Here is a 46,612-nt window from a genome sequence, read left to right on the forward strand (position 1 = left end):
TGCTCGGCGGCGCGGGCGGCGGCGCCCGTGCCCCCCATGGTGGGGCGGTTGCGGTCGAGCGCCGCGGCGCCGACGACGTGCGACGTCGTCGCGGGCGCGGCGCCGTCGCGCATCGTGTCGACCTCGACGACGTCGCCCAGCACGACGGTGACGTTGTCCGGTGCCCCGCCGCGCAGCGCGAGCTGGACGAGCTGGTCCGCGCACGCGTCGATGTCCGTGACGTCGCGCATGGTCTGGGCGAGCGTGTCGGCGCTCACGACGCCCGAGAGCCCGTCGGAGCACAGCAGCCACCGGTCGCCGGCGCGCGCCTCGCGCACCGACATGTCGGGGACGATCTCCATGTCGAAGTCGCCGAGCACGCGCAGCAGCACCGACCGCTGCGGGTGGCGCTCGGCCTCCTCGGCCGTGATCTTGCCCGTGTTGACGAGGTGCTGGACGAACGAGTGGTCCGTGGTGACCTGGGTCAGCTCGCCGTCGCGCAGCAGGTAGGCGCGCGAGTCGCCGATGTGCGCCATCGCCAGCTTGTTGCCCGAGCGCAGCAGCGCGGTGACCGTGGTGCCGAGGCCCGCGAGCTCGGGGTTCTCCTCGGCGCGGGCCAGCAGCTCGTCGTGCGCGGTGGTGAGCGCGCGGCCCAGCTCGGCGAGGACGTCGTCAGGCCCGTGCGCCTCGTCGTCGAGCGGCGCGAGGTGGGCGACGGCGACCGACGACGCGACGTCGCCGCCCGCGTGGCCGCCCATGCCGTCGGCGACGGCGAGCAGGTGGGGACCGGCGTAGGCGGAGTCCTGGTTGTTGGCGCGCACGAGGCCGACGTCGGACCGGGCGGCGTACCGCAGGGCGATGGTCACGGGCGCCTACCGCTGCAGCTCGAGGATCGACTGGCCCACCTTGATCTGCGCGCCGGCGCGCACGGCGGTGGGCTGCTCGACCTTCTCGCGGCCCAGGAAGGTGCCGTTGGTCGAGCCGAGGTCCTCCACGTACCACTCGCCGTCCTGCGGGAACACGCGTGCGTGCCGCTGGGAGGAGTAGTCGTCGTCGAGCACGAGCGTGCACGACGGCGCGCGGCCGATGAGGATCGCCGAGGAGCCGAGCGGGAGCGTGGTGCCCCGCAGCGGGCCGGCGGTCACGACGAGGCGGCGCGGCATGACCTCACGCTTGGGGAAGGGCTGCGAGCGGCCCTCGGTCGCGACGGGCGGCGCCGGCCGGGGTGCGGCGGGAGCCGACTGCCCGCCGCGGCGCAGGACGCGGTTGACGATGCGCGTGCCGTACAGGTCCCGGCGCAGCACGCCGATCGCCGCGAGGACGAACACCCAGAGCAGCACCAGGTAGCCCAGCCGCAGCAGGGTGATCGTGAGCTCACTCATGCCGGGCGATCACCCGTCCTCGTCGTCGTCCGCGCCGGTCCAGAACAGGATCCGGGTGCGGCCGATCGTGATCGTGTTGCCGTCGACGAGGGTCGCGGCGGGCACCTGGTGCCCCTCGACGTACGTGCCGTTGGTCGAGCCGAGGTCGCTCGCGACGACGCCGTCGGGCGTGACGCGGATCTCGAGGTGGCGCCGGGAGATGCCCGGGTCGTCGACGATGATGTCCGCCTCGCTGCCGCGGCCGATGACCGTGACGGGGCCGGTGAGCAGGTAGCGCTGGCCGTCGATGTCGACGAGGGGGTGGCGCGGGCTCGCGGCGACCGACGCCGCGGGCGCGACGGCGCCGCGCACGGTCGCGCTGCGCACCTGGAAGCGGCCGGTCTCGAGCTCGTCGTTCTCGACGAACGCCACCGTCACGGGGCCGACGAAGGCGTAGCGCTGCTGGGTGGCGTGCTCGGTCACGTTCGCGGCCAGCTCGTCCGCGAGCGGCTCCGCTCCCCAGTCCTCCACCTGGTGGTGATCGGCAGGTGAGAGCTCGATCGTGAACTCGTTGGGCACGACCGTGCGGTCGCGGCCGACGACGGCGGCGCGGTCGTCGACCTCGCGGCGCAGCGCGCTGGCCAGCTCGACCGGCTTGACCTCGCTCTTGAAGGCCTTGGCGAACGCGCTGCTGACCACGCGTTCGACGCCCTTCTCGAACCTGTCGAGAACTCCCATGCCACCTCCTCCCGTCTCCGGCGGGGCTGCGCCCGTCCGCCGCACGTCACGGCACGGCTGCCGGGCCACCCTCGCTGACGGCCTCGTGCGGGGCGGCGGCCGACCGGGGGTCGACGGACCGACCCTGAGGTCCGCTGCTGATCGTATCCGTCGGCACGCCGATCGGCCGCGAGCCCACGCACGCGACGAGGTTCAGGTCGTCCCGTCCGTGCGTGCTAGCCTTCTGCGGCGCGCGCGAGTGGCGAAATGGCAGACGCGCTGGCTTCAGGTGCCAGTGTCCGAAAGGACGTGGGGGTTCAAGTCCCCCCTCGCGCACAGCGGGCTCTTTGGATGATCAAGGAGCCGCAGTTTGGACAACCCCCGGTCAGACCTCGGTCCGGCCGGGGGTTGTTGTGTCTTCTGGCTTGGGGGCCTCTGGGTAGCACACTGGCGTGCTAATGGTGACATCTTTGCCGGTTGATTACCTTCACGTGCGGGCCCGGCGCACGCCAGTGAGCCCGCGCACCTTGCGGTGGCGGGCTGCTGGTCAGGCTGTTCAGCTTGAGGGAGAGCGGGAAGCTCACCTCAGGAGCGGCGGAGGCTCCTTGAGGCCGAGGCGGACGTGGAGCGCGACCTTCCGGGGCTTGCGGAACTTGTGCCCGTGCTCCTTGCCCCAGTCGGTGTCGCTGATGTCTCCGATGGCTGCCATCCAGGGGTCGCGCAGGAGGCGGAGGGCGTGCCAGTCGCGCAGGAGCCGGACGTTGAGTCCGACGAGGCCGAACGTGAGCAGGAGGTGGTTGAGGACCCTTCCCCAGACTCGGGAGTAGAAGCGTGCGAGGCGCACACCGCGGTTCCCCTTGAGCTCGGAGTTGAAGGACTCGATGGCGCTGCGGCGCCCGTAGCTTCCGGCCCAGGCCGTCGTTCCCCAGGCGAGGCGCTGACGGTTCTTCAGCTCTGTGTCGGCTTCAACGGTCAGCGTGACGCCACAACCGCACGCGGTGCCCTTGACGCACTTGGTGGTGGGCAAGTCGTAGCCCTTGCGCATCGAGAGGGGGTTGTTTGGGCAGCGAAGGCGAGGGCGCTTGACCGCCGGTCCCCGGTACCGGCGCGCGCCGGTGCGCGGGTCGGGAGCCGTCATGGGCTCGAATAGGTAAGGCAGCCGCTCGTCGTACTTCTCGCTGAGCGCGGCCTTCTCGGCCGCGGACATGCTGAAGTGTGGCTTCGGCAGGTCCCGCAACCTCTGCGGCAGGGCTGAGGTGAAGAGCCCCCCGTCCACCCAGATCGTTCCCGGCCGCGGCCCGGGAGTCTCGCCACGCTGATTGGTGTGCAGGTCGTGCACGGACTCGATGCCTCGGGCCCGAAGGGGCGCACCCCAGTCCTCTGCCACCCGGTAGCTGTAGCCGCGGTCGTTCAAAAGCGTGTTGAGCGTGGCGCCGGCCGCCCTCAAGGCGTCGACGGCCTCGATCCCTGCCGCAGCCTTGTCGCCACCCCCGGGCGCGGTGAAGAGGCCGAGCGCGACGTGGGGCACCGGGTCCTGACCGAGCTCGGGAACCGGCACGATGATGTGCAGGTCGAATCCTAGGAAGACCGACTTCGGGCACCCGTTCTTCCCGGACCGGTACCCGGCGCGTGCGTCCGGGTCGAGGCTGTGCTGCTCACGTCCGTCCGCTCCCCTCTTGGGCCAGTCAGATGTCGTGAAGTCACTCTGCGAGGCGGCCGTCGGGTCGATCTCGTCCTGCACCACGACGTCGGGCAGCTTCTTCCAGCTGTGGCGGGCCGCGGACGTCTCGTAGTCGGTGGAGTCGATCGCGAACGACGTCGTACGAATGACGTCGTCCGGGACGGAGGCGCGAAGGAGCCGCGCCGAGAAGAGGGCTGGAGTCAGGAGTCCTCCGCCGCTGCACTTGGAAGGGCCGTCGTGCAGCTCGCCCCTGAGCATCGTGCAGAGCGCCGGATCGTGCGGCACCAGGATCGCGCCGTCCTCCAGGCCCTTGGCGATCCGGCGCAGGTTGTGCCGGATCTGGTCGTAGGTCACCCCGCCCTTTCGACGTACGCCGGGCAGGAGCCCTTCGTTGAAGAGTTCCTGGGCGGTCTCCTCAATCTTGAGCAGGATCATGTTGCTCTCCTGGATCCCGTGCACGGTGAAGATGACCAGGAGCGTCCGCCACGACACCTGCATCGGTGAGCCGTGCCGTGTGTCCAGGCTCGAGCCGAGGATCTCTGCGAGACCTGAGCGGACGACGATCTTCTCGGCGATCCGCACTGCCTGGCGGTTGGTGATCCGGGCGGGCTTGACCTGGAAGCGCTGGAGCGGCCCGGGGTTCACGAGGCACCGCCAGCGAGCACTGTCGCGATCTCCTCGAGGGACCGGCGGGGAACGAAGTCGATGATGTCCTGGAAGTTCTTCGTGCTCGTGATCCCCGCCAGGGCGGTCACCTCAGAGAGCCGAGCGCCCCGAACCAGCAGCGTGACCATCCACGTGGTGCGCAGGCGCACCGAGTCGAACCGCGGTGCGCCCTCGGGGACCACGAGGTTCGCGACGACGCCTGCGCCGGCCGTACGAGATGGGCGCACGTCTGCCAGCACGGTCGCGTCGTAGTGGTCCGCTCGCATGGCGATCAGGTCCGCGTGGGCTTCCGGGAGGGCGGGAACGATCCGGGCTCGCTCACCGGTGACCTCCACGAGCACTCCGGCCTCGGACACCTTGATCTGGCATCCGGGGAAGACCACGATCTCCGCCAGGCTGAGTCCGGCTCCGTAGCCCAAGGCCATCAGCGCGCGTGCAGCTCTGCGACGGCCTATCGAGGGCTGGCTGCGGGCAATCTCCCAGAGCCAGTCGATCTCCTGGTGGGTGTACGGAGCTCGAAGCGACCGGCGCCCGAGTGCCTGGGGAGCGGGGGACCACAAGGCGTGCCGGGTGGCTGCCCGGCCGGTACGGCGCAGTGCAGCCCTGTAGCTGTTCCGCGAGTGCGACTGCAGGTGCGGCATCCCGGTGGAGACGAAGTGTTCGACGTTCGCCTCGGTGAAGAGCGTCTCGATGTCGAGGGGCTCGTCTCGCTCCATGCACCACGCCACGAAGAGGCTGGTGGCATGCAGCACGGCGTACGCCCCGGTGAACGTGGTCGGCGCCGCCTTCGTCGCAACCTCGCGCACCAGAGGTCGGATCTGCTTCCACGTGCTGGCCGGCAGGGATGACGGGGTGTAGGTGCCGATGGTCCGCGCGATGTCCTGCGCGCTTGCCGGACCGCTGGCCTGGGACCTAGGCACGGGCCCACCCCGCAGTCGGCCCGAGGGCGGCTGCCCGGTTCTCTGGCGCGCTCGAGGCGCGCCGGTCTACAGTGCCCATGAGGGCACCTCCTTCGCTTTTGCTGGCGTGGCGGACCCGACGTTCCTGGAGGTGCAACTCCAGGGGCCGCGAGGCGTCGCCCTTCGGGCGGCGCCTTTCGCGTACCCGGCGAGGGGCTCGCATCTTCGGTTGTCGGGGCACTGGGCCCCACGGCCTCTCCCGGCCGCTTCTCCATCCTTCCGTTCGCTCCGTACAGCGCGGTGGCTTAACGGGAGCACTTTTCCTACGCGCTGTCGACCCCCAGTTTTCCGCACATACCGCGATGTCTTTCCGCCTCGCTATACACTTGCCTGACCTGCGGACACATCGAAGGGCCAGCGATGACGTCGTCACCAGAGAGTCGACAATCCGTAAGAGTGCTGCGCCTCACCAACGGTCTGCTCGCTTGCGTGGACTGTCTCGGACTCGGACATGCGCGAGAGGGGGAAGGTCGGCCGGCCAGGTGCGCGGCACACCGCAAGGAGTTCCGTGCCTGGTACCAGCGGCGGTGGCGGTACGAGCAGCGACACGGCCCGGGCAGCTACCCGGAGGAGTACTCGCCGGCCTGGGTACACCCGGCAACGGCCCCGGCGGTCATCGCACTCAGCGAGGCGGACGCCCTGGACGAGGTGGTCGCCAGTCTCCGTCGATCGGTTGCCGCCGCCCTGGGCGAGGTCCACCGCAGCGTACGACCAGACGATCGGGCGTTCTTCGTGAGCAAACTCTCCGAGTTCGCGCGGGCGAGTAATGAGATTGAGCGGATCAGTTCGCGTTTGCGAGGCCGCTGATCAGCCCGGCCGGCCGTCTAGGCAATGGGGCATCGGGTTCCCCCAAGTTAGCACGAAACGTGCTCTGACGTGCAGTGATGCTTGGGACGAGGGCCTTGCCCAGGTGCGACAGAGGTGCAAGTCTCCGCACTCATGAAGCCACAGGCGACACCTCCGACGGAGCCGGTCGCGACGCTCAACCTCGCCACCGACACGGGTGCCTGGACCGTCAGGTCGTCGTCCGCGACGGTCTACCTGCTCGACCTCGACCGTCGGCGCATGATGCGCATGCGCGGGCCTGGCTCCGGGCGGTTCGATTTCGACGACGAGTGGGTTCCGCTCGTCGGTGTTACCAGCATCGACCCCTCAGACGGCACAGTCACTGAGGGGCGGGTGCGGGTTGGGCATCGGCCGCGGTACCTGACCGACCCACTCGGCGGTCACCACGACAACCACTGGCGGATGCAGCGCACGGTCACCGCGATCGAGCCGCTCGAGAGTCTCCAAGGGCTGAAGGGCGTCCCAGCGGGCGACCGGACTCATCTCCGAGGTCACGCGGACGTTCGCGGACATCGGCACACCCGGTGAGCCGCCGCGCGCTGCGCTCTCGCGACCCGGGCGGCCGCGGCGAGTACCCCTGGGACATCCCGTTCCGCCGTGCCGTCCGGCACCTGCGTCTCGGGCGGATGGACCCTCGCGTCTTGGAGCAGGGTCGGGTGTGGGTCGACTCTGCCAGCCGCGTGCTCCCTCTGCGGTCACTGTCCGACGCGCACCTCGAGAACGTCATCACGATGCTCCGCAGCCGGGCGGTAGTGCTCCTCCTCGACTACGCCCTCGCGGCCGGCCTTGGCAGGTTCTCCCCTCGCCTGGAGGTGCCGCTGCGAAAGGGCGATGCGGACTCCGTGGCACTCGAGTGGCTGACGTCGACCCCCCTGTGGCTGGCGCTGCATCGTGAGGCCGCCCGTCGCGCGGGGCGCTCCGGGCCCCAGAGTCTCGGTGCGACAGCGCGCGGCGCGTGGGTAGTGCGGACCGACGGCCCGACAGTCGTGGTGGACCTGGACGGCCGACGGGTGATGGCAGTCCTGGCCAACGAGTCCGATCCCGCTCGTGGCACGGTTTGGCGCCACGTGGTCGTCAAGCTGCCCGTTCGGATTGGATGCCCCCTAGTCGTCGAGCCAGTCCCTGGAGGCGTCGGCGAAGGTGACGGCGTGAACGCCCGGCGCGTCGTCTCCTTGCATGAGGTGCCCGCGGCCGTTGCTACCAGCGACCAGGCGATCGCAGAACATGCCCGCACCGTCACCAGGTTGTCGTCGGGGCGGAGTCCCGACGCGATTGCCACTGAGTTCCGAACGCGACAGTTCATCGAGGCCGCCACGGACGTTCGGGCGGTGTGGGCGGCTCTCGACGTACTCATGCACCGGCACGGTGTCGAGCAGGCCGCCCTCGTGCCATCGAGACTCCGCGACTGCAGCGCCACTGTCAACGACGTGGACCTCTTCGTGCAGTCGAGGGCCGACGTCGACCTGCCTGCCCTACAGCGGGAGGTCGATGACGTCCTCGGGTACCGCGTCGCGATCACCACCCCTCGGAGCTACGGCGGCCATGCGATCGACGACGTGGCTGACCACGCGCTCCCGCTGGCGCCAGGCTCGTGAAGTAGCGCGAGAGCGAGACAGGCGGACGAGGCAAACGCCACACCGGTCCCGACGCACCCGACCCGGGAGAGGAAGCGCTTGTGGCAAGGCGTGCGGTTCGTGGTCCAAAGGTCGCGACATCGGCTGTCCTCGCTGGCGAGGCCGCAGCGAGGCTCCGCATCGATGCGGCAACAGAGTCCTCAGGCTCGACCCGCACGTGGTGACGGGCCTCTTCGCTTGCGGCCTCGCGGGCTCGTGGAGCGCGACCCCATCTTGTGGACGTCCAGCGGAACCCGCGAGGTCGACGAATCTGTCCCCTTCCTCGTAGGGGAGACCGCGGTTCTCACCGAGGTGGCTGTCGAAGCAGCGCGCCGGGGCATCGAAGCGGCCCTCATGGCCGTCGTGAAGGAGGAGCTGCCGTGACCTGAACTTGCTGGCCCCACCGGGAGCAAGGCCGTGCCGTTCATGCCGGGTGCTCGCAGCTGTACTGGGTTCCCGCCTATCCCCCGACAGAGTGATGGGCCTGTGGAGAACAGGAGGCGCTCGACCGCGGTGCGCTAGCGTCGCGCCATCCCGAGGGTGCGTTGGCTCGGGCTGGCCGGGGGGCACTTCAGTGAGCGACGACTTCGAAGTTGAGATCGAGCAGGTCAGCAGTGCAGGGTCCGCGATGCTGGGCGTCGGTGACGACGTTGCTGTGATCGGCGCGGTCCGCATACTCGACGGCCGTGACAGTTACGGGCACGCGGGCCTGACCGCGGCGGCCGGCCGGTTCTCTGAGCGGTGGGGACACTTGGTCCGCAGCCAAGGACGCCAGCTGTGCGATGCCGGTGATGTCCTGAAGGCCACCGCAGCGGACTACGCAGAGATGGAGATCCTCGCGCCGGCACGGTTCAACCAGCTCGCGTCGGACCTGCCAGCGGGCACGGAGCTCATGTGATGGCGACGCTCGCAACCACCACCGACCCGGTGGCGTTGATCCCAGGCTCACTGGAGGCGTTGCACGGTGACGCGGATCAGCTCGACCAACAGGCTGATGACCTCACGGATGCCGCTGAGCGAGTTCGGCGAGGTGAAGTGGCTGACTGGCTCGGCCGAGCCGCGGCCGGCTGGGACGAACGTCGACCGATCTTCGTGGACACCCTCGACGCTGCTGCTGACGTGCACCGGGCCAGCGCGAGCGTCCTGCGCGCTCACGCCGAGACCCTTGCGTGGGCTCAAGCCATTGCTCAGGACGCCATCGATCTGTACGCCGAAGGTCGCGCCGAGCTCGGCCCGCTCGGACCAGTCCGCCTTCAGCTCGCTGAGCGACACCCCTCTAACACCACCTACGGCCCGTTCGGTGCCTCCGCGCCAGCCACTCCCAACCCCTTCGGCTCTCCGACCGTGCTGCGGGCTGCAGTGGCAAAGCAAGCAGAAGCCGAAGCGCTCCTCGCCAGCGCACGCGCCGACGTCGACGAGTCGGCTGCGGCGGCAGCCGCGATCCTCGACCAGATGTGCGAGGGCATGCCCGACGGACAGTGGCACACCTCGGAGTTCTTGGCTGGCCTGTGGTCTTGGGTGACCGGGATCGCGATGCTCGTCGCCCGGTTCAACAGCGTCCGCGCGACCCTCGACTGGAACGGCTTCGTCACGGACGGCAACGCACTCGGCGAAGGGATCCGCGCGAACCTCACAACTGTCAGCGACAACCCGCACGACTTCGGCCGCGTGTTCCTCGACACCCAGACCCTCCACGACAACCCCGCCCGCTGGTGGGGCGCGATGGCACCCGACGCAGCGCTCACCGTGGCTGGAGGCATCGGAGCCGGCTCGCGCTCTCTCAGCGCAGTCTCGGCTCAGCTGCGCGCGGTGGACTGGGCGAGCGACTCCGGCGCCATCGACATCGCGGCGTTCCTACGGCGCGACCCGCTGCCCTTGGCGAACGGCTCCGTGCTTGACCCACTCGACGCGACGCAGATCGCGGGGGCTGAGGCGCGCTTCGCCGACCTGCCTGAGAGCCACCTGCGGTCGCGCGGGGCTGAGCAGGCGTACCAGGTTGACGTTTACGGCGTGAACGAACGGGGCATCACGCTGCCGAGCGGCAGGCACGTGTACCCGGACGGATTCACGCCCGGGTACGGTGCGCTCGGGGACGCGAAGTTCGTGTCGAGCCCCCGATCCTTTTACGTCCCGGACTCGATGAACAGCCCGGCTCTCGCCCAGTTCGCCATGGACAAGATGGACGCGACACTGGCGAACCTTGCGCAGGCCGCGCGCGTTCATGGCGCTGGTGCGGTCGAGCTCACGACGAACAGTGCCGAAGCGGCAGCGTTCATCCAGTCCAGGATGAGCGCCCTGGACATCCCCGGGTACGTGCGGATCGTGGAGAGTGGACCATGACAGAAGCGTTGATCGGCGTCGCCGAGGGCGACTACACCTTCGACTTCCCTGCCCTCGTCGACGATGTGCGTGCGCACTGGCCCGAAGCGCGCTGGTTCCCAGCCGAGTCGTTCATGCCACCGACCCACTTCGGCACCATCCAGATCCCGCGGTCCGACGGTCACGTAGCGGTCGATGTGGGGTTGCAGAGCGCTGGCAAGGGCATCGGGTTGGACGGCTACCACGAGGACGTCGCCGAGTTCGTTGCCTGGCTTACGCAGCGTCCGGGCTTCCCCGGTGACGGCTCGGTGGTCATCATCAACTGGGCGGCCGACCTGCTGGCCCTTGAGCCGGGCACGACCACCGACAGCCTGCTCGCCGCAGCAGAGTGAGTATGGGCAGGCGACCTTCCGTGCCGTCCTTCCTGGACGCCCCGACGCCGTGCCGAGAGAGTTTCGGATCGCCCGCGGCCCGCTGCCCGTCGTCCCTCTTAGTCGCAGCGCCCGTCTGCGCATCTAGGCACCCAGACGTGTGGCTACTCATCTAGCCGCGCATCCATCTGCTCATCTAGCCGTCCATAGCCGCAGCGATCGCCGCGGCGATGGCCGGACCCGCCGCGAGTACCCGGGCACGGCGCGCACTCATCGCGCGGTGCCGCCAGGATCAGCGCCCCGCTCGTCGAGCTCCTGGTCGATCCGTGCGAACTCCGCGAGGGCGATCATGACGGTTTCGCTGAGGGCGGCGGCGAGCTCGGCGGTGCGGCCCGTGACTCCGCGCTCTTCCAGCCACGCACCGAGCTTGGCCCGTCGCGCCCGTAGCGACTCGATCGGCTCCGGCGGGCTCGGTGCCCCGCCCAGCTCACCAGCCGCAGCGGCGGTGAGCATTGCGGGCACCGCGTCGTCGGTGATCGCCACGATGCCGGTGATCCGCCGCTGCAGCCACCAACCCTCCCCCGCCAGCTCGTGGCGGGTGGTGTAGTACGCGCGCTGGCCCACCTCGACGTCGCGCATCGACGTCAGGCGGACCCACTGACCATCACCGGGCCCCCGGCTCGATGCCGGCCCGGGCTGGCGCAGCAGACGAGGAGCACCGCGAAGGTCGACCAGGTACTGGGTCTGGCTGTCGGACTGGACCGCCCACAGGCCGGCGTCGTCGAAGGTCAGTGACTGGCGGGTCTGCGGGGGTACGTCGGGGGTCGTCGTCATGCCGCGGAAGGTAGCGGGCCCCGCTGACATCGCAGGGGCAGCCGGCGCGAGCGGCTAGACTGTTGGTCACTTGGATGCACCGTGGCACGCCTTGTGGGACACACCTGGTAGACGCTCAGACGTGTAGCCGGTGAGGACCGGCCTGGCGCCGTCGGGCGCCGGTCTGGTGGTGTCCTGCGGCGGGTTCTGGGGGATCGGTCCGGATCAGGTTCGGTGCCGGTGGCCTTTTGACTACGCCGCCTGGCCGAGAGCGCCGGGGCGGCGGCCGGGACGCAGCGTCTCAGCTGGTCCCGGCGCGTCGGCGCGGCCGCTCTGTCGTCGGGGCGTACCGGGCGCCGGCGGCGCTGCTGCCTCGCGTGCCCGCCGCTCGGCCTCGGTCGCGGCCTCGATGCTCTGGTCGGCCTCATCGTTGAGGGCGACGATCAGTTCGCTGACTGGCATGTGCCACAAGGTCGGCGACGTCTTGCAGGGAGAAGGCACACTCTCGAGCCGGGCACGCTCATCCTCGTCAACCAAGTGGGGCTCAGTTGAGGGACTCCCGCACGACACGCGCCTCCCGCTTGACCAGTAACCAGTGATACACAAGCGAGCACGGGTGAGAAGAGGCCAACACCCTGGTCAGGACACCGAAACCTGCTGGACAATCCGGGCATGACGCGACGCCCGCGAACGACCGTGCACCGCGTCGCCGGCCATCGCCGAACTCGACCATCGCGCCCGGGTGCCCACAGCGCCCCAGCAGTCGTGGCAGCTCCATCACCCACGCCCGTGGCAGTTCCAGCACCAGCGGCAGCAACCCCGTCCGCCGCGACGACACCGCCTCCCGGCCCGCCACCCGTGGTCCGCACCGGACAAGGTGCGGTCGGAGGAATCCTCATCTTGGGCGACGACCCGTCTTTCGAAGAGCACCCGTACTGGGGCATCGCCCTGATCTCGATCGCCCTGCTCGCCCTGAGCGGCGCCTTGTTCATGGTCCGCGACTGGTGGACCGACCCACTGTCAGTGACCACCTCGACCGACTGGTCCCAGATCACGTTCCAACCCGCCGACGACGACGGCAACATCATCAACAACCCGACCGACGAACTGAAGATGTACACCGCGCAGTACATCCATCAAGACCGCGACGTGGTCGACATCGTCTCGAGCTCACCGCAGATTCAGCTCATCTGGGACAGCACCTTCGACATCCCGTTCAAGTGCGCGTCCATCCGGGCCAACCACGTCGTCCAGCCCATCACGTTGCAGTCCGGCGTCGCCGTCACGTTCCACGCACCACCGGAAGAAGACCCGAACGACCCGTACAAGACTCGAGTGCAGTGCTCCAGAGACGGCGACCTGTGGGACCGCGGCTCTCACGGAACCGTCCTGGTCACCAAAACCTTGACGGCACCCGCCGACGGCTGGGAGTACAGACAGCAAGTCACCGACAACCTGCTGTCCCTGACGATGACGTCCTACACGGCGCTCCCGACCACGTGGACGCCCGACGCCACTGCGACAACCGACGAGTACTGGGCCCTGCGCAAGTTCGAAGACACGCCCTCCTGGACCACCGATCGCCCGCTCGCGCAGATGCACATCACAGTCGAACCCTGGATGGTTTCCTCCGACGGGCGTGAGAGCCGACTGCTGTTCATCGACACAGACGCCGTCTCATCCCAAGAGCGACTCGCGTGGTCGTCCGCCCTCATCGCCGGCCTGGCCCTCGGAATGCTCCCCGTGGGACTCGGCCGCATCCGCCGAACCCGAAACAATAGACGCCAAGCTCAGGAGCGCACCACCACGTAGCCCAAAACGTCCGCGAGAGCCGCGGTGATGGTCTCGCCGTCCGCACCGGCCGCGACGAGCTCGCTACGTTGGTCAGGGTCCGGAGGCGGCATCGCTGGTAGATCCCACGGCGACAGCGGTGGCGTCTAGCCGGCGGAACTCATACCCCATGCCTGCTCGGCACGCTCACGCGCACTCGACCCATCGCCCACGGCCGCGACGGTAGCGGCCTGACCGGTCAGGTCTCGTCCGGCCACCCGCGACCAGCGGTCGCGCGTTCGATCTGACCGTTCCGCAACTGGTCCCACGCCAGGTCATAGGTGCTAGCTGGCGCGTCACCGGCCCCGACAACGCCCGGTCCGAGAGCGGCGACGGCCTCATCCCATGTGAGGCGCATCGCAGGAGCGTCGAGCACGGCGCGCGCGAGCCGCAGCAGCGCCAGCCAGTGGTGGCGGATCAGCGCGAGAGCTGCGACTTCTGCGGCGGGTGCCCACGCGTAGGGGTGGATCGAGTCCAGGTCACGGTCCATGCCCATCAGCGCGGCGGCGGCCCGCACGTCTTCTCCGTTGTACGTCATCAGCGCGACCAGTTCACCCTCGGCGACGCCGCCCATCATGCTGACGGTCGCTGCGTCGGCGCGGTCGACCTCGATAGGAACGAGCCCTGGTTCGGAGAGCCCGCCGAAGGCTGGAAAGGAGCCGGTTGGTACCTGGTGGATCGAGATGTCACCGCCCTGTCCGTAGAGCGCGGCTCGCGCGACGTGGTGCGCTGCCTCGTGGACGGCTGCGCAGACGCTGTCGTTGAGGTCGTCGAGGGCCGCCACGTCCCAGTCGGTCATGTGGTGGCCGAGGACGTCCAGAACGACCTGCTGCCCGACGGATGGAGCTGCGATCACGAGCAGAGACGCTAACCGGCCACTTGGCATCCCAGCCGGGACTAGCGGGTGATCCCGGGACGCCGTTCCGGGTCAGCGGAGCGGCAGCCGGTCGATGCTGCGGTTCGGTCCGGTCGTCCAGGTGCTCGTAGTGCCGCCCTGGTCAGCCACCAAGAACCGGACCGGGACGCCCACGGCCAGCGGCCCGGTGACACGCCCGTCGAGCCAGCGCACCGGGCGCACGTCGCGGGGCCCGCTCGTCATCGGCAGTACCCGGCCTTCGTCGACGGCCTACGCGAGCGTCACCACACCGCCGCCCTCGTCCGGGTCGTCCGCGTTGAGCAGCCACCGCTCGGCCGTTGGCACGCTCAGCAGGTCACCACGCATCCGGAGCACCACCCAGGTTCTCGTCACGGGCGTCAGCGGCGTCCGCTCGAGCCTGATCCAGCCACCGCTCACGGCGCAGGATGCCCAGCAGCGCGCGGATCGTCGCGATGAGCTCACTGGCGCCGTTCGTCTCGGCCAGGGCGCGGCGGACCTCAACGGTGTCGTGATCCATCAGCGGTGGCCCAAGTGGTGCGTGCTGCGGGCCGCTCGGAGGATCGATCAACCCCGCATCGATCAGCTCCTCGAGCCGGCCACCGGTGTCAGGGCCGCCCGCGCCACCGAGCTCCTCGTCCGCCCATACGCGCTCGGCTTGCGTGAGCCGCCCGCCTGTCGCCTCCAGAGCGTCCGTCCAGGGTTCAGCCGCCTCGAGGAGGAGCTCCGCCGCCGCAATCGCGCCCTCGTCCGTCGCGGTCACGAGCACGGCGCGGCCCGGGATGTGTGGGTCGCCGCTGCCCGGCATGCTCAACGAGTCGACTCGGATGACCAGGGGCACGTCGTCGCCCGGGACGCCCAGGGCGGCGCCGAGGAGCGTCCGCGCGACCGGCTCGACCTCGTGAAGTGCGGTGACCGTCACCACCTGTTCCGCCGGCGCCGGGATCGCGGCCGCGAGCGTGCTGAGCGAACTTGCTACGACGTCAACCACGTACGGACCGGTGCCGTGGTCGTCATACCAGGTGAGGTCGGCTTGGTCGCGCGGGACGCCCTCGGTGTAGGCGGTCGCGGTCGCTCGCCACGCGCGCAAGACGCCGGCGAGCTCCTGGACTATGGCGGCCCGCTCGTGATCGGACAGAGCTGCCATCCACGACAACCTCGTCGACTCAGGGACGTCAGCGCAAGCCGCGGCGTCGGCGCGGTCTACATCGAGCAGGGCGGCGTGGTCCGCCACGGCCCGGTCCGCGTCATCGCCCGCCTCGAGCTCGGCTCGGGTGTAGCCGAGCGCCTCGATCACGTCGTCGAGGGCTGTGCGCGCGCCGGCGTCGGTTGCTGCGCGCGCGGTCACCAGTGCCGCGTCGGCTAGGTCGTCGCTCAGCGCAGCGTCGAGCTCGGCGGCACGGCGGGGGTCCGGTAGGTGCCGCGCGGGGAGCTCGAGCTCCGCGTCGTCCTTCATCCGGAGGATGTCAGCCAGGGAACGCGGCGCAGCGGCTCCCCGTGCAGCGGCCTCTTGAGCACGGAACGCGTCGAGGATCGCGAGCCGCTCGTCCTGGGGCAGCAGGCCCGCGAACGGAGCCTGTAGCCGTAGGTCGCGGCATCGCTGGGTAGCGCCCATGAGCACGGCGAGGAGCTCCTCGACCGGACCGTCGAGCAGGGACTCCCACGCGGCGAAGTCCTGAGCTCTCCCGTGCCCGCCGCCGGTCGTACGCATGAGCGCCAGGTTCCGTCGGCCGACCTCACGGGCCCGCTCCTGGTCCCCCGCGATGCGCCCCGCGACCGCGGCCGCGAGCCACATCGACCGGCGCTCTTCGCGTCGCCACCCGGCCGTGGATGGTTCCTGGCCGCGGCGCCAGCCCGCGATGAGCTCGGCCGTCGTCACGACCCGACCAGCCTTGATGTCAGCGTCCGCCTCTCGGATCGTGGCCATCAGCTCGGAGTCGGAGAGGATCTCGCTCGTCTCGTCGAGCGCCGCCTGCTCGGTATCTGGTGTGGCGAGGGTGACCCCCACGAGTGCCAAGGCAGACTGGATGTCCGCCTCGAGGTCGGGGTCCAGGTTCGCACCTGCGCGCACCAGTGCCTCGCCGAGCTTCCGGCCCGCCACCACGGCACGAAGATCACCGAGGTGCTCAGCACCAGACACTCCCGCCAGAGCGGCCCGCTGCTCGTCGTCCGCGCCTTCCCATGCCGCGATCTCATCCTCAGGCAGCGGGTCGTCGAAGTTCTCCGGCGGGACCGGGACGCCCACGCCACCGAAGTGCCGGCGCGGCTGCGGTTCGTCGACGTCGTCCGTGCTCATGCCCTCATCGTGGCACCACCTACCGTCACCACCCCTCCCGATAGCGTTCGAGTGTGATGCTTCCGTCGCACATGGCCAGTGCTGCGGGCGCGGCCGCCGCGATCGGTGAGGACCTCACCGCTGGTGCTCCGGGGTGGGCGATGCGCATGCTCGCCGAGGCGGTGACGAGCGGCTTCCGGAGCCTCGATCGCGCGGGGCAGGCCCGGTGGTTGGCTGCTCCGCCACCCTCGACCGGAGACCTCGCTGGGATGCGCTGCTGTGCGGGATCGCTGCGCACCTCGCCGCCACGTGGAGCCACCCAGAGCCACCGTGGGCATCCCTGCATGAGCCCTTGACGGAGGACTGGTATCCGGCTGTGGAGAGCGCTGGCATTGCGCTCGAACGCCACCGTGAGCGGGCCCGCGCGGCCTCGTGGCTCGAGGTCGCTCGCCTTCGGATCTGGCTTGATCCGAACGACCTGATCGCGGTCTGAACGTGCGTCCCCGCCCGCCTGGTGGTGCGCGACCACCACGGGACGACGAGCACCTGGACGACCGGACCAGTGCGATCCCTGGACCGGCTGAGCCGGCGCTGAGACGGGCCGCCCCATCCCGTCAGGTAGGGCGGCCCGTCTCGGACGCCCTTACGCGACCCGGACCTCGTTGCAGCGCCGAGCGGACACGACCCCACCGCCGCGACCACGGCAGCCCCCGCTCAGCGGCAGGCGGCGAGACCGCGACTAGTGCGGCGGCCTCCTGCCGGTCCGCTGCCCACTGGTACGCGGCCGTCAGCTCCTGGGCCTCCAACGACGCGGTCTCCAGCTGACCGACCAGCGCGAGGACGACCATCGCGAGGACCAACGGGGCACCAGCGCCAGAGAAGACCTCGCCCCACCGGGTCACCGCGGCGAACGACTCTTGCGGATCGACCGGGGCGCTGATCACCTTCCACGCTGCGACGATCCCCGGCCACCACTCCGCGATCAGGACGCCAGCGACGACACCCAGGACGACCGTGACCGGTCGCAGCGCCTGACCTCGTGTGGCAGCCAGGCGCGCATACGACCGGCACTGCACCACCGACAGGTTCCACCGGCCCGGCCGGCCCGGGTCAGGCCAGCGCCGCCCCCAGTCCCACGCCTCCAAGTGGGCGGTGAGCGCCTCCTCGGACGCGACGATCAGCGGAAGGTGGCGGGTCGCCCGCCACTGACGGAAGTTGCACCGTGCCGACCGGACCGCCACGACCAGGAGGCCCGTCACCACGATCAAGGTCAGAGCCAACCGCCACGTCATCACCGCCGGACCCCAGAAGGTGTCGCCGAGCGTCCGACCTGTCGAGGACGCATCACCCACCCCGGCAGGGCCAGCATCATCCCGAGCGTAGTGAACATCGCCCCCAGGACGACCGACAAGCCCCGTAGGTTGCCGAGGATGTACCACCACGCCCGAGGCCAGTGCGGCCCGCCCGTGACGATGGCGAGGTCAACGAGCAGCAGCACCATGCCCGTGGCGATCAGCGACCACGCCAGTCCGTGGAGCAGGGAACGTCGCGGGGTGTTCACCAGGTCGGTGGAGCGGTACCCGTGACAGACGTGGCCGGCGAGCGCTCGCACGACGTGGACGACCCGTGACATGGAACGGAGCATGGTGCCCGCGTCGGCTCCCGCGGAAGACCCTGCCGGTCCGGCGCCGCCGCGCGCCGGTGACACGGGGCCGCGGAAACGGGAGTCAGCGCCCGGGAAGTCGCCTCTCGAGCGCCCTGATGCGGGCGGACGTCAACAGCATGACGACCCCGCACGCAGCCGCAGCCGCCGCGACGCGTGGCAACAGCGCGTGCGCGTCCAACGCCACTACGGCTGCGGCCCCGATCAGCGCCGCGCACCACCTCATACCCACCATCGCCCTGCGCGCCCGTGCCAAGGACGTCTCATCGCGCGCGTCCTGCGCTCGCCCGGCAGCGATCTCCTTGTCCTGTTGGACGCGTCGGCGGTCTTGGGCGGCTTGGCGGCGCCGTTCGGGCGCGGCGACCACCGTCTCCCACTCCCCGACGAGGAGCGCTGGGTCGATCACTCTCACGGGCACCTTCACCTTGTTGCCCTGGACCCAGTGCGGCGACTTCTCCGGGTCGTCGCGCAGGGTCAGGACGTCCTGTGAGAGCACCTCGTCCAGCTCGGCGAGCCGCTCGTTCGTGGACATCATCAACCACGTGTAGTCGCGAGACGGGAAGCCGGCGACCAGCACTCCGTGCGCCTTCGCAGGCCCCCACGGCGTCGGCACGCCGGGGTCGATCGTCCACCGGTCGTCTGGTACCCACATGGGTGTCCCACCTTCGTCGCCGGACGGCGGACCTTGAAGGGAGTACGTGCGTGCCGCGTCGATGACCTTCACCGGGGTCAGGGCGTCACGGAACGTGGTCGCGTAGACGGTGGCAGCCCGGATGTCGTCGTCCATGCGTCTTTCCTTCGGCGGGTGCGAGGTGTCAGGCGGGGAACGAGACGATCAGTTCGGCGACGCGCTCACTTCGAAACGCTAGCGTGCTACTTCGCGGTCCCGAGCTCGCCACCGCCAGACGACCGCGCCGACTACGGTGCGACCGCTCCGTTGAGGTGCCTCGTAAGCCGCGTTGAGGCTCCGCCATAGGGTGCCGGCACCTCAGCCCGGGTGGTACACGACGCTCTTGCGCGGAACTGCGCGGTGTATGGCGCTGTTGCCGCGTCAGAGCACGCGGATACGTTGCCGACCAAGAGCCGTCGAAGTTAGTGATGAGGTCCCGTGCCCAAGAGAAACCGGCATCGCGAGATCCAGCGCGCCGGGAAGGCGGCCGGCCACCAGGAGGGCAACCGAGCTCCGTCCCCGAGCGCGCATCCACCGCGGGCCGTCGGAAGGATCGGCACTGCCGACGACGCCCGGAGCCTGGCGGAACGGCTCCTCCGCGGCGCACCGTGGCCCGTCGCGGTGATCTCGATCTCATCCACCGCCTCGGAGCCGTACGTCGACGCCCAGGCGCTGAAGGCAGAGGTTGGTGACCTCGCCGAGGTCGTCGTGATCCCGACCAACGAGATCACCTGGGCTTTCTCCGACGTGATGCCTCACATGACGCAGGTCTACGGGGGCGCAGCACGTGTCTACCCCGTGGACCGCGGCTGGCAGTCCGACCCCTACAAGAGCCCGCTGCGGTTCGCGTGGTCTCGGGCGGACTCGGCCCGCGTCGTAGAGGCGCTCGCTCGCGACGTCGCCAGGTTCGCGCTTCAAGCCGGGTCCGCGCACTCCACGAGCGCCGCTGACGGCGCGGTGCAGCGCTCCGGCACCGTGGAGGGCGTCGCGGGGGAGTCGCGCGCCATCGTGAAGCTCGACGACGGCGGCTACGCCACGATCTGGGCAGAGATGACCCTGGTCGGAGTTCTTATCGACCAGATCGCGCGTCGCGGGCAGGCGGTCTGCGGCTCGCTGGACGAGACCCGACGCCTCGACGTGCGCGCTCAGCTGCGGCCGGCCCACGACGCACTCGCGGACTACGCACCCAACGCCAACGTGCTTGCGCGCGTGGCCTCAGTCGGGCCAGACCAGGTGACACTCGAGCTCTATCCGGGAGCCACTTCAGCGGTCCCCAAGGCGCTCATCACGGACAACCCCATGGACCATCTCGAAGACCTCTTCACGGAGGGGGAGGTGATCATCGCGCTCCTGGACTCGATCCAGCTGGGCTCGGACACCGTCAGCGCGAGCCTGCGGCTCGACGTCGTCGACGAGGAGTTGGGATGGACCGCGCCGCCTGCCGTGCTCAGCGGCGGACCGCCGTGGCTCCTGTTCCCACCCGTCGCAGCGGCTTCAGCAGCGCCGCCGCCGGGCCTCGACGGGGGCGCCCTCCTGCGCGACGTTACGGGCCCCGAACCCCTGGTCGAACGCATCATGCCGGCGGTCAACGACGGCCCTCCTCCCTTGGCGCGCTCAACGCCGGGCATCCGGGTGGCCACGCAATCATCAGACCACGCCGCGGGTCTGCAGGAGATCGAGAGCCTTCGCGCGGAGCTCCGTCAGCTCGAGCGAAAGCTCAACGAGGTGACACGCGACCGGGACGCATTGCGCACCCGGCTGCGCACTAGCGGTAGCCAGCGGCGCAAGGCTGAACGGGCTGTTCGGGACGGGGCACCGCGTGATGTCCACACGAGTGAACTTTTCGTCGACCCAGAGGAGCAGTTTCGCTTCGAGGTCCTCGTCGAGTGGGCGTCGCGAATCCCTGCCGGCCAGAAGGAGGAGCGTCCCCTCAGGCCGTACGCAGTTGGTCCTGACTTCCTCTCCAGTATCGATCGGACCCACGGCGCGGAGCGGAGCAAGGTCGTATCTGTGGCTGTAGAGGTCCTGACCGGTCTCGCAGCAGAGCTCGACTCGCGTGAGCTCCATCCCCTGCGCGTCGACGTATCGGGCGGCTCGCCCCCCGTCCGCCGTGGTGACGGTGCGACGTGCATGCGGGTCGCACTTCAACGGAACTCCCCGGCAGCACGGCGGATGCACTTCTGGCAGAACGGCGAACACGTCGAGTTCTCTCGCGTGGTCTCTCATGACGACTTCCGCCCATGAGCGACGTGTGGCGCGACACACCGTCCCGCCGACACCTTGGCGAGGCTTGGAGCCGCCTCCCCGTAGGTCTGCGCCGTGACGGCAGGACTGTGCGCGCGCATGATGCGGTCACCAACGCGGTGATCGCTGGCTCGTTTCCGACAGCGACTAAGCTTCGTGCTTCCTCGTGGCGATGACCTTTGCGATGAGGCACGAGCGATGAAGCTGGTCGAGTGGAACGAGGTGCTCCTAAGCGACCTCCGCAGCCGAGGGCGTCCCGAGCGACGCCTCTACCTCTATGTCGACCGCGAGACCCTCGCGGAGGCCGGCGCCCTTGACCAGCAGGAGGCGTTTGACGACTTCTGCCAGGCGTTCCGCGACGCACGTGGGTCCCGGCCCTTCGCGCTGGGTGCCAGCGCAGCGGCCCGGTGGGCCGGACGTGGCTTCGACGGCGAGCCGCCGTTCGTCGCGGACCTGGCCATGACCGTGCTCGCAGTGACGGAGGAACCGATCGGTGCGCCGCACGGTGTGTACCGGACCCAGAACAGCCTCCTGGGTCGCCCGGCTGAGGCGGAGGCCCCTGCGGGGTACGGCGACGACGTCCCGACCATGTGGCAGGTCTGGAACCGGTGGCTCGAAGGCGCAGGGTCTGCACTCGGCCGGTCTAGTGCGAAGACCCACCACGTGTGGCGCTGGCAGGGCTGGGCCAGGAGCCAAGGACTGGTACGCCACCGCGACCGCTTGGTCATCGAGCAGTTCGTGCAGGAGTGCGGCGGCGGCACCGGGGCGATCGACGTGAAGGACCTCGTTGTCTGGATGCGCTATCGCGGAGCGGTATGCGCGGAACTCTTAAGTCGTGTCGAGCACGACGAGGCGGCACTGGAAGTGGTTCAGGACGTCGTTGACGACGAGGTGGCCCGGTGGCGTCGAGAGGGTCCCCGGGAGTCGAGGCAGCGCACAGCACGGGGACTGCTCCTCTACGACGACTGGTCTGAGGAGCTTTGCGGTGTCGTCCACGCGGACGTGGCTCTCGTCGGTCAGGTTGTCAGCGTGGGACACGGGGAGTCCCTAACGGTCGACGAGTACACCCCGACCGTGCGGGTCGCTGTCAACGGAGCACCCTCCGCCTGGCTGCATGCCGGTATGGAGCACGCCCTCACGCCGAAGCGGTCCGTCATGTTCGGCGGCGGGAGCGTGTTCGTGTTCCACGACGAGCCTGAGCTCGAGGGTCGGGTGCAGACCCAGGCCGCGTCGCACCACGTGCCTCATCACGTCCTCGTTCACGACAGCCGTCGGCGAGATGTGGAGCAAGCCCTTCGAGCGGGAGGCTCGACCGCGACCTCGCGGCCGGTGTTCGACGGCTGGTCCTGGTTCGACGACGTCGTTCTCCCCCGCGAGGCGCCGCTCCTTCGCGCACTGGGTTTGAGCGCGACTATGCCGCCTGTTGCCGAGTCCCTGTCCCTGGTGGGAGGCATGCGCCTGGGGCGAGCCCACCAGTACCTCTGCGGCCACGAGCCCGACGTGGCACTGCCCTCCTCGGATGCCCGTGTCGTCGTTGACGGTACGGGTGTCGCACCAACTCACGAGGCCCCGCCGCGGGTGCGCCTCGCGGAGATCGGCCTCGCCCCCGGTGACCACGCGGTCGAGGATCCCAAGAGCAGGCTCACCTTCCGGACGCTGGCGTTCGTGCGGCAGCACGCCGAGCACGAGCCCGTTCTCCGTCCCGGACGACACGACAGTGGAGACACCTGGACGTTCGCCGATGCGCGCCATGGCCCCGGAGAAGGGCCCGGCCTGGCCGGTGCCCGCGCCATTGGCATCGACGTGCGTGAGCCGGTGCTGCTACACCGGCCGGGATCCGAGTACCTCGTGCTGACTGAGGACGGTTCGGTGCAGCAGGTGCAGCCACTGCGACCGCGATGGCTCGGCCGTCAAGGTCTCGAGCCTCAGGGCCTGGACGTCGACGGCCTGGCGTCGCGCATGGAGGGCGCCGCCGTCGCACTCGCGAGGAGCCCTCGGACTGGCGCCGTTGTGGCCGCTCGGTGCGGCGCGGTGCGTCACGTGGAAGGGGCGGTGCAGCACGTGCCCCGCCCGGACCTGGTTGCCGCCCTGATCTCCGGGCCGGAGTGGAAGTGGGCGGGAGAGCAGGCAGACGATCTCGCCAGGAAGCTCCTCTCACGCGCACTCCGGTGGAACGCTCCGGCCTCGAAGAGCAAGCCGCCGACATCAGCACCCCAGGTCGCCCAGCGCCCCGGAGTCGCCGAGGGAACGCTCGACAACCCGTTCGACGAGGTGCTGATCTGGCTCTCTGAGCGAGAGAGCGCGTCCGCGACTCGCGAGGACTTCATGAGGTCATGGGTCTGGGTCTGCGAGAAGCTCGGACGGCACGACATCGCGAGCGACTGGCGTCGTTCGCTGCAGACTCTGGCCGATCTCGGGCACGTCGAGCAGGACTTCTCGCGGGGCCGTGTCTTCGCCGCACCGGCCGCGGCAGTCGCGCTGCCCGAGGCCAATGGGCTGTTCTGCCTTGCCGGCGCTCGCCCGGCACGCCTGATCGAGCGTCTCGACGACCCCGACGACACTGACCCCGTCGTGGCTGACGGCGTCGCGGTGACGAGCCTCGAAATGCGCACGGCGGTCGACAGCCGCGGCCGAGCGACCGCACCCACCGCCGTGTACATGGAGATGGAGCCACGTCACGCCACTCTGGTGCGTGCCGCGTACGAGCGGTTGGGCGTCGTACTCCACGGCTGCACCGGTCGGTGGCTCATCGACACGATGCCGAGTCTCGACCGCCGAGTGAAGTCGGGACAGCACTTCAGCCATCCCCCCGGGGCGGACGCGCACATCTACGCGGCGGTGCAAGGCGAGTGGCGATGGATCCGGACTTACGACATCGACCGCAAGGGCATGTACCGGTTCCGGCAGGGGCACAGGAGCGTGTTCGCGTGGCGGTCACAGCCGGGAGGGCAGCTCGTCGAAGTAGAGCCGGCCGCCGGGCGCTGGCTCGCCCGCCGCTCTCTCGCGCGCGTGACGCTCGTCCACGAGCACTTCGCCGACCGGCTTCTGGTCGCTGAGGACCTACCGCTCCCCGCGACGCTCCGTCGCGCGCTCGTGCTCCGGTCCGGCATGCCCGGCTACGACGTCCGGTGCCGGCTCCCGAGCGGTGGCGCTGAGGTGCACATGCGGGCGTACGAGAACGTCAACGCTGCCGTTGCGCAGCAGGTGGCCCACATCCTCGGAGCGGAGCTGCGCTCTGAGTACGACCAAGTGAAGGACATCGATGTCTGAGACTTCGCACGCCCCTCTGACCCCTCTTGGGCTGAAGTCCTACCTTGAAGAGGCGTTCCTGCGGTTCTACGAGACGGCGTACGAGGTTCGGGATCGGGGAGTACGAGCCGAGCGCCGACGGCTGCTGACTGAGTCCGGCGCGGCCTTCACCGAGCCGCTCATCGAGCTCCTTCCGCGGTACCGGTCATCGTCTGCATCGGTGGCCGAGGTCACTGAGCGGCTGGGGGTCCCCGAGGCGAGTGGGCTGGTGCGCGCTGGACTCCTGCCCTACGACCACCCGTACACGCACCAGGACGCCGCGCTTCGAGCGAGCGACGCAGGGCGAGACGTCATCGTCGGAACCGGCACGGGTTCGGGCAAGACCGAGGCGTTCCTTCTGCCGGTGCTCTTGGACCTCGTCCGGGAGTCGCGGGACTGGGGTCCCGCCGCTGCAGACACGGCTGCCACGTCGTGGTGGCGGCGCTCCGGTGCCTACGTGCCGCAACGACAGGGCGAGAGCGGCCGTGACCCGGGGGTGCGCGCGTTGCTGCTCTACCCCATGAACGCTCTCGTCGAGGACCAGTTGATCAGACTTCGAGCGGCGCTCGACTCGCCAGCCGCACGTGAGTGGTTCGACGCGAACCGGCCGGGTCACCGCTTCTACTTCGGCCGCTACACGGGGCGCACGCCAGTGCCTGGGTCCCGAGCGTCGGCGAGCGTCGACCGGGTCAACCGTCTCCGGTCGCTGATGAAGGACGCAGACCGTCGGCACGAGCAGCTGCTGCGCCGTATCGCTGAGGGCGCGATCACCGACGACCACGCCCGCTACTTCCTCCCCGCGCTGGACGGGGCGGAGATGCGGTCCCGCTGGGACATGCAGGACCGCGCTCCCGACATCCTGATCACGAACTACAGCATGCTGTCGATCGCACTCTCGCGGTCCGATGAGCAGAGCATGATCCACCAGACCCGTCGCTGGCTGGATGGCGGCGAGGGCCGTCGGTTCACTCTGGTAGTTGACGAGCTGCACATGTACCGCGGTACCGCGGGGACCGAGGTCGCCTACCTGCTGCGCCGGCTGTTCCACGCGCTGGGGCTGGACGAGAATCTGGACCGCCTGCGGGTCATCGGAACCTCCGCCAGCATCGTCGACGACGAGGAAGGCCGGCAGTTCCTGCGTGAGATGTTCGGAAGGCCCGCCGCGCGCTCGTTCGACTTCGTGCGGTCCTCCCAGGACCTTCCTCCTGGTGCTGGTGACCTTCAGCAGTGGGCCCCGGGACTTGCCGCAGGAGGTGGTGGGAGCTCACTTGGTGTCGCGCCGTCGGACGAGGACATCGCGCATGCTCTCGCGAACGCCCTCACGACCGATGGACATGTTCGACCGGCCCGCGTCTCCACGGTCTCGGAGCGACTGTTCCCCCAGAGCTCGCCAGAGCTCCGGGACCGAGCCCTCGAGGGCCTGGTCGAGCACGTCGCGAGGCAGGAGCAGCCGGCCGTCCGGCTCCGCGCGCACTACTTCGCCCGGACTCTCCAGGGACTGTGGGCGTGCGCGCGTCCCGACTGCCCGGAGGTCGAGGCCGAGGACCGTTCCGCGGGGCGACGCATAGGAAAGATCTACGCCGCCGCGCGACTGACGTGCGAGTGCGGGTCCCGAGTCCTCGAGCTTCTCTACTGTCAGTCGTGCGGGGAGAGCATGCTCGGCGGGTACGTCGCCCTCGCGGGTACTCGGCAGTTCCTAATCCCGACGACGGCGAACCTTGACGACCTGCCTGACTACGCGACCATGCAGCGCGACGCGTCGAGCTACCGGGTGTACTGGCCTACGGACCGCTCACCGGTCGTGGGCAAGCCGTGGGAGCGCAAGGGCACGATGCTCCCGGGTGACTCACGAGCGCCGGTCTACAAGATGGACTTCGTACGTGCCGCGCTCAAGTCCGGGACCGGACAGCTGACCCACACAGCCCAAGGCGCGACCGGGATCACCTACAGGCTCCGAGCGGACGGCGCGGAGTCCCGTATGCCGGCCTTCCCGACCCGGTGCCCGTCGTGCGGCGACGACTGGGAGTACGTCAGCAAAGGCTCGGTCGAGGACAGGCGACGGTCCGGTTCGCCGATCCGCACGCAGGGTGTCGGTTTCGACCGCGCGAACCAGGTGCTCACCGGGGCACTCAAGCGCCGGCTGCAGTCGAGCCTCGTCGTCTTCTCCGACAGTCGGCAGGGCGCCGCCAGAGTCGCGGCCAACCTCGAGCTCGCGCACTACCTCGACCTCGTCCGAGCCCTCGTGCTCGAGGCGCTGTCCGGTGCGCAGGGAGCCGTTGACCTCGCCGAGGCGTACGTCCGCGGAGCCGACACCAGCGAGGCGGCGCAGGCGGCGTACTCGGCGATCGAGGCCGAGTCTCAGCCGACGGCTACCGCTCTGATGAAGCGGGCCAACGGGATGTCACTGACCAAGCTCGACGAGGAAGCGCTGGCGGCCTTGGCGCGCCGGGACACGGGCAGCCTCAACCTCGTGGAGGTCGTCACCAAGATCGGTCCGCGCCTGCTCGACGTCGGGGTCAACCCCGCCGGTCCCGCCCCGAGCCTGCAGCAGACCAAGTCAGGGAGGCCCTGGTCGACCCTCTACGACTGGGAAGCGAGCCCTGTCCGGGTGCGCCCAGTTCTCGACCAGGAGGGGCGAGAGCTGCTCGGGAACATCGAGGCGGCCCTCGGGACCCAGGTGATCCGGACCGTCTTCGCCGGTGGCGACCGTGATGTCGAGGCGCTGGGCATCGCCCGCGCGGTGCCGACGACGCCGTTCCGACCGTCGGGAGTGCCGACTGACGTCGCCGACGAGGTGGCCTCCTCGCTGATCCGTATCGTCGGCCGTCGGCGTCGCACGATCTGGACGAGCGACGGTGGAGACAAGTGGCCGACCCATACCCGCGACTACGCGCAGGCGGCGGCGGACGCGGCGAAGCTGCCGATCACCGGTGAGGACCTTCTCGACGCGTTCACCTCGCACATGAAGGCCGGTGCGGCGGCCGGCTTCCGGCTGACCCCGGACTCCATCAGGCTGGACCTCGCCGCCGACAACGACCTCTGGCGGTGCTCCACGTGCCAGACCCGGCACCTTCACCGCAGTGCCGGCGTCTGCGTCGCCTGCCTCCGCCCGCTGACGGAGGTGCAGGCCCGGTCCGAGATCGACGAGCCGTACTACACCTGGCTCGCCACGCAGGACGGAGGCGTCTACCGACTCCACTGCGAGGAGCTCAGCGGGCAGACCGACGTGCAGGAGGCACAAGCCCGCCAGGCGCGGTTCCAGGGCGTCCTCGTCCAGGACCAGGACGAGCGCCCGGAGGTCGATGTCGTCGACACGGTCGACGTCCTCTCGGTCACGACGACGATGGAGGCCGGGGTCGACATCGGCGCACTGAAGGGCGTCGTCATGGCCAACATGCCCCCGCAGAGGTTCAACTACCAGCAGCGCGTAGGTCGGGCAGGCCGACGCTCGTCGCACTTCTCGGCCGCGCTCACCGTGTGTCGGGGTGCTCGTAGCCACGACGAGCACTACTTCGCCAACCCCGAGTCGATCACTGGTGACGACCCGCCCCAGCCGTTCCTCGACACGTCCTCGCTTGCGATCCTCCAGCGAGCCTTCGCGGCCGAGGTCCTCACCCGCGCCTTCAGAAGGTGCGAGACAGAGGTCGCAGGGTTCGAGCCCGGGCGCAGCGTCCACGGGCAGTTCGGGTCGGTCGAGGAGTGGCAGAGCTCGGACGGCCTCAGGAACTTTATTGCCACGGTGCTCACGGAGATGCACGACGACGCAGAGCGGATCGCGAGAAGTCTGCTGCACGAGGCACGCGTGGAAGTCACTGCGAGGGAGCTGGCTGATTGGGCGTCGCGTGACCTCCTCCACCTCGTGTGCGAGGCCGTCGAGTCGGCACGTGTCCCCGATCTCTCGGAGGCGCTTGCGCAGCACGGGGTACTGCCGATGTTCGGCTTCCCGACCACGACGCGGGTCCTCTACACGTCATGGCCGAAGGGCAACCAGGAGGGCGCACTCGACCGGGACGCCCCGATCGCCCTGTCCGAGTTCGCTCCGGGCGCTGAGCTCGTCAAGGACAAGCGGATCCACACGGCTGTGGGCGTCGTGGACCTCCGCCAGCGGACGAACGGCAGCTGGTACGAGGGGGACGCGCCGCTGTCGCAGCGTAGGCAGGCCGGCGTCTGCCGGTCGTGCCTGGCGTTCTCTGACACGCCCGGCTTGGCGTGCGCTGTGTGTGGAGCGACTGCTCCTGAGTACGAGGTCATCGAAACCGCGGAGCCAGCTGGTTACCGGACGTCCTTCAAGCCGCGCGACTACGAGCAGCTCGGCGAGCCCACTGCACGGGCGTCGCAGCCCCGCATGACCCTGGGTGATGTCGAGTACGTCGAGCGCGGCGAGAACGCGGTCGTGCGCTCGGCGAACACAGAGATCGTGTCGGTCAACGACAACCGTGGCCGGCTGTTCACCTTCGTCAGAGCGAGCCGTCCGTACGAGGGCAAGCAGAACGAGCAGGCGGGGCTGCTAGCCACCGACCTCCTGGAGCGAGACAGGCGTCAGCAGGTCGGTCTGAACTATGTCGAGGCGAGCGGGGAGCCGCTGTCACCCGTCGCGCTCGCCGCCCGTCGACGCACCGACGTCCTGAGCCTGGGAGTGGCGTCGATGCCGACCGGCCTTGCGATCGACCCACGCGAGCCAGCGGGCCGTGGGGCGTGGGGCTCGCTGGGATTCCTCATCCGGGATGCGGCAGCGAAGTGGCTCGACATCGGCTCCGACGAGATGGAGGTGGGCGTCCACCCGGTGACCAACGGCTCTGGGGTTCGTGGTGAGGTCTTCATCGCTGACACGCTCGAGAACGGCGCTGGGTATGCCGTCCGGTTGGCCGAGCGCTTCGAGGAGCTGCTCGATGTCGCCGACGAGCACGCGGGGCGACTGGCGCGGCACGGCGCCCCCGCTTGCGACTCCAGCTGCTACCAGTGCCTCCGCGACTACAGCAACCGCAGCTGGCACGCTCTCTTGGACTGGCGGCTTGGAGTCGACCTGCTCGACCTGCTCCGGGGAAGGAGCATCGACCTCGGACGTCACGCCGAGCGCGACTTACGTGCGGCATCGGCCGTCGCGGGCGACTTCGGGCTGCAGGTGGAGGGCATCGAGCTGCCGACGGTCATCGGCCGGCGAGGAGTGCTCGCAGTAACCCATCCTTTTGAGTCCACCACGCCGGTGGACGCGGCAGAGCGGGTCCGGGCAGTCCGCGACCGGTACCCGGACGCGCGGTTCGCGTCTTCGTTCGAGATGCTCCGGCGGCCGGGAGCACTCCTGGCCGGGCTGATGGGCTGAGGAGGAGTGACTGGTGGCTGACGACGAGTACATCGAGGTTCCGGCTGTCGTCCGGATGCCCAAGGGTGAGCGCCTCGCCGACTCCAGGAAGACCGAAGGATGGAGCCGTGGCTTCACCCCGAAGTCCTCGGACAAGGGGCCTGAGCACGTAGAGATCCGCCTTACGGGGAAGGGTGACGCGTCGGCGGACGGGCCGGAGCCGGAGGTCGTGTACATCCACGAGTATGTCGAGCCGCAGAAGACGCGCGAAGAGGAGGAGGCCGAGGAGCTGCTGCGGCTGCTCGTTGTCATCGCAGTAGTCAAGGCCGCCGAGTGGGCTCAGCCGCACGTGCGGCGTCTCCTCACCGAGCACGTCCTCCCGTTCCTGGTCGAGAAGCGCAAGCAGTGGCGAGAGCGGGTGGCGAGACGCAGGGCGGCCAAGGGGAGATCGAGTGGAACAGGGCCTGGTGCGGTTCGACCTGCCGAAGGCACCCGCGCGGCCCTGAGCGTCTACGAGGCCGACATGACCAGCGACGAGGCTCGTCGGCACCTGGTGGAGCTGCTGATCGCCGAGCACTTCGTCAACGAGAAGCGGCGGCTCCTCGCGAACGCAAGGATCGCCGAAGATGTCCCCTCGGAAGTCGCCGGTGCGGTCCAGGCTCTGACACCGAAGCAGGTCGCAAAGGCGCTCGAGTCGATCTTGGCCTCGAAAGCAACCGTGCTCGATGACATCAGGTGGGTGCTCGCGGCTGGGGGCGAGGGGTATCCGCGGCAGCTAGAGGGCAGCCGCCTGCACGAGGTGCTGCGCCTCACGCAGAACGAGTAGGAGCGCCACCGAAGGCGGTCGGCGACGCGCCGTCCAAGCCGCCCTGTGGCAGGTCGGCCACCACGCATGAGAGTCAGGTCGGCCGCCGCGACGCTGCCCGGAGTGCTGGCGAGCACCCTGAGTCTTGCCGGGGGTGCGAACCGGTGGCCCTTGCACGGCGCGTCGTGCTTGCGCGTTAGGCTCGTCCGCGGCAAGCTGCAACACATGTTCGATCACATGACGACTGAGGTGGCACGATGAGTGAGGCCGGGGGCTTCCGCTACGCCGACCTGTTCGCAGGTATCGGCGGCTTCGCCGCGGTGCTCGAGGCACTCGGTGGCGAGCACGTGTACTCGGTCGAGATCGACGAGCACGCCTCCAGGGTGTACGCCCTCAACTGGGGCCGCAGCCCCTACGGCGACATCACCAAGGACGCCACCGATGACGTCATGAACGTCGGTCAGCACGACGTCCTCGCCGCCGGCTTCCCTTGCCAGCCCTTCTCCAAGAGCGGTGCTCAGAAGGGTATGGACGAGATCCGGGGGACACTCTTCTTCAACATCATGGAGGTGGTGCAGGCCCACCACCCCACCCTCGTGGTGCTGGAGAATGTCCGCAATCTCGCGGGCCCACGGCACGTCCACGAGTGGGAGGTGATCATCGAACGCCTGCGCGCGGAGGGTTACCAGGTCTCAGAGACGTCGGCGATCTTCTCCCCTCACCAGATCGACCCGGCGTTCGGAGGGGCCCCGCAGGTCCGGGAGCGGGTCTTCATCACCGCGACGCTTGTACCCGAGGGGCACGTGGCCGATCCTCATGTGCCGCCCGTTTCGCTGCCCCCCCACGTCCGCATGAGCCGCGAGTGGGACCTCGCCGATGACCTCCCGCTTGACCCGAGACGCCAGGTGCCCGGTACGGACCTCGGCGACGACGAGATCGTGTGGGTCGACCACTGGGAACAGTGGGTGCAGTTCATGTACGCGCTACGGGCGTCGGACGCTGACGCCGCCGGTGAGCCGGCACGCCGCCTACCCGGCTTCCCGATATGGGCCAACGTGTGGGTGGCCGAGAGGCTGCGGAACGAGTTGATGTACCCGGGAGGGGTGCGTGTCCCGGCGTGGAAGGCCAACTTCTACACGAAGAACTGGGACCTGTACGACCGGCTTCGTCGCGTCGACGGCCCATGGCTCCGCAAGTGGCTGGCGACGACGCGGACATTCCCGGAGAGCCGACAGAAGCTCGAGTGGCAGGCGCAGGACGAGACTTCTCTCTGGAAGTGCGTCCTGTCACTGCGGCCGTCCGGCATCAGGGCGAAGCGCATGACGCACCTGCCTGCGCTCGTCGCGATCACGCAGACACCGATCCTTGGTCGGCGTGACGAAGAACATCGCTCTCCTCGAGAGGCCGCTCGTCGCCTGTCTCCTCGGGAGGCCGCTCGACTCCAAGGACTCCCCGACGAGTTCGCCTTCGGGCAGCAGCGGGACGCGCTGACGTACAAGCAGCTCGGCAACGGAGTCAACGTTGGCGTGGTGTGGAACGTGCTCAAGGCCCACGTCGAGCGCGACAGGGACCTCTTGCTGGCCTCCGAGCGCGGCCACGCGATCTACGACTCGATCGCGTCGGCACCGGACTCGCCCCAGGAGCCGGTGCGAGAGGCGCTGTCCCGTAGACGAGTTGCTGTAGATGCCGACGAGCTGGTGCCGGCTGGCACGTCCTGACGTGTGCACACCCAGGGGGTGAGCGCCTGTGTCGAGAGAGCGGAGCGAGAGGGCCGGCGCCGAACCGTCCCGCCGGCGACCCGCACCCGGTGTGTCCGCGCGGTACTCCCGACTCGCCCGGACGGGAACAGCACCGGAGATGCTGCTCAGGCGTGAGCTGCACCGACGAGGCAAACGGTTCCGCGTCGACACGCGCATCGAGGGTCTACCGCGTCGCAAAGTCGACATCGCATTCATCCGGTGGCGCGTGTGCGTGCTGGTGGACGGCTGCTTCTGGCACTCATGCCCTGACCACGGGACCGTGCCGCGGACCAACCGGGAATGGTGGGTGTGGAAGCTCGAGCGCACCCGTCAGCGGGACGCTGACACGGACGCAGCGCTGAGCGCTCTGGGCTGGACGGTGGTCCGTGTGTGGGAGCACGTGCCGCCCGTTGTCGCCGCTGATCTCGTGGAGGCCGCGTTGAGGCGCGCTGTCGCCGACCGCGACGACTGAGGCCGCCAACGGCGGGCGCACCTTCCGATGGAGCACGGTGCGGCCCCCGGGCTACAGAGGGACCGAGCGTGTCGACCGCGCGGTCGATGGCGGCGCTGGTAGCAATGGCGCCATGGGATCCGAGATCGTCGATCAGATCGCGCTGGATGGTTCGCTCGTTCATGACAGGGACGTGACCCTGTCGCCACGCCGGAAGCGCGAACTCGTGTTCGACGCCCTTCCGGGAGCCTGGAGCGAAGAACTTGGTGGACGCTCGGTCGTTCGCTTCCACGACCAAGTCATCTTGACCAAGCAGGTCACGCACCTCGGTCGACCGTGGGAGGCATTCAAGAAGCGGATCCAGATCCCACGATACTGGGTCGATGTCGAGGAGCGCGGACGCGCTCACGGCCTCACCGTGCGGTTTATAGGCGTCTACCACCATCACGACACGACGATCTTCGTCGACTTCGACCCGGCGACGTACGTCAAGCGCAAGGCGAACAACTCAGCGGCGCACGTCTCGACAAACGACCTCTTCCAAGCGCAGACGCTCGGGCAGTTCTCACGAGAAGACAAGAACGGCAACCGACTCACCAGCGTGCGTGCCGACCAGTTCGCAACCTACCTACTCGAAGGCTACGAGGAGAAGAACCCGCACATCGAGGTGCTTGACCGCTTCAGCGAGGTGTTCCTTGACGGGGCCCGCGTCGACGGCCTGACCGCGGTGCAGGAGATGCACGCCAGCCGCTGGCCCGATCGTTTCCAGAACGAGTGGGCGGGCTTTTACGTCGAGTACCGCTTGAGTCGTTACCTGGCCGAGCACGACCTTACTGGCCTGGTCAGGGTACAGAAGGAGAAACGCAGAGGGGAGTTCGACTACGACCTGCGGTTCCTCAGGGACGGCGTACTGGAGCACTACGGTGATCTCAAGGCTTCGAGCGTCGCGGTCAAGGACTCGCCGGGAAACGATGCAGCGAGCTTCTTCCGCTGCCTTGCCGAAACCGGGAGGTTCTGGTACGTCATCTACGAGCACGAGACCTGGCACGGGCGCGACAGCGGTAACACTTCAACGATTGCCTGGAATGACTGGCGCATGTCAGTCGGACACGTCGGGAGAAGCAAGGTCTACGACCCTCTGTCCTACGCTGGGCGCTTCAAGGAGGCGGTGCGGTTTGTCAGCGTCAAGGTCCTCGAGGTCAACCAGGCGAACGTCAGCAGCGTCCTCGGGGATTTTCAAGAGGGATTCAGGCAGCCTGACGGATCAACCCGGAAGGGGAAGGTTATGATTAAGAAGAAGGACATCGACAACTTCCTGATCTACACGAAGTCGATCGAGTTGCTGCCCGAGTCGTAGTCCCAACAATGCACCTAACCGGTGAGTGAGACTGCAGCCAGGGCGACGGCCCTGGGTTCTCCCCTGACGGGGAGCGCCCAAAAAACACCAGCCAGCCCGGTCACGGCCAGGGATGGGTGCCGGTCAGTGCGTGGGTCTTCAACTTGGCAGCCTGGTCGATCAACTCGACGACTCGTTTCACACGCGCAAGGTGCTCCTGAGCCAGGCCCTTCTTGAAGTTTGTGGGCGTGCCGCCTGTATGCGCCACCTCGCCACGCAGTCGGACGAGCGATTCGATCCCTGACTTGTCCGCCTCTTCAAGCGCGCCCCACACATCCACGCCGACTCGTTCAAACAGCGCGATGGTGTTCTTGGCGTTCGCGGTGTTCATACCAAACGGGGGTTTGTCGCCCTCGGTCCCCTTGGCGTACTCGGTGACGCACCGGGTCCAGAGTCCTTTCCAGCCGGGGTGGACGGAGTACTCCCACTGAGAGGGTTGCATCGCCTCGATCGCTTTGCGTGCGGTCGCCGGCACGTTTTCAGGTCTGGTGTCCTTGGCAAGGTGTCGGGTGACTTCGACCGCTAGGTCCTCGACGTACCCTTCCCAGGCGGCGTACGTGAGCACGACCGCTGCGACGAACATGCTTGTCTCTTGCGCGGTCGGTTTGCCCCTGCCTTGCTTCGTACCTTGCATGAGACGTTCGGGGTGTCCGATCGCTGTCTGGAAGGCCGCGAACGCACTACTGCTCATGGGGTTGCCCTCCCAAGCGTTTGCCTCGACTCAGTCGACAGCGTCCGTGATGAGGCCGTATGGCGCGACCTCGGGATTGCGGGTGTAGTGCGCTACCACGTGATTCTCGACGAGATTGGGCGGAGAGTTGTCGATCACAACCAACTGCGCGCCCAGGCCATCCCTTCCCAGCCACCCCAGGACATGGCGGTAGAAGTTCTCGACGAGACGAGTGTCAGCGAAGTCTGGGTCAGTCTCCGTGACTCCGTGACCAAGGTTCTTCTGCGGACTGTCGATGACGAGCAATCCGGGCGCAGCCGCCCCGCGCTCGAAGGCAAGTTCCCAGATGGCAAGATGGTAAGCCAGACTGATAAGGACGAGGCCGCCGCTGCTGGCGCTAGAGTAAGGCATGGCACGGACGACCGGAATCAGGTCGCTGCCAATGCTAGCGTCCCGCAACTTCGGATATTCGAAGTCTTCCAGTATGGACGCGAAGCGATCCGACAACGCCCGAATGACGGCCTCCCGGTCAGGCCGGTTCTTGGCTGCGGACCTTTGCTTTCGCAGACGATCCAGCGCTGTCTCGAGTCTCTCACGCCGCTCTGTGGCGTCCGCTACTCGCTGCCAAACGCGCAGTCCGCTGTCAGCAAACTGCATCCGAAGACGTGCTTCTGCCCGGAGGGAAGTCAGCCCATCACGCTCAGCGAGCCAAGGAGCTGGGGTCTCAACGACCCGGTCGACCTCCGATGCCAGGCGCTCTACTTCGGCCTCAGCGGTGCGAAGTTCCTGACGCAGGCGGGCTCGGTCGTCGTCCAGCCGGCTCCAGTAGTCGTTCAGATCGTTGAGGCGTCGACTCGCCGCACGGAGCTCTGACTCGATCAGGTCTCTCCCGGGTGACGACGGGGTGAGGTGGGCCTCTTCGCTCTCGGCGGGGGGAACGGTGCTGCGGCACAGCGAGCAGACGCCGTCGGCGACCGCGGGGGGTTCGGTCAGCGCCGAAAAGCAAGCCGGGCACGTTGTCACGTCCAGTGGGTTGAAGAGCCGCTCGGCTTCGCGCAGGAAGGTGAGCTTTTTCTTGTCGTCTGCGTACTGTGCCCGGAGCGCAGTTAGGCGGCTGAGCAGACTGTCCCGGTCCCGAAGCCGCACCGCCGCCCTGGAGGCCGCCCGTTGTGCTCGACCAAGCGCGATGCGCACTTCAGAAATCGCTCCCGAGGTGGTGAGTTGCATCGAATCGAGGGATTCGATCGCCGTGCCCACGGCCACGACGGTAGCCGCGGCCTCCTCCAAAGTCCGCTCCAACTCCAGGATGCCCATCGGGTAGTCCTCGCGTGCCACCTGTTCCAGGGCGGCCTCCGCGCGCCTCGCGGCGGTCACCGCCTCAGAAGCCTCCCTAATGTTTGCTTGAAGTTCGGCCGCTTGTGGGTCGTGGACGCCGAACATGACATCGACGAGTTGCCGGAACTTCTGCCGAACCATCGGGGCCGAGCGTTCGAACGCTAAGTCCATATTGTCTAGGCGTTGATTGGGAAGAAACATCACACGGAAGACATCGCGGATGCTCAGGAGCTGGAACCTGGACTCCTCCTTTGTGGGCGCTTCGGGCAGTCGCACGCCATCCAGATCGAAAGCCCCGAGGACGAGTTGGGAGAGCCCTTCAGGATCACTCGGCGGATCGGTGCTGACGCGCTGCTCACGTGCGTGGGAGAGCTCGTTCAGCGGCCCGCGCCAGACCGAGGCGAATGGTGACGGGCTGCCTACTGCGGACCGCTCGATGGTGTTGATTTCGCCGCGGAGTTCGAGTTCGAGCATCGCGGACCTGACAGCTCCCACGATCTCGGGATGCTGGGGGTGCTCCTTGCCCCCCAAGAGATATTGGACGAACTCCGCGGTGCTGGTCTTTCCGGTGTGGCTCGGACCGGCGATCACTGAGAGCGGGCGGACATCACCGTGGTCATCAACGAACCTCACCCCGTAGGGGCCCTTGCCGGCGACACCAACCAGTCGCAGTTCCCGTAGCCGGAGGCCGGTTGGCCCCGTCTTGGCGTCGGTCATCGAGCGGCCTCCCCCTGAATCGTTCCTGACTCCCTGGTTACGTCGTCGAAGAGGTCGACCTGGAGCCACGACGTGCCAAGCCAGTTCTGCACGTTGGCACGTAGCCGGGCGTCCGAGAGTTGAGCGAGACGCCGCACGACCACCCGAGCGGACGTGCGGTAGGCGTCGGCATACACCGTTGACATGTCGTTGCCGAGAGCACATCCCTTCTCAGTGAGAGCGATTGTGCCGCCGTGTAGGGAGACCAACCCATAGGCCACCAGGAGTGCGAGGTCGTGCTGCAAGCGGCGCCGTCGCGACACCCACCTCTGGCCAGTCGATGCGTAGGACAACTGATCCTCGGTGAATCCCGCGAGCTTCAACTCGAGGCGGTCATTGTAGTCACGGGTGGTCCCGTCGGCAGGAATCACGACGAAAGGGTTGGCAGCGAAGAAGTCGTAGTACCCGAGTCGGTCCAGGTTCGGCACTGGCTTCATGACATCGGTGGCTGCCGACAGGAGCAAGATCAGTTGCGAAAGGCGGAAGAGGTCATGCGCCTCCGCGTCCCATGGGGTGACGTCAAGACCTACTCTGGGATCTCCTGGTAAAGAACTGTCTGACAGCGGGCTCATGCGTCGATCTCCAAACCCGTGCTGGAGACCGCAGTCCTATACGTACCAGCGATTTCCCTCCAGTGAGAGACCCACCCCGCGTGCGCGTTCTCAACCAGCCGGTGCGCGATTCCTCGCCGGTGTGCCGGTCGGAGCAGGAGCGGCTCAGGATCAGCCACCCCCTCGGCGTCGGCCAGGACCTCGTCGATAAGCCCTGCGATGCGTCCGGCGGGGTCAGCGTCTGGGATCCGACGATTGAAGCGCTGCTCCCAGCGGTACTGGATTTCGAGATGGAGCTCGTTGATCGCCGCCCTCGCGCTTTCGTCACCGCGCGCAGTCAGGTCCCGGAACAGGGCGTCCGCAGCGAAGAAGAGGCCGCGGGCAGCGTCGGTCTCAACTGTGCCCGCTTCCTCGAGTTGCCGGACGAATAGCGCGTCGTCGAACGCTGATAGGTCATCGGTAGTGCTCACCGGCTCGGCGCTCCGTGGCAGAGTGGCGAGAGACGCGAAGTACGATGCGCGGATGCTGTCGGCGTCCGCCCGCATGAGCTGCCGGCGGAGTTCGGACCCCCCTAGGAGGTAGATCGGGACCTTAGCTTTCCGGCTGGCTCTGCCCGACCAGCCGTCGAACCACTGACGTTCTTCGGGCGACATGTCACACGGAATCGCTAGGTACCAAGCATCGAGGCGTAGCCCGTGTGTAGCCGCTTCCTTGCAGACTTGCTGGAAGGAGTCCCGGATCTGTTGCCGCTGACTGGGTCCGATGCCGTCGAGGAAGAACTTCGACTGCCAGACCGTCAAGGTCTCGTCGAACCGCCCCGCGTAGGTATCGATCCCCCAGTCGTAGCCGCCGGGTCCGGCCACCGTGTCCGCGGTCGGGTGCTTGAGCGACACGAGGTCGGTGACGAGTGCCTGGAACTGCTGCCGCGCGCCGCCCTCGGTGAGCGCCATCGTCTGGAACAGTTGGAATAGCAGCCTCGGCTCAGGGAGCACGGCGCACTCCAGCGTCGCGGGGTCCGCTTCCATCTCGGCACGTACATGTCCCGCGCGGGGTCGGCGCGATCGGGGACATGGACCTACCATGCCAAAGCCTCATGTCGGATGTGCTCGGTTGCGGTCAGACGCGCAGGGAACTCTCTGACTGGGCCCAAGTGGGGCGGGTCTGCTGCACCGATAGGTGACACCTGATCTGGCTCGCCTCGCGGCGGCCGGGGGCGTCGGAGCCACGACGGTCGGCATGCCCGTACGGTGTCTACCCCCAGCGGGCCGAGGACTAGCGACGCGGCAGCTTGCTGACGGCGCGCTGCCACCGCTGTCGAATCCAATCACCCACAGCCTCACGGCCCGCCGGCTCGGTTGTGGGCCCACGCGATGGCTGCACTCGGGCGACGAGGCGCTCGTGCTGCTCTCTCCGCGCCGCGTGCTCAGCTGCTCGTTCCGCCCAGGGGTCACGGCCCGCAAGGACGGCTGCAACGTCTGGGATCTCCCTACTGATCTCGGTGACAGCTGTCGACACAGCCTTGAGGTGCTCGACACCCTTCGCCAACTGTCGTTCGGGCGAGCGCGAACCTGTCGACTCGGTTCCGGTGCGCACGAGGTCAACGTCCAGCGGAAACACGTCGGTGTACTGACCCTGCTGGTCGTCGCGGTAGTTGACCAAGACGGTGACTTGGTCGGGCACGCCCTCCGCGTTTGATGACTCGCCAGCGCCGACGTAGTAGACGTTCGAGAGTTCCCGTCCTGGGGGCAGGACTGTGATCGGCTTGCTGTACCGGCGCACGATGAACGGGACGATCGATCGCTCCCCATCGGGAGCCCTCTCCGCAGTGGGCAACGGTGGATCGAAGGTCACCATGAGATTGCGCGCCGTCGACTGCCCGTAGTTCCTCACCACCAGAGCGATCGACGTCGTGTACGGCGTCGGAATGAAGTCTGCGACGACGACCGGCCGGGACCGTGCCGTGCTATCGCGTGCCTGCTGACGGAAGGAGCGGATCGCCACGACAGCGGTGAGGACTGCAGCGAGTCCCAGCACGCCATTGATGGCAACGAGCGCACGATCGACGTTCCACCACTCGGCGAACGACCCCAACCAGTCCATGCCGCATGGTCCACCACGGCAGCGGTGTCGGGCTACTAGGGTGCGGGAATGTCGTGGCTCCAGCGAGTGCTCGGTCGCCGAAGCGACCCGGCCGTCAAACCCCGCTCGCGGACGCCCCCGCCGTCTCCGGGTCAGCCCGTTGAGCCCACCCCATGGGACATCGAAGCGCTCCGAGGTCGCGACGCCCACACACTGACCGACACCGAGTTCGAAGCCGTCAAGGCGGACCGCGCCGACGGTATCAAGCGCCGGCCGCACATTACCCCGATCCGTCGGGACGAGTACCTCAGCCCGGCAGCCGAAGCCCATCACGTGACCACCGATGCCGACGGCCTGCCCAACCTCAAGCTCTCCCGGCATCGCAAGCAGCTCGTCCTCACCGTGGATCAAGGGATGATCAACTTCCGTTCCCGGACGCTGCACCGGCTCGACATCTTCACGTTCCGCCTACGAGGGGTCAGCCACTACGAGGGCGCAGTCACCAAGACCTCCCTCCAGCCCGGCACGACGCTGCGGCTCGTCCGAGAACCCGAGAACCAGTTCGACCCCAACGCCGTCGCGATCTACCCGGCTCGTGGACGTGAGTGCCTCGGGTACGTGAACCGTCAGAACGCTGCCCGGCTCGCGCGCCGCCTTGACGCTGGTGAGGAGTTCACCGCCATCACAATGAGCGGGAGCCCTGCTGGGCACAACGGTGACCCGGTGACGGTCCTCATCGCCCCCCCACGAGTGCTCGAACGCCTCCGGCGATGACGCCCTTCGTCCCCCGTGATCATTCTCGAGTATGGGCGTGCTCTCGCGGGAGCACCGAGCAGGGCTAACGGCGATCAGCGGTGGGCAACGGCGTGCCGGCGCGGCGCGGGCAGCGATCCGGTGCCGTCGACAGGTGTGCCCGCCATGACCCAGGCAGGGCGGCGAGCTCCTGCCCCGAGCGTGTCTGCGTCTGACGACCAGGGCTGCGTTGGGCGCTAGGTCATCCCTGTACCACATGAGGTGTTGCACAGCACGCAGGTGAGGAACCCGGACGGTTCTCTGGGGTGTCGGTCGTGACAAGGAGGGAAGCGCCGGGCCTAGCGCCCGTCGCATCGGGGGATCGTTGGCCGCGGCGCTCGGGAAGGGCGCGCCCTGTAGTTGCACAGACGACGCTCCACCGCTGCTGCGCCAGACAGGCGGCCAGGGCGCTGACGCAGGCAGGTCGCCGCTGACGGTGTTCGGGCGCGGGACCGCTGCTCCAGCCATGAGGGTGCGGAGGGCCGCAGTTCGAGGGCAGGGACCCCCTCGGCTCCAGACTTGCACCGACCGCAGACGCCTTCGGGTACGCCGCTGGCATCATGAGCATCGCCGCAGATGGGAAGGAACCCCGTGGACGCCAAGACCTACCCGTTGCAGGAGATCCTCAAGCCTGAGCGCCGATACATCATCCCGACGTTCCAGCGCGACTACGAGTGGACGCTCGATGGTCAGTGGAAGCTCCTGTTCGAGGACCTGGAGAGCACGGCTGACAGGCTGGTCGATGCGCGCGCGAGTCAGAGTGAGAGTTCGGCCATCCTGAAGAACAAGGAGCAGAACGTCACACCCCACTTTCTAGGGGCGATCGTGTGCGCAAGCCTCCCGTTCGCCACGGGCGGTGTCGCGTTGCGCTCGGTGATCGACGGTCAACAGAGGCTCACCACGATCCAGCTCCTTGTGCGGGGGCTGCTCGACGTCCTGCAAGAGACCGGGTCGGATAGGCGCAAGTCCGTCCGTCGCATGCTCTTCAACCCCGACGACGTCGTGGACTCGCCCGAGGAGGTGCACAAGCTCTGGCCGCGGCGACGGGACCGGGAGGTGTGGCCGACCGCGATGGGGGATGCGGTCCCGGCCTACGCCGGAAGCAAGGACCACCTGTACCTGCAAGCACGCCGCTACTTCGCCGAGGCCGTGCGCGAGAGCGTGCGCAACGACGCAGGCGAGCCCGCCCCCGAGCGGCTCCAGGCCCTTGCCGACGCGTTGTCGAGCCTGTTCAAGCTCGTTGTCATCGACCTCGAGGACAACGACGACGCGCAGGTGATCTTCGAGGTGCTCAACGGACGGCAGACGCCCCTCGCTGCGATCGACCTCGTGAAGAACCTGCTCTTCCTTCGCGGTGAGCTTGCCGACGACGACGTCGACCGGCTCTACGACACCTACTGGGCGGGCTTCGACGACGACTGGTGGAAGGCCGTCGTTGGCCGGGGCCACGCGGCCCGCGGGCGCCGCGACGTCCTGCTATCGGTCTGGCTCACCGGTGTCTCAGGTCAGGAGGCGAACGTGAGCCACCTGTACCGCGAGGCGCGGGAGTACCTCAACGGACCGGGCGCACCTGACACGGAGCACGTCCTGCGCGAGCTGAGCGACTACGCCAAGGCGTACCGCGCCATCTACGGCGCAGAAGCCGTCGATCCGCGCCTGCGTGCGTCGTACGACAGGCTGAACGAGTTCGAGATCACGACGGCAGTGCCCCTGCTCGCCTGGCTGCGCATCGCATCGCCTGATGTGATCAGCCTCGACGACGAGGTTCGCGCCGTCCGCGCAGTGGAGTCGTGGGCGATGCGCCGCTCGTACGTGGGTTGGCAGACCCGTGGATACGGCACACACCTGGCTCGCGTCCTGCGCGCGGCGAAGAACGCGTCCGACGCAGGCAAGAACGTCGGGGATGCCGTGGTCGATGCGCTTCAGAACGGCGCGCTCGCCTGGCCCTCGGACGCCGAGGTTCGCGAGGCGTTTCGAACACGGCCGTTCTACAACGCCGTCGCGCAGTACCGCATCCGCGCACTGTTCCGTGCAATCGACGACCAGCTACGCAGCGAGGACCCGCACGAACCGCCCGCGGCGATCGGGTTCGATGGCCTGCAGATCGAACACGTGATGCCACGTAGTTGGATGACGCACTGGCCGCTGATCGGCGTCGACGGCACGCCGGTCGATCCTGATGCCGGAGACGCCGCGTCCGTGCAACGGGTCTTGGAACGTCGCCAGGCTCTCGATCGACTGGGCAACCTGACGCTCGTCACGCAGGCGTTCAACCTCGACGTGTCGAACTTGGGGTGGCCCGCGAAGCGGCCGGAGTTCGCGAAGCAGGGCGCCCTCGTGATCAACAAGGGCGTCGCCGCCGTCGAAGACTGGACGGAGTCCGAGATCGACGCACGAGGCGCGCTCCTCGCAGCCGTGGCAACCCGCGTCTGGCCAGGCCCGATTGCTCTCGGTGGGACGGTACGAGTGAGCTCCGCGCCGGCGCCGGGCCGGCCCGCGGCGGTCCGGGCGGAGCCTGGCGGTACGGGGTCTGACGGGCCCGTGCCAGGACAGCCTGTCGGCTCCGTCGCACCCTTGGTCACAGCGCTCGAGACCCTCGGCATGCGTGTGGTCGACGCCGACGCTCCGTGGCCCGGCTGGGGGGTCGTCGTGAAGTGCATCGGCGGCAGCGCCTATCTCAATCGGACCAACGTCGACGTGCGGGGCGACCAACCCGGCCAGGTTGCAGCGTGGGCAGCGGCGGGGCATGGGGAGGAACGAGGCAACTACCTTCGGATCGCGCTCCGATGACCAGGGCCGCAGCCGCTGGGCGTCCACCGCCCTCTTGATCGGTGCCCACGCCGGGGCGGCTGTGCCCAGTTGCAGTCCTAACCTGTGCCCTCCTTGACCTGCGGAGATGCAACGCTGCTGGTCACGAAGTTGTCCAAAGAAGCCACAGCCAGACCCTGGGAGATCTCCCAGGTTGACGAAGAGCCGGGGACTCTAGGGCCCCCGGCTCTTCGTCGTCCAGCGGACAGCAGCTACGCCGATGCCCGGCATCCCGGACCGTGCGGCGAGGCGGCGACGGCGCAGTGAGCCCGGACGGTCGGCGGTCCGATGAACAGCCGCGGGATGGGGGCATCGCCGCTGCGGGCGGTCTGCGGACCGGTGGCGCCATGGACACGGTCCCGGCTCTCTCCGCCGTTCCCGCGCACGGGTGACCGCGACGCTCGGTCGGACAGCGGCCGCTACGACGCCGGAGCCGACTGCCCCGCCCGTCGTGGGCATGTCGGCACGTCGCCGTGATGTGCGCGTGCCGAGGTGCCGCGCGTCCTCGTCGCTCTTGGTGACGACCGGCAGGCATCACGATCACCAACCTGGCCCCGCACCTCGAAGGCCGACGACATGAGCTCGTGGTTCGGTAGGGAGGCCCGCACGGTCGGTACTGGAACCGATACGGCGCTGGCCTACCGCCATTGGGCTGGGGGACGAGGCCACTCTCGCGGGCACTCCGCTAAGCGCGCCTACTCGACCGTCTGGAAGCTCAAACCACGGTCGGCGATGCGCTGCAACAGGACCGACAACGTCGCGTCTGACTTGCCTGTTCGGCAACCGCCGCCAAGGATCATGTCGCAGTTGGCGTCTGTGTGCCGGCTTCGTCGTCCCTCGTCGCTGGTGACGATGCACTCGCTGGCGATGGCCAGCGCCACCTTCCCACGGCCGCCTGCATGGATGAGCGGACTGCGTCGGCATCAGCAACGCCCTCGCGCACGTCACGCCAAGCCGCGAAGAGGTCCCGCGTGTCGATGAGGCAGCCGTGGGCCTCAGCGAGGACCGCCAGATCGTGTTCCTGGGGAACGGCGACCTCACGCGTGCCTGGCTCGGTGCCTCGCCAAGCGTTGACGATGTGCCACACGGCGTCTGGCGCGCGACCCTCTGTCGCGGCGAACCTAACGCTTGGACGGCCGGTGATGCGCGGGACGTCACGGACCCTTGCACCCGAGGTGTAGCCCTTCACCTCCACGAGGCAGGTCCAAGCTTGCCCTGGCACGCTCACACGCAAGTCCTCGAGCCGTCCCCCGGATTCAAGCGAGTGATGCGAATCCATCTGCTCGACCATGTAGCCGAGGTCGGTGAGAAGGCCGGCGACGGCGGTTTCGAGGTCTGGGCCGTCGGCCGTCAAGGCTCTCTGCGGGCCGCTCGCTGCCTCGGATGCGGCAAGTTCCAGTTCCACGCGGGCACGCGCTTCGCGGGAGGCAAGCTCGTCAAGTATGGCCCTTCGTTGATTGTCGATCGTCGCCAGTGCGGTGATGGCTCGACGGGTCTCCGGTGTCCCCCAGGTGTGCTTGCGCTGCCAATCGGGAGACCCTGGGAAGCGGTCCGGGTCCACGTCGTGAAGGAGCTCCAAGACGGATGCCAGCCACGCGACGTGGTCGGTTGTCTCCTCGGGCAACGCCCAGACCCAGGCACCTTCGCGACGCCTGAAGAAGGCTGCCCATGGTTCGCGCTCTGTGCCGGCGACGGCCAGATTGAACCGCCCCTTGCCCGGCGGCAGTCCGCTGAGGCCGACCCTCCCCGGACCAGGATCCCGAGCGATGACAGATCGCTGAACGAGCGAGCGGAGGGGCCCCTGCAAGTTGTCGGGGACAACGACCGAACGCGCGTGCAGCGCAAGGTTCCGGCGTGGCGCGTACCACGAGTGACCGAAGTACGTCTGACCGAAGTTCGCACCGCCGAACGCGAGAACGTGGACTCCCTCGGGTTGCTCCGGCTGCGGGTGGAATGACACAACGAGATCCCAGTCGCTGGCGTGGACCTTCAAGACGTCCTCGCCGAGCACCCCGTTGGTAGGCGCCAACGCGGTGAGGGAGGTCAGCAGGGTCTCGTCCGCCACTGACTCGAAGAGGACTCGAGGATGGGGCGCGTCGTCCATAGATCGAGACGATAGCCGCGGTGCGTGGCTAACGGTCCGAACTGAAGGCGATCGGGTCGTGGCGCGGTCGTACGATCCGGTTAGGGCCGTCAAGAGGCGCGGGTAGCTGGGCATGGCTGGCATCGATGATGCGGGTGTCACAGGTTGCGCAGCACCGGCATCTGGGGATCTCCCACGGATGTGCGTGTGAGTCCCCCTCGCGCACAGGACCCCGATCGGACCGCCGTGCGGCCGGGGTCCTGCTGCGTCCGGGCTCGTCGCGCGTCGCCGGAGCGGCTCAGGCGGTCGGGGACGGATCGCCCTCGAGCGAGCGCTCGTACCACGTGCTGGCGAGGCCGAGGGCGCCCGCGACGAGACCCGAGACGACGCCGATCGTCGTGTGCGGTGCGCGGACGCCACGCGCGCGGCGGCGCTCGCCCCAGCGGAAGATCGCCCGCTCCATCGCGACCGTCACGGCGACCGTGGCGACGACGCCCACCGCGGCGGCCGCACCCAGCGCGAGCGTGCGCGTGCGCGACCGGCGAGGGCCGGCGTCGAGGCCCGCGCTCGCCGCGTCGAGCACGGGGACCGTCGACGTCAGCGCCTCGATCCGCTCGCGCGCCGAGGTCTCGACGCCCTCGGCTGCGCCGCGCCCGGCTGTGTCTTCGGCCCTGCCCCGCCCTGCCGTGTCCTCGGCCCTGCCCCGCCCTGCCGTGTCTTCGGCCCTGCCGCGCGCTGCGCCGTACGCGCCGCCCGCCACGAGGAGGCCAGTCTTGAGCACGCCGCGCCATCGCCGGGAGCGGACGACGTCGGGCATCGCGTACCAGAGCGTGACGACGGCGGCCGAGACGACCCCCTCGACCACGGCTCCTCGAGCCGAGCTGCTCCCCACGGCGTCCTCCTCGTGCGTCCGGGTGACGGTCCTGCCTGCCGAACGGCTCGCCACCGCGCGGAGTTCCTCGGCTGAGCACGCCCCGGGAGCGCGCGCGCCAGCACGTGACCCCGGGGAGCACCCCAGGATGTGCGGCGCACGTGACCCCCGGTGCCGGCGGGACCGGTGAGACCCCCACGAGCCACAGCGGCCCCACAGGTACCGAGCGCCGCACATCCTGGGGCGCGCCGCCGGCCCCGTCCGGTGACGACGGCCGGTCGGGTGCGTCACGGACGCTGATGACTCGTGCGTCCGGGTGAACGTCCTCCCCGTTCGGGTGGATATGGCCGATCCGGCGCTCGCCGTCGGGCACTGTGGGCGCGGCCCCAGCCGATCATGCTCCCTCGTCCCACGGAGGACCCGTGCGCCTGCACGCACCCCGAACGATCCTCGTCGCCCTGCTGTCGGTCCTCGCGCTCGTCGCGGCACCGATGACGGCTGCGGCCCACCCCGCCTCCACGTCGTCGATGACGGGCGCGGGAGCCTGGGTCACCGTCGCGCCCACCGTGGCGTGGGGCGGGTCGAGCGGGACGCAGGTCGCGGGCGGTCAGGCGCGCGTCGTCACGCTCTCGCCGGGCCGGCAGGTCCCGGTCGACGCCGCAGCGCTGGTCGTGCAGGTGCAGGTCACGGGCGCGTCCGCCGCGGGCGAGCTCGCGCTGTGGGCAGCCGGGGCGCCGCAGCCGGCCGACGCGGCCGTCGCCTTCCCGGCGGGGGCGTCGTCCTCGACGGCGCTCGTGGTGACCGACGC

Annotated in this window: 34 protein-coding genes and 1 tRNA gene; 17 read left to right on the forward strand and 18 right to left on the reverse strand. The window is 68.7% G+C overall.

The genetic code is table 11. From position 1 onward, the window contains the following. The 3 genes from ICW40_RS05630 to ICW40_RS05640 form a co-directional block, all read right to left on the reverse strand. On the reverse strand, positions 1–845 hold an 845-nt coding region (locus ICW40_RS05630), incomplete at its 3' end, for a Stp1/IreP family PP2C-type Ser/Thr phosphatase (protein ID WP_221652857.1). Between the two features lie 6 nt (positions 846–851). Beyond that, positions 852–1,361, reverse strand: a complete 510-nt coding sequence (locus ICW40_RS05635) for an FHA domain-containing protein FhaB/FipA (protein WP_221652858.1) — start codon at positions 1,359–1,361, stop codon at positions 852–854. A gap of 9 nt (positions 1,362–1,370) precedes the next feature. Further along, positions 1,371–2,078: an FhaA domain-containing protein gene (locus tag ICW40_RS05640; protein ID WP_221652859.1), complete on the reverse strand. Its 708-nt coding sequence runs from the start codon at positions 2,076–2,078 to the stop codon at positions 1,371–1,373. A gap of 232 nt (positions 2,079–2,310) precedes the next feature. Between ICW40_RS05640 and ICW40_RS05645 the strand changes: the two genes are divergently transcribed. After that, a tRNA-Leu gene (locus ICW40_RS05645) sits at positions 2,311–2,393 on the forward strand. Positions 2,394–2,637: 244 nt separating this feature from the next. Here the strand turns inward: ICW40_RS05645 and ICW40_RS05650 are convergent. Together ICW40_RS05650 and ICW40_RS05655 are read right to left on the reverse strand one after the other, a co-directional pair. Continuing rightward, complete coding sequence (locus ICW40_RS05650) at positions 2,638–4,383, reverse strand: hypothetical protein (RefSeq protein WP_221652860.1); 1,746 nt, start codon at positions 4,381–4,383, stop codon at positions 2,638–2,640. Further along, positions 4,380–5,210 carry a hypothetical protein gene (locus ICW40_RS05655; RefSeq protein ID WP_221652861.1) on the reverse strand — a complete coding sequence of 277 codons (831 nt, stop codon included), beginning with the start codon at positions 5,208–5,210 and terminating at the stop codon, positions 4,380–4,382. The genes ICW40_RS05650 and ICW40_RS05655 overlap by 4 nt, the downstream gene beginning before the upstream one ends. A gap of 1,074 nt (positions 5,211–6,284) precedes the next feature. Between ICW40_RS05655 and ICW40_RS05660 the strand changes: the two genes are divergently transcribed. The 5 genes from ICW40_RS05660 (at position 6,285) to ICW40_RS05680 (ending at position 10,533) form a co-directional block, all read left to right on the forward strand. Continuing rightward, on the forward strand, positions 6,285–6,737 hold the full coding sequence (locus ICW40_RS05660; RefSeq protein ID WP_221652862.1) for a hypothetical protein: 453 nt from the start codon (positions 6,285–6,287) through the stop codon (positions 6,735–6,737). Positions 6,738–6,850: 113 nt separating this feature from the next. Continuing rightward, positions 6,851–7,804, forward strand: coding sequence for a hypothetical protein (locus tag ICW40_RS05665; protein ID WP_221652863.1), 954 nt, complete (start codon positions 6,851–6,853; stop codon positions 7,802–7,804). Between the two features lie 592 nt (positions 7,805–8,396). After that, positions 8,397–8,720 carry a hypothetical protein gene (locus ICW40_RS05670; RefSeq protein WP_221652864.1) on the forward strand — a complete coding sequence of 108 codons (324 nt, stop codon included), beginning with the start codon at positions 8,397–8,399 and terminating at the stop codon, positions 8,718–8,720. Further along, positions 8,720–10,162, forward strand: coding sequence for a putative T7SS-secreted protein (locus tag ICW40_RS05675; protein WP_221652865.1), 1,443 nt, complete (start codon positions 8,720–8,722; stop codon positions 10,160–10,162). Before ICW40_RS05670 ends, ICW40_RS05675 begins: the two co-directional genes overlap by 1 nt. Next, on the forward strand, positions 10,159–10,533 hold the full coding sequence (locus ICW40_RS05680; protein WP_221652866.1) for a hypothetical protein: 375 nt from the start codon (positions 10,159–10,161) through the stop codon (positions 10,531–10,533). Before ICW40_RS05675 ends, ICW40_RS05680 begins: the two co-directional genes overlap by 4 nt. Positions 10,534–10,782: 249 nt before the next feature. On the opposite strand, the gene ICW40_RS05685 is transcribed toward ICW40_RS05680, so the two are convergent. Next, the gene (locus tag ICW40_RS05685; RefSeq protein ID WP_221652867.1) at positions 10,783–11,346 is read right to left on the reverse strand and encodes a hypothetical protein; all 564 of its coding nucleotides are present in this window, start codon (positions 11,344–11,346) and stop codon (positions 10,783–10,785) included. Between the two features lie 879 nt (positions 11,347–12,225). On the opposite strand from ICW40_RS05685, the gene ICW40_RS05690 reads away from it, so the two are divergent. Further along, positions 12,226–13,137 (forward strand): hypothetical protein, encoded by a 912-nt coding sequence (locus ICW40_RS05690; RefSeq protein WP_221652868.1) that lies wholly within the window; start codon positions 12,226–12,228, stop codon positions 13,135–13,137. 217 nt (positions 13,138–13,354) lie between these two features. Here ICW40_RS05690 and ICW40_RS05695 read toward each other — a convergent pair whose 3' ends face one another. The 5 genes from ICW40_RS05695 to ICW40_RS05715 all read right to left on the reverse strand — a co-directional run bounded on the left by ICW40_RS05695 (position 13,355) and on the right by ICW40_RS05715 (position 18,754). After that, complete coding sequence (locus ICW40_RS05695) at positions 13,355–14,011, reverse strand: hypothetical protein (RefSeq protein ID WP_221652869.1); 657 nt, start codon at positions 14,009–14,011, stop codon at positions 13,355–13,357. A gap of 355 nt (positions 14,012–14,366) precedes the next feature. Next, positions 14,367–16,325, reverse strand: a complete 1,959-nt coding sequence (locus ICW40_RS05700; RefSeq protein WP_221652870.1) for a hypothetical protein — start codon at positions 16,323–16,325, stop codon at positions 14,367–14,369. Positions 16,326–16,918: 593 nt separating this feature from the next. Beyond that, complete coding sequence (locus ICW40_RS05705) at positions 16,919–17,584, reverse strand: hypothetical protein (protein WP_221652871.1); 666 nt, start codon at positions 17,582–17,584, stop codon at positions 16,919–16,921. A gap of 11 nt (positions 17,585–17,595) precedes the next feature. After that, entirely contained in the window at positions 17,596–17,937 is a 342-nt protein-coding gene (locus tag ICW40_RS05710) for a hypothetical protein (protein WP_221652872.1), read from the reverse strand. A gap of 94 nt (positions 17,938–18,031) precedes the next feature. Next, a complete protein-coding gene (locus ICW40_RS05715; protein ID WP_221652873.1) occupies positions 18,032–18,754 on the reverse strand; it encodes a hypothetical protein in 723 nt (240 codons plus the stop codon). 321 nt (positions 18,755–19,075) lie between these two features. Between ICW40_RS05715 and ICW40_RS05720 the strand changes: the two genes are divergently transcribed. The 7 genes from ICW40_RS05720 (at position 19,076) to ICW40_RS05750 (ending at position 33,820) form a co-directional block, all read left to right on the forward strand. Beyond that, positions 19,076–20,881, forward strand: a complete 1,806-nt coding sequence (locus ICW40_RS05720) for a hypothetical protein (RefSeq protein WP_221652874.1) — start codon at positions 19,076–19,078, stop codon at positions 20,879–20,881. A gap of 198 nt (positions 20,882–21,079) precedes the next feature. Then, positions 21,080–24,151, forward strand: coding sequence for a hypothetical protein (locus ICW40_RS05725; RefSeq protein ID WP_221652875.1), 3,072 nt, complete (start codon positions 21,080–21,082; stop codon positions 24,149–24,151). Next, positions 24,144–29,489, forward strand: coding sequence for a DEAD/DEAH box helicase (locus ICW40_RS05730; protein WP_221652876.1), 5,346 nt, complete (start codon positions 24,144–24,146; stop codon positions 29,487–29,489). The genes ICW40_RS05725 and ICW40_RS05730 overlap by 8 nt, the downstream gene beginning before the upstream one ends. 13 nt (positions 29,490–29,502) lie before the next feature. Further along, positions 29,503–30,294, forward strand: a complete 792-nt coding sequence (locus tag ICW40_RS05735) for a hypothetical protein (RefSeq protein WP_221652877.1) — start codon at positions 29,503–29,505, stop codon at positions 30,292–30,294. Positions 30,295–30,530: 236 nt separating this feature from the next. Then, entirely contained in the window at positions 30,531–31,991 is a 1,461-nt protein-coding gene (gene dcm, locus ICW40_RS05740) for a DNA (cytosine-5-)-methyltransferase (protein ID WP_221652878.1), read from the forward strand. A gap of 91 nt (positions 31,992–32,082) precedes the next feature. Then, positions 32,083–32,484: a very short patch repair endonuclease gene (locus ICW40_RS05745; protein WP_308121647.1), complete on the forward strand. Its 402-nt coding sequence runs from the start codon at positions 32,083–32,085 to the stop codon at positions 32,482–32,484. 112 nt (positions 32,485–32,596) lie between these two features. After that, positions 32,597–33,820, forward strand: a complete 1,224-nt coding sequence (locus ICW40_RS05750; protein ID WP_221652880.1) for a hypothetical protein — start codon at positions 32,597–32,599, stop codon at positions 33,818–33,820. Positions 33,821–33,920: 100 nt separating this feature from the next. Here the strand turns inward: ICW40_RS05750 and ICW40_RS05755 are convergent, their stop codons facing one another. The 5 genes from ICW40_RS05755 to ICW40_RS05775 all read right to left on the reverse strand — a co-directional run bounded on the left by ICW40_RS05755 (position 33,921) and on the right by ICW40_RS05775 (position 39,271). Next, on the reverse strand, positions 33,921–34,442 hold the full coding sequence (locus ICW40_RS05755) for a HEPN domain-containing protein (protein ID WP_221652881.1): 522 nt from the start codon (positions 34,440–34,442) through the stop codon (positions 33,921–33,923). Positions 34,443–34,580: 138 nt separating this feature from the next. Then, positions 34,581–36,581: a hypothetical protein gene (locus ICW40_RS05760; RefSeq protein ID WP_221652882.1), complete on the reverse strand. Its 2,001-nt coding sequence runs from the start codon at positions 36,579–36,581 to the stop codon at positions 34,581–34,583. Beyond that, the gene (locus tag ICW40_RS05765) at positions 36,578–37,192 is read right to left on the reverse strand and encodes a hypothetical protein (protein WP_221652883.1); all 615 of its coding nucleotides are present in this window, start codon (positions 37,190–37,192) and stop codon (positions 36,578–36,580) included. Before ICW40_RS05765 ends, ICW40_RS05760 begins: the two co-directional genes overlap by 4 nt. Further along, positions 37,189–38,196 (reverse strand): hypothetical protein, encoded by a 1,008-nt coding sequence (locus ICW40_RS05770; protein ID WP_221652884.1) that lies wholly within the window; start codon positions 38,194–38,196, stop codon positions 37,189–37,191. The genes ICW40_RS05765 and ICW40_RS05770 overlap by 4 nt, the downstream gene beginning before the upstream one ends. Positions 38,197–38,443: 247 nt before the next feature. Then, positions 38,444–39,271 (reverse strand): hypothetical protein, encoded by an 828-nt coding sequence (locus tag ICW40_RS05775; protein WP_221652885.1) that lies wholly within the window; start codon positions 39,269–39,271, stop codon positions 38,444–38,446. A 48-nt stretch (positions 39,272–39,319) separates the two neighbouring features. On the opposite strand from ICW40_RS05775, the gene ICW40_RS05780 reads away from it, so the two are divergent. Both ICW40_RS05780 and ICW40_RS05785 read left to right on the forward strand, forming a co-directional pair. After that, a complete protein-coding gene (locus ICW40_RS05780) occupies positions 39,320–40,024 on the forward strand; it encodes an HIRAN domain-containing protein (RefSeq protein WP_221652886.1) in 705 nt (234 codons plus the stop codon). Positions 40,025–40,633: 609 nt separating this feature from the next. Further along, positions 40,634–42,832 (forward strand): DUF262 domain-containing protein, encoded by a 2,199-nt coding sequence (locus ICW40_RS05785; protein ID WP_221652887.1) that lies wholly within the window; start codon positions 40,634–40,636, stop codon positions 42,830–42,832. An 814-nt stretch (positions 42,833–43,646) separates the two neighbouring features. On the opposite strand, the gene ICW40_RS05790 is transcribed toward ICW40_RS05785, so the two are convergent. Further along, complete coding sequence (locus tag ICW40_RS05790; RefSeq protein ID WP_221652888.1) at positions 43,647–44,954, reverse strand: hypothetical protein; 1,308 nt, start codon at positions 44,952–44,954, stop codon at positions 43,647–43,649. 277 nt (positions 44,955–45,231) lie between these two features. Next, on the reverse strand, positions 45,232–45,825 hold the full coding sequence (locus ICW40_RS05795; protein ID WP_221652889.1) for a hypothetical protein: 594 nt from the start codon (positions 45,823–45,825) through the stop codon (positions 45,232–45,234). A 401-nt stretch (positions 45,826–46,226) separates the two neighbouring features. Here ICW40_RS05795 and ICW40_RS05800 point away from each other — a divergent pair. Beyond that, a partial coding sequence (locus tag ICW40_RS05800; RefSeq protein WP_221652890.1) for a hypothetical protein occupies positions 46,227–46,612 on the forward strand: 386 nt, incomplete at its 3' end.

The organism is Actinotalea ferrariae, assembly GCF_019733465.1.
Lineage (GTDB): Bacteria > Actinomycetota > Actinomycetes > Actinomycetales > Cellulomonadaceae > Actinotalea > Actinotalea ferrariae_A.

What these genes read in the sequence shown, in the direction of transcription:
- ICW40_RS05635 (WP_221652858.1), bottom strand. Translation starts at nt 1,361, where the DNA reads ATGAGTGAGCTCACGATCACCCTGCTGCGGCTGGGCTACCTGGTGCTG.
- ICW40_RS05640 (WP_221652859.1), bottom strand. Translation starts at nt 2,078, where the DNA reads ATGGGAGTTCTCGACAGGTTCGAGAAGGGCGTCGAACGCGTGGTCAGC.
- ICW40_RS05675 (WP_221652865.1), top strand. Translation starts at nt 8,720, where the DNA reads ATGGCGACGCTCGCAACCACCACCGACCCGGTGGCGTTGATCCCAGGC.
- ICW40_RS05680 (WP_221652866.1), top strand. Translation starts at nt 10,159, where the DNA reads ATGACAGAAGCGTTGATCGGCGTCGCCGAGGGCGACTACACCTTCGAC.
- ICW40_RS05685 (WP_221652867.1), bottom strand. Translation starts at nt 11,346, where the DNA reads ATGACGACGACCCCCGACGTACCCCCGCAGACCCGCCAGTCACTGACC.
- ICW40_RS05700 (WP_221652870.1), bottom strand. Translation starts at nt 16,325, where the DNA reads ATGAGCACGGACGACGTCGACGAACCGCAGCCGCGCCGGCACTTCGGT.
- ICW40_RS05710 (WP_221652872.1), bottom strand. Translation starts at nt 17,937, where the DNA reads ATGTCACGGGTCGTCCACGTCGTGCGAGCGCTCGCCGGCCACGTCTGT.
- ICW40_RS05715 (WP_221652873.1), bottom strand. Translation starts at nt 18,754, where the DNA reads ATGGACGACGACATCCGGGCTGCCACCGTCTACGCGACCACGTTCCGT.
- ICW40_RS05725 (WP_221652875.1), top strand. Translation starts at nt 21,080, where the DNA reads ATGAAGCTGGTCGAGTGGAACGAGGTGCTCCTAAGCGACCTCCGCAGC.
- ICW40_RS05730 (WP_221652876.1), top strand. Translation starts at nt 24,144, where the DNA reads ATGTCTGAGACTTCGCACGCCCCTCTGACCCCTCTTGGGCTGAAGTCC.
- dcm (WP_221652878.1), top strand. Translation starts at nt 30,531, where the DNA reads ATGAGTGAGGCCGGGGGCTTCCGCTACGCCGACCTGTTCGCAGGTATC.
- ICW40_RS05750 (WP_221652880.1), top strand. Translation starts at nt 32,597, where the DNA reads ATGGGATCCGAGATCGTCGATCAGATCGCGCTGGATGGTTCGCTCGTT.
- ICW40_RS05755 (WP_221652881.1), bottom strand. Translation starts at nt 34,442, where the DNA reads ATGTTCGTCGCAGCGGTCGTGCTCACGTACGCCGCCTGGGAAGGGTAC.
- ICW40_RS05760 (WP_221652882.1), bottom strand. Translation starts at nt 36,581, where the DNA reads ATGACCGACGCCAAGACGGGGCCAACCGGCCTCCGGCTACGGGAACTG.
- ICW40_RS05765 (WP_221652883.1), bottom strand. Translation starts at nt 37,192, where the DNA reads ATGAGCCCGCTGTCAGACAGTTCTTTACCAGGAGATCCCAGAGTAGGT.
- ICW40_RS05770 (WP_221652884.1), bottom strand. Translation starts at nt 38,196, where the DNA reads ATGGAAGCGGACCCCGCGACGCTGGAGTGCGCCGTGCTCCCTGAGCCG.
- ICW40_RS05775 (WP_221652885.1), bottom strand. Translation starts at nt 39,271, where the DNA reads ATGGACTGGTTGGGGTCGTTCGCCGAGTGGTGGAACGTCGATCGTGCG.
- ICW40_RS05780 (WP_221652886.1), top strand. Translation starts at nt 39,320, where the DNA reads ATGTCGTGGCTCCAGCGAGTGCTCGGTCGCCGAAGCGACCCGGCCGTC.
- ICW40_RS05790 (WP_221652888.1), bottom strand. Translation starts at nt 44,954, where the DNA reads ATGGACGACGCGCCCCATCCTCGAGTCCTCTTCGAGTCAGTGGCGGAC.